Origin of the sequence: Brevibacterium sp. FAM 27836, from assembly GCF_051351055.1 — a bacterium.
Taxonomy (GTDB): Bacteria; Actinomycetota; Actinomycetes; order Actinomycetales; family Brevibacteriaceae; genus Brevibacterium.
Map to the genome: position 1 here is coordinate 2,002,614 of NZ_CP195711.1, position 57,671 is coordinate 2,060,284.

The 57,671-nt window shown below is 66.8% G+C and carries 49 protein-coding genes (2 of these 49 cut by a window edge); 33 read left to right on the forward strand and 16 right to left on the reverse strand.

Annotated features, from left to right (window positions below; all coding sequences use genetic code 11):
* Nucleotides 1-423, forward strand: partial view of a DUF1990 family protein gene (locus ACSE4D_RS09055; protein WP_135541717.1) — the 3' portion only. The gene continues 189 nt to the left of window position 1, outside the view; 423 of the gene's 612 nt are visible here — the last part of the coding sequence; its start codon lies off the left edge, out of view; it ends in the stop codon at nt 421-423.
* A gap of 90 nt (nt 424-513) precedes the next feature.
* On the opposite strand, the gene ACSE4D_RS09060 is transcribed toward ACSE4D_RS09055, so the two are convergent.
* The 4 genes from ACSE4D_RS09060 to ACSE4D_RS09075 all read right to left on the reverse strand — a co-directional run bounded on the left by ACSE4D_RS09060 (nt 514) and on the right by ACSE4D_RS09075 (nt 4,847).
* Nucleotides 514-1,623, reverse strand: coding sequence for a M15 family metallopeptidase (locus tag ACSE4D_RS09060; RefSeq protein ID WP_436327108.1), 1,110 nt, complete (start codon nt 1,621-1,623; stop codon nt 514-516).
* Between the two features lie 218 nt (nt 1,624-1,841).
* The gene (locus ACSE4D_RS09065; RefSeq protein WP_436327109.1) at nt 1,842-3,128 is read right to left on the reverse strand and encodes a sensor histidine kinase; all 1,287 of its coding nucleotides are present in this window, start codon (nt 3,126-3,128) and stop codon (nt 1,842-1,844) included.
* Between the two features lie 4 nt (nt 3,129-3,132).
* Nucleotides 3,133-4,098 carry a response regulator transcription factor gene (locus ACSE4D_RS09070; RefSeq protein WP_135541711.1) on the reverse strand — a complete coding sequence of 322 codons (966 nt, stop codon included), beginning with the start codon at nt 4,096-4,098 and terminating at the stop codon, nt 3,133-3,135.
* Complete coding sequence (locus tag ACSE4D_RS09075; RefSeq protein ID WP_436327110.1) at nt 4,098-4,847, reverse strand: hypothetical protein; 750 nt, start codon at nt 4,845-4,847, stop codon at nt 4,098-4,100. Before ACSE4D_RS09075 ends, ACSE4D_RS09070 begins: the two co-directional genes overlap by 1 nt.
* Before the next feature lie 332 nt (nt 4,848-5,179).
* Between ACSE4D_RS09075 and ACSE4D_RS09080 the strand changes: the two genes are divergently transcribed.
* Nucleotides 5,180-5,461, forward strand: coding sequence for a hypothetical protein (locus tag ACSE4D_RS09080; protein ID WP_135541709.1), 282 nt, complete (start codon nt 5,180-5,182; stop codon nt 5,459-5,461).
* A 395-nt stretch (nt 5,462-5,856) separates the two neighbouring features.
* Here ACSE4D_RS09080 and ACSE4D_RS09085 read toward each other — a convergent pair whose 3' ends face one another.
* The 3 genes from ACSE4D_RS09085 to ACSE4D_RS09095 form a co-directional block, all read right to left on the reverse strand.
* Nucleotides 5,857-8,250, reverse strand: a complete 2,394-nt coding sequence (locus tag ACSE4D_RS09085) for a heavy metal translocating P-type ATPase (protein WP_135541707.1) — start codon at nt 8,248-8,250, stop codon at nt 5,857-5,859.
* Entirely contained in the window at nt 8,250-8,462 is a 213-nt protein-coding gene (locus tag ACSE4D_RS09090) for a heavy-metal-associated domain-containing protein (protein ID WP_135541705.1), read from the reverse strand. Before ACSE4D_RS09090 ends, ACSE4D_RS09085 begins: the two co-directional genes overlap by 1 nt.
* A gap of 87 nt (nt 8,463-8,549) precedes the next feature.
* Nucleotides 8,550-8,843 (reverse strand): metal-sensitive transcriptional regulator, encoded by a 294-nt coding sequence (locus tag ACSE4D_RS09095; RefSeq protein WP_135541704.1) that lies wholly within the window; start codon nt 8,841-8,843, stop codon nt 8,550-8,552.
* Nucleotides 8,844-8,958: 115 nt separating this feature from the next.
* On the opposite strand from ACSE4D_RS09095, the gene ACSE4D_RS09100 reads away from it, so the two are divergent.
* The 4 genes from ACSE4D_RS09100 to ACSE4D_RS09115 all read left to right on the forward strand — a co-directional run bounded on the left by ACSE4D_RS09100 (nt 8,959) and on the right by ACSE4D_RS09115 (nt 15,695).
* Complete coding sequence (locus tag ACSE4D_RS09100) at nt 8,959-10,773, forward strand: MOSC domain-containing protein (RefSeq protein WP_436327111.1); 1,815 nt, start codon at nt 8,959-8,961, stop codon at nt 10,771-10,773.
* A gap of 88 nt (nt 10,774-10,861) precedes the next feature.
* Nucleotides 10,862-12,766 carry a sensor histidine kinase gene (locus tag ACSE4D_RS09105; protein ID WP_436327112.1) on the forward strand — a complete coding sequence of 635 codons (1,905 nt, stop codon included), beginning with the start codon at nt 10,862-10,864 and terminating at the stop codon, nt 12,764-12,766.
* A gap of 91 nt (nt 12,767-12,857) precedes the next feature.
* Nucleotides 12,858-13,592 (forward strand): response regulator, encoded by a 735-nt coding sequence (locus tag ACSE4D_RS09110; protein WP_426936938.1) that lies wholly within the window; start codon nt 12,858-12,860, stop codon nt 13,590-13,592.
* Nucleotides 13,593-13,685: 93 nt separating this feature from the next.
* Entirely contained in the window at nt 13,686-15,695 is a 2,010-nt protein-coding gene (locus ACSE4D_RS09115; protein ID WP_436327113.1) for a penicillin-binding transpeptidase domain-containing protein, read from the forward strand.
* A gap of 249 nt (nt 15,696-15,944) precedes the next feature.
* On the opposite strand, the gene ACSE4D_RS09120 is transcribed toward ACSE4D_RS09115, so the two are convergent.
* Nucleotides 15,945-17,534, reverse strand: a complete 1,590-nt coding sequence (locus tag ACSE4D_RS09120) for a succinic semialdehyde dehydrogenase (protein WP_135541694.1) — start codon at nt 17,532-17,534, stop codon at nt 15,945-15,947.
* 50 nt (nt 17,535-17,584) lie between these two features.
* On the opposite strand from ACSE4D_RS09120, the gene ACSE4D_RS09125 reads away from it, so the two are divergent.
* Nucleotides 17,585-18,784, forward strand: coding sequence for an amino acid deaminase/aldolase (locus tag ACSE4D_RS09125; protein ID WP_135541692.1), 1,200 nt, complete (start codon nt 17,585-17,587; stop codon nt 18,782-18,784).
* Nucleotides 18,781-20,181, forward strand: coding sequence for a D-arabinono-1,4-lactone oxidase (locus ACSE4D_RS09130; protein ID WP_240690017.1), 1,401 nt, complete (start codon nt 18,781-18,783; stop codon nt 20,179-20,181). Before ACSE4D_RS09125 ends, ACSE4D_RS09130 begins: the two co-directional genes overlap by 4 nt.
* A gap of 108 nt (nt 20,182-20,289) precedes the next feature.
* Here the strand turns inward: ACSE4D_RS09130 and ACSE4D_RS09135 are convergent, their stop codons facing one another.
* Nucleotides 20,290-21,177, reverse strand: coding sequence for an alpha/beta hydrolase family protein (locus ACSE4D_RS09135; protein WP_135541688.1), 888 nt, complete (start codon nt 21,175-21,177; stop codon nt 20,290-20,292).
* A gap of 121 nt (nt 21,178-21,298) precedes the next feature.
* Between ACSE4D_RS09135 and ACSE4D_RS09140 the strand changes: the two genes are divergently transcribed.
* Nucleotides 21,299-22,669, forward strand: coding sequence for an MFS transporter (locus ACSE4D_RS09140; protein ID WP_135541686.1), 1,371 nt, complete (start codon nt 21,299-21,301; stop codon nt 22,667-22,669).
* Between the two features lie 388 nt (nt 22,670-23,057).
* Nucleotides 23,058-23,873: a transcriptional regulator gene (locus ACSE4D_RS09145; protein WP_135541684.1), complete on the forward strand. Its 816-nt coding sequence runs from the start codon at nt 23,058-23,060 to the stop codon at nt 23,871-23,873.
* Nucleotides 23,874-23,942: 69 nt separating this feature from the next.
* Here ACSE4D_RS09145 and purB read toward each other — a convergent pair whose 3' ends face one another.
* The gene (gene purB, locus ACSE4D_RS09150) at nt 23,943-25,376 is read right to left on the reverse strand and encodes an adenylosuccinate lyase (RefSeq protein WP_135541683.1); all 1,434 of its coding nucleotides are present in this window, start codon (nt 25,374-25,376) and stop codon (nt 23,943-23,945) included.
* 272 nt (nt 25,377-25,648) lie between these two features.
* Between purB and ACSE4D_RS09155 the strand changes: the two genes are divergently transcribed.
* The 6 genes from ACSE4D_RS09155 (at nt 25,649) to ACSE4D_RS09180 (ending at nt 32,266) form a co-directional block, all read left to right on the forward strand.
* Nucleotides 25,649-25,894 (forward strand): hypothetical protein, encoded by a 246-nt coding sequence (locus ACSE4D_RS09155; protein WP_135541681.1) that lies wholly within the window; start codon nt 25,649-25,651, stop codon nt 25,892-25,894.
* Nucleotides 25,891-26,658 (forward strand): hypothetical protein, encoded by a 768-nt coding sequence (locus tag ACSE4D_RS09160; protein WP_135541679.1) that lies wholly within the window; start codon nt 25,891-25,893, stop codon nt 26,656-26,658. The genes ACSE4D_RS09155 and ACSE4D_RS09160 overlap by 4 nt, the downstream gene beginning before the upstream one ends.
* The gene (locus tag ACSE4D_RS09165; protein WP_135541677.1) at nt 26,658-28,175 is read left to right on the forward strand and encodes a hypothetical protein; all 1,518 of its coding nucleotides are present in this window, start codon (nt 26,658-26,660) and stop codon (nt 28,173-28,175) included. Before ACSE4D_RS09160 ends, ACSE4D_RS09165 begins: the two co-directional genes overlap by 1 nt.
* Nucleotides 28,176-28,727: 552 nt before the next feature.
* Nucleotides 28,728-29,822 carry a pyruvate dehydrogenase (acetyl-transferring) E1 component subunit alpha gene (pdhA, locus tag ACSE4D_RS09170; protein ID WP_346763093.1) on the forward strand — a complete coding sequence of 365 codons (1,095 nt, stop codon included), beginning with the start codon at nt 28,728-28,730 and terminating at the stop codon, nt 29,820-29,822.
* Nucleotides 29,822-30,799 carry an alpha-ketoacid dehydrogenase subunit beta gene (locus ACSE4D_RS09175; protein WP_135541674.1) on the forward strand — a complete coding sequence of 326 codons (978 nt, stop codon included), beginning with the start codon at nt 29,822-29,824 and terminating at the stop codon, nt 30,797-30,799. The genes pdhA and ACSE4D_RS09175 overlap by 1 nt, the downstream gene beginning before the upstream one ends.
* 18 nt (nt 30,800-30,817) lie before the next feature.
* On the forward strand, nt 30,818-32,266 hold the full coding sequence (locus ACSE4D_RS09180; RefSeq protein ID WP_135541672.1) for a dihydrolipoamide acetyltransferase family protein: 1,449 nt from the start codon (nt 30,818-30,820) through the stop codon (nt 32,264-32,266).
* A 172-nt stretch (nt 32,267-32,438) separates the two neighbouring features.
* Here ACSE4D_RS09180 and ACSE4D_RS09185 read toward each other — a convergent pair whose 3' ends face one another.
* A complete protein-coding gene (locus ACSE4D_RS09185; RefSeq protein WP_135541670.1) occupies nt 32,439-33,398 on the reverse strand; it encodes a protein kinase in 960 nt (319 codons plus the stop codon).
* A 685-nt stretch (nt 33,399-34,083) separates the two neighbouring features.
* On the opposite strand from ACSE4D_RS09185, the gene rpmB reads away from it, so the two are divergent.
* From rpmB to ACSE4D_RS09220, 7 genes are all read left to right on the forward strand, one after another.
* The gene (gene rpmB, locus ACSE4D_RS09190; RefSeq protein WP_135541668.1) at nt 34,084-34,320 is read left to right on the forward strand and encodes a 50S ribosomal protein L28; all 237 of its coding nucleotides are present in this window, start codon (nt 34,084-34,086) and stop codon (nt 34,318-34,320) included.
* Nucleotides 34,320-34,487 carry a 50S ribosomal protein L33 gene (gene rpmG / locus ACSE4D_RS09195; RefSeq protein WP_135541666.1) on the forward strand — a complete coding sequence of 56 codons (168 nt, stop codon included), beginning with the start codon at nt 34,320-34,322 and terminating at the stop codon, nt 34,485-34,487. The genes rpmB and rpmG overlap by 1 nt, the downstream gene beginning before the upstream one ends.
* 6 nt (nt 34,488-34,493) lie before the next feature.
* Nucleotides 34,494-34,799: a 30S ribosomal protein S14 gene (rpsN, locus tag ACSE4D_RS09200; RefSeq protein WP_135541664.1), complete on the forward strand. Its 306-nt coding sequence runs from the start codon at nt 34,494-34,496 to the stop codon at nt 34,797-34,799.
* Between the two features lie 69 nt (nt 34,800-34,868).
* Nucleotides 34,869-35,156 carry an HU family DNA-binding protein gene (locus ACSE4D_RS09205; protein WP_135541662.1) on the forward strand — a complete coding sequence of 96 codons (288 nt, stop codon included), beginning with the start codon at nt 34,869-34,871 and terminating at the stop codon, nt 35,154-35,156.
* Between the two features lie 229 nt (nt 35,157-35,385).
* Entirely contained in the window at nt 35,386-37,440 is a 2,055-nt protein-coding gene (locus tag ACSE4D_RS09210) for a cytochrome c oxidase assembly protein (RefSeq protein WP_135541660.1), read from the forward strand.
* A gap of 370 nt (nt 37,441-37,810) precedes the next feature.
* Nucleotides 37,811-39,157, forward strand: coding sequence for an MFS transporter (locus tag ACSE4D_RS09215; RefSeq protein WP_135541658.1), 1,347 nt, complete (start codon nt 37,811-37,813; stop codon nt 39,155-39,157).
* A gap of 61 nt (nt 39,158-39,218) precedes the next feature.
* On the forward strand, nt 39,219-39,965 hold the full coding sequence (locus ACSE4D_RS09220) for a 3-hydroxybutyrate dehydrogenase (RefSeq protein ID WP_135541656.1): 747 nt from the start codon (nt 39,219-39,221) through the stop codon (nt 39,963-39,965).
* Nucleotides 39,966-40,043: 78 nt separating this feature from the next.
* On the opposite strand, the gene ACSE4D_RS09225 is transcribed toward ACSE4D_RS09220, so the two are convergent.
* Nucleotides 40,044-40,919 carry a LysR family transcriptional regulator gene (locus tag ACSE4D_RS09225; RefSeq protein ID WP_135541654.1) on the reverse strand — a complete coding sequence of 292 codons (876 nt, stop codon included), beginning with the start codon at nt 40,917-40,919 and terminating at the stop codon, nt 40,044-40,046.
* A 140-nt stretch (nt 40,920-41,059) separates the two neighbouring features.
* On the opposite strand from ACSE4D_RS09225, the gene mmsB reads away from it, so the two are divergent.
* On the forward strand, nt 41,060-41,965 hold the full coding sequence (gene mmsB / locus ACSE4D_RS09230; protein WP_135541652.1) for a 3-hydroxyisobutyrate dehydrogenase: 906 nt from the start codon (nt 41,060-41,062) through the stop codon (nt 41,963-41,965).
* Between the two features lie 121 nt (nt 41,966-42,086).
* Entirely contained in the window at nt 42,087-42,827 is a 741-nt protein-coding gene (locus ACSE4D_RS09235) for a YggS family pyridoxal phosphate-dependent enzyme (protein ID WP_135541650.1), read from the forward strand.
* On the opposite strand, the gene ACSE4D_RS09240 is transcribed toward ACSE4D_RS09235, so the two are convergent.
* Nucleotides 42,818-44,278, reverse strand: coding sequence for an alpha/beta hydrolase-fold protein (locus ACSE4D_RS09240; protein WP_167854471.1), 1,461 nt, complete (start codon nt 44,276-44,278; stop codon nt 42,818-42,820). The two genes, ACSE4D_RS09235 and ACSE4D_RS09240, sit on opposite strands and share 10 nt — an antisense overlap.
* A gap of 308 nt (nt 44,279-44,586) precedes the next feature.
* Between ACSE4D_RS09240 and ACSE4D_RS09245 the strand changes: the two genes are divergently transcribed.
* From ACSE4D_RS09245 to ACSE4D_RS09260, 4 genes are all read left to right on the forward strand, one after another.
* Nucleotides 44,587-45,615, forward strand: a complete 1,029-nt coding sequence (locus ACSE4D_RS09245; RefSeq protein WP_135541646.1) for an ABC transporter substrate-binding protein — start codon at nt 44,587-44,589, stop codon at nt 45,613-45,615.
* Nucleotides 45,612-46,826: a FecCD family ABC transporter permease gene (locus tag ACSE4D_RS09250; RefSeq protein ID WP_240690016.1), complete on the forward strand. Its 1,215-nt coding sequence runs from the start codon at nt 45,612-45,614 to the stop codon at nt 46,824-46,826. Before ACSE4D_RS09245 ends, ACSE4D_RS09250 begins: the two co-directional genes overlap by 4 nt.
* Nucleotides 46,820-47,653 (forward strand): heme ABC transporter ATP-binding protein, encoded by an 834-nt coding sequence (locus ACSE4D_RS09255; RefSeq protein ID WP_135541644.1) that lies wholly within the window; start codon nt 46,820-46,822, stop codon nt 47,651-47,653. The genes ACSE4D_RS09250 and ACSE4D_RS09255 overlap by 7 nt, the downstream gene beginning before the upstream one ends.
* Before the next feature lie 129 nt (nt 47,654-47,782).
* A complete protein-coding gene (locus ACSE4D_RS09260) occupies nt 47,783-49,753 on the forward strand; it encodes an NHL domain-containing thioredoxin family protein (protein WP_135541643.1) in 1,971 nt (656 codons plus the stop codon).
* A 106-nt stretch (nt 49,754-49,859) separates the two neighbouring features.
* On the opposite strand, the gene ACSE4D_RS09265 is transcribed toward ACSE4D_RS09260, so the two are convergent.
* The 3 genes from ACSE4D_RS09265 to ACSE4D_RS09275 all read right to left on the reverse strand — a co-directional run bounded on the left by ACSE4D_RS09265 (nt 49,860) and on the right by ACSE4D_RS09275 (nt 53,406).
* Nucleotides 49,860-50,819: a hypothetical protein gene (locus ACSE4D_RS09265; protein ID WP_135541641.1), complete on the reverse strand. Its 960-nt coding sequence runs from the start codon at nt 50,817-50,819 to the stop codon at nt 49,860-49,862.
* Nucleotides 50,820-50,883: 64 nt separating this feature from the next.
* Nucleotides 50,884-52,038, reverse strand: coding sequence for an ABC transporter (locus ACSE4D_RS09270; RefSeq protein ID WP_135541639.1), 1,155 nt, complete (start codon nt 52,036-52,038; stop codon nt 50,884-50,886).
* A gap of 6 nt (nt 52,039-52,044) precedes the next feature.
* Nucleotides 52,045-53,406 (reverse strand): LPXTG cell wall anchor domain-containing protein, encoded by a 1,362-nt coding sequence (locus tag ACSE4D_RS09275; protein ID WP_167854470.1) that lies wholly within the window; start codon nt 53,404-53,406, stop codon nt 52,045-52,047.
* Nucleotides 53,407-53,741: 335 nt separating this feature from the next.
* Here ACSE4D_RS09275 and dcd point away from each other — a divergent pair, with 335 nt between their 5' ends.
* The 4 genes in view from dcd to ACSE4D_RS09295 are tightly spaced (at most 57 nt apart) and all read left to right on the forward strand, a layout consistent with a single transcriptional unit that may run on beyond the window.
* Complete coding sequence (gene dcd / locus ACSE4D_RS09280; RefSeq protein ID WP_135541635.1) at nt 53,742-54,320, forward strand: dCTP deaminase; 579 nt, start codon at nt 53,742-53,744, stop codon at nt 54,318-54,320.
* Nucleotides 54,317-55,534 carry a hypothetical protein gene (locus ACSE4D_RS09285; RefSeq protein ID WP_240690015.1) on the forward strand — a complete coding sequence of 406 codons (1,218 nt, stop codon included), beginning with the start codon at nt 54,317-54,319 and terminating at the stop codon, nt 55,532-55,534. The genes dcd and ACSE4D_RS09285 overlap by 4 nt, the downstream gene beginning before the upstream one ends.
* The gene (locus tag ACSE4D_RS09290; protein WP_135541633.1) at nt 55,531-55,755 is read left to right on the forward strand and encodes a hypothetical protein; all 225 of its coding nucleotides are present in this window, start codon (nt 55,531-55,533) and stop codon (nt 55,753-55,755) included. Before ACSE4D_RS09285 ends, ACSE4D_RS09290 begins: the two co-directional genes overlap by 4 nt.
* A 57-nt stretch (nt 55,756-55,812) precedes the next feature.
* Nucleotides 55,813-57,671: the 5' portion of a Na+/H+ antiporter subunit A gene (locus ACSE4D_RS09295; RefSeq protein ID WP_135541722.1), read on the forward strand. The gene runs 1,186 nt beyond the window's last position; the window shows 1,859 of its 3,045 coding nt (coding positions 1-1,859); it begins with the start codon at nt 55,813-55,815; its stop codon lies off the right edge, out of view.

Consider the following 57,671-nt stretch of genomic DNA (forward strand, 5'->3'; position numbering starts at 1 on the left):
GACATCGGTGAGCGCGAGGCCGGCAGAGCAGGCGTCGGTGAGTGCGGAGACAGTGGGGGAATCGGTGGTGGCTGTGTAGATCGGGCAGGCAACAGCAGAAGTGCGCCGCCGCGGGTCGAGGCAGGACAGGAACCGACGATCCGAGTCCGCTTGGGCCCTTTCCGGCTGCCCGAGCCCTCCCGTGTCCTCGATGTGTTCGAGGCGACCGATCGGTGCGGTTTCACCTACGGCACGAAGCCGGGTCATCCGGTCACCGGGGAGGAGTCCTTCATCCTCGTGCGCACCCCCGATGACAGGGTGTTCCTCGTGCTGCGCTCGGTCTCACGGGCCGGAGCGGGCATCTGGCGCCTCGGCGAACCGTTCGTCAGGTTCGCGCAGGTGATCTATAGGCGCCGCTACGGCAGAGCACTGCTGCGAGGCTGAGCCGGGTGCGCGTCACGGCTGAAGCGCGGGCGCAGGGGCGGGCGTCCCGGCCGGGCCGGGTGGCCCGCTTCCAGGGGTTCGTGCCGCGGGTCAGTTGTCCTTGATCGACTGGCGGGCCGGGGTGTACTCCCAATGCCAGGGCTCGTACATACTCGACTTCGCCCAGTCAGGATTCTCCCAACCGTATTCGTCACCGTGCTCGACGAGCCAGCTCCAGGCGCCGGACTTCGATTCGACTCCGCCGCCGAGGTCGAGGGCGATTCCCCAACCGTGCAGCGATGTCCCCGGCTTCGCAGCCAGCCCCGGCTTCCGGCCGGCCACCGAAAGCTGCCCGGCCATGTCGCGGTAGGAGTCGGTGATCTGGAATTCCTTGCCGGTGTCCTTCTTGTAGGCGGCGTTCATCTTCGCGAAGGAGACCGCGGCATCGGCACGCAGGCGGTGGTCTTCCTTGCCGAGGTCGCACAGCCATTCCTCGGGCAGTTCGCCGTTGCCGGCGGATCGGTTGAAGTTCTGCTTCGCATCGCAGCCGGGCAGAGCGCTCTTCTCGACGGCGCGGGAAGCGGCTTCGACGTTCTTCTGCTTCGCGCTCGGGGCGCCGATCTCGACCGACGACTTCCCCTTCGACTCGGGGATCTCGGCATCGACTTTCTCCGGGCTGACCGCCGCAGGCTCTCCGGCGGCCGTGGGGTCGGTCTTGACTTCGGCACCACCGTTGAGATTGGTGACCAGCATCGTCACCGCAGTGGCGGCTCCGGCGACGGAGACGGCTGCCAGGGTCGAAACCGTCCGCACCTTCCGTCTGCGCACGGACTTGAGCAGGACACCGTCCGAACCGCGATGTTCTGCGGCTCCTGCGCTGACCCGACCAGCGGCAGGAGTCGTGGACGAGCCGAGGCTCGTGTGTGCTGCAGCGGATTCGCGGGCCCTGGCGGCCCGGCGCGGAGAGACGCCGGCAGCCTGAGCCTCTGCGGCCATTGCCGCACGGCGTGAGGGCAGGGGTGCGGAAGACGCACGGTGCTCGGCGGTCGTCGGGGTCGTGGCGGCCGTGTGCGTCGACGCCGCTGCCGTCGAGGTTTCGGTCAGGTCGGCCGGTGCCGAGACGCTGCGAGCGCTGGCGCGTCCGCGTGAGAACCGGGACTTCCGCCGGTGCAGATCGCGTCGACGCAATGGTGCCTCTGCGCTCGAGGGTGACTCTGACATAACTCTCCGTATGTGTCGCTGACTCGTCGAAGGCTGTCGGCCGATCCGACCGCTTCAACACAACATCACAAAAGTGTAACGGTCATGTATAGAAACTGTCATATGTTCGTGATGAGTCGCACTCATGGTGATCGGGGCGACTGTGCGAAAGTGCGGCAGGAACAGAGCGTCATCCCTGGTGAGAAGATCAGAAGCGGGGGAGGGCCGCCTCGGCGAGGTTATTCGCCTGAGCTGTCGATGTATTGTCTCAGCGCGCGATCCTGGGCCTCTTCGTCGGGGAAGATCGCTTCGGTGCGGGCGCCGCCGGTGACGGAATCGTTGCTGAAGATCAGCGTGATGCCGAGCAGGCGGGCCTGGCCCTGAGCGATGACGAGGCCGAGGCCCATTCCGCCGCCTCCGGCAGAGACGAAGCGGGTCGGCCCGGTGTTGACGATGTCGGGCGGATAGCCGGGGCCGGAGTCGGTGATGACGATGCTGCGGGTGGAGGTCTCGAGGCGGATCGGGTCGCCGCCGTGCTTGATGGCGTTGACGAGCAGGTTCGAGATGATGCGTTCGAAGCGGCGCACATCGGTGACCAGCGTCGAGTTCAGCGCCGCCAGGTGGGTGTCGATGGTGTGCCCGGCCAGGGCTCCGGAAGCGTCCATCGTGCCGAGCAGGGAGCGGATCGCCTGATCGACGTCGACGCGGGTGAACTCGGGGTTGGCCCGCCCTGCGTCGAGTCGGGAGACCTCGAGGAGATCTTCGACGAGGACCTGCATCCGCTGCACTCGGTCCTTGACCAGTTCGGCCGGGCGGGAGTCCTCCTCGAGCAGGTTCGCGGCATTGACGAGCCCGGTCAGCGGGGTGCGCATCTCGTGCGCGAGGTCGGCGGTGAAGCGCTGTTCGGAGTCGATGCGTTCGGTCAGCCGGGCCACCGCGGTGTCGACGGCCGTGGCGAAGGCCCACACCTCCTGATCGGATTCGTCGATGACATCGGCGATGCGGGTCGAGGTGTCACCGCCGGCGATCTTGCGGGCGGCCTGCGCGCCGAGGGTGAGCCTGCGCGAGATGCGGCCGGCGACGATCGAGCCGACGCCGCCGACGACGAGGGCCGAACCGATCATGCCCACCAACAGCGCCTGGTCGATGCGACCGATGAGCACCTGGCTGTCTTTCGTCGAGGCACGCACGGAGATCACTTCGGTGTAGGAGCCGACCTCGATGGGGGCGGCCGCCCACACGATCTCCTCGCCGTCGACCTCGGACCGGATCGTCACGCTCTGGCCCTTGAGCGCCGAGCTGCGGGCGTCTTTGGGCAGCTGCGGGTCATCGATGCGGGCGTTGAGGGTGAGCACCCCGGTCTCGGAGAAGATGGCCGTCGCATTCGTCAGCTGCTCGGTCACGGTCGAGCGCATCCGGTCGTCCTCGGCGCGGGCCGCAGACTGGCGGAGCACGATCGAACAGGACAGGACGGCGATGATCACCGAGGCGACGATGAGCAGAGAGATTTTCCAGCGCAGCGACATGCGATCAGCCTGCGAAGCGGTAGCCGAATCCGCGAACGGTTTCGATCATGCTCGCCCCGATCTTCTTCCTCAGCCGCTGGATGTGGACGTCGACGACGCGGGAATCGCCGGCCCATTCGTAGCCCCACACTGTGAACGCGATCTTCTCGCGGGAGTAGACGTGTTCGGGCTGTTCGGTCAGCAGCAGGAGGACGCGCAGCTCGGTGGGAGTGAGGTGGACCTCCTCGCCGTCGATCTCCACGGTCAGGCGGCCGGTGTCGAGGACGAGGGAGCCCAGCCGGGTCCGGAACGGGCCCAGCCCGTCGTCACCGGTCGATCCGGGCTGCACGGACGGAGCGTCGCTGGGCCGCGGAGGAACCCCGGCGTCACCGCCGATGGCCTCTGCGTCCTCAGCCGCCTCGGGGGCGGTGGTGAATTTCCCGCCGGCGCCGAGGTAGGTGTCATCGGATTCGAGCTGCGCCCGCAGCCGATCCCGGGTGTCCATTCCGGGGCTGGCGCCGAGGACCTCGGGGATGCCGTCGCCGGTGACCATGCCGCCGGGACCGATCACGGTCTCCTCGGGTTCGTCCGCCTCGGGGGAGGGGGAGTAGCCGAACCGGTCTGTGCCGGTGGTGATGAAACGGCGCACGACGGCGCGGATCCGAGCGTTGAGGACCTGCATGTCGAAGGGTTTGGTGAGGTAGTCATCGGCTCCGGCTTCGAGGGCCTGGACGATGTCGATGGCATCGGAGCGGGCGGAGATGATGATGATCGGGATCGTCGAGCGCTCACGCACGGCGCGGCAGATGGAGGCGCCGTTCATCGTCGGCAGCATGAGGTCGAGGAGGAGGACGTCGGCACCGTGAGCGGAGACGAATTCGTACCCCTCGCGGCCGTCGGCAAACGCCGAGACCGTGTAATCGAAGCGTTCGAGCCCGATCTGGGTCGTTTCCCGGATGACCTCGTCATCCTCGACCAGAACTATATGCATTACGTTTCTCCATTAAGCCGCGTGAAGCGTTGACCTGGTTCAAACCTACCGTCGTGCAGGCGGAACACCTGCACCGACCAGCCTGACGGGCAGCAGGCGTCGTCCCCGTCTGCGAACATCGCCTCCTGCACCACCAGTGTCCCATTCTTGCCGGGACTGAGTTTGAGCTGATTTCCGGTGGCGATGAGTTCGAGCCGGGGTTTGCCGTTGTGTTTGCTGATGACCGCGCCCGCGATGAGCTCGTCGCGCTGCTGAGGGTTCGCCACCGTCACCACCTGGAACTTCTGATCGTCGCGGTGGAACGGAGTGGAGAACTTCAAGCACTCCTCGCAGTCGGCGACGACCTTCGCCGTCTCGGTAGCGCTACCGGTGACCGCGACTCCCGAGGCATCGACGATGGTCTTGCGGATCGTCTTGAGGGAGAACGGTTTGTTCGGCGGTCCGGCGTCGGCGCTGTCGGGGGCGAAGAGGGACGGGGAGGGATTGCCCTCGGGTGAGACCTTGAGGCCGCGGTCGGGCCCGCATGCGGTGAGGGTGACCGCCATGACTGCGACGAGCATGATGGCGGCGAAGGCGCGAAGGGCGGTGCGGGGGCGCGGGGTGACGGCGATGTTCGGGGCGCCGGAGGAGTTCGTGTGGGGGATGTCCGGGGCGTGGGGGATGTCAGGGGTGCCGGTGACGCTCGAGGTGCCGGTGTGCGCGCAGAATTCGGGACCAGGCCAGGCCTGGCCGGAGTGAAATGGGCGCAACGCCTCCCCGGAGGCGTGTCTGGAGGGGACGGACACATGCCTATTTTTGCCTGTTCTGAACTCGTAGTCCACCTGATCGTCTGGACAGGCGAGTCGGACCCGGCCGGGATGACCAGCGGTGGGACTGCTCTCGCACGGCTCAAGGTGTCTTGAAGCCACCTCGGTGAGGGTGGGAAGGCCGGTCGCGGTCCACCGCTCCGGGGCGGGAGCGGAGTGAGGGCGAGAGGGTGCCGCTCCGGTGCAGGATCGGAGTGAGAGTGAGAAGACGCGTGGGGATGACCTCGGTTCCGGGGCGGGGTCGACTCTCAGGTCGGGCGGGTAGAATAGAGGGCATGGCGCCAACGAACACCCCGAAGAAGAAGTCCACAGGCGGCAAGCCGACGAGCACCGTGTCGTATAAGGACGCGATCAAGGTCGGCGTCGTCTGCGGGATCGCGACTCTGATCCTCGCGATCATCGTCACCCGATCCTGGCAGGACCCTCGTGCCTTCGGCTACGCATTCATCTACGCCGGTGCCGCATTCGTGGTGGTCGCCGGCTTCGCGAGCTACCTCAACTGGGTGATGCGCAAGGACACGCAGAACCAGAATCAGTCCTACCCGGTCCTCAAGTAGGACTCCTCAACTCGACGTCAGACAGGTCGGTCGGTGTTGGAAGCTTCACGGCTTCGACACCGACCGACCTGTCTGCATGCGCCGGGCGACTGAGCCGACGGCGTGTGCCGGACGACTGACCAGCCTGCATGTGTCGGGCGACTCAGGCGGGAGCATCCCTCACCGTTAGCGGCTTGTCCTACGGTTGCTCCCGACTCGAACCGTCAGCGCCTCAACCACCCGGTGCTGCAGGAGGTTGTGACGCTGACGGTGACTGATGCCGCCTGAGGCCTGCGTCCGGCCACTCGCCACCCGGTGCGGTAGGAGGTTGTGACGCTAATGGTGACTGATGCCGCCTGCCCAGCCACCCGCTGCCCGCCTCGCCGCCCGGCCACCTGCCGCACAGCCCCTCGGGGTCACTTAAAGCGGAGGAGGCGGAGACTGTTGAGGACGACGAACACTGACGAGAACGCCATCGCGGCACCGGCAATCATCGGATCGAGCAGACCGAGGGCCGCGATCGGGATCGCCGCCGTATTGTAGGCGAAGGCCCAGAACAGGTTGCCCTTGATGAGTCCCAAGGTTCTGCGCGAGAGCCGGATCGCCTGCGGGATCTGGCGCGGATCGGATTTGACCATGGTGATGTCCGAAGCCGCCATGGCGGCATCGGTGCCCGAGCCCATCGCGATGCCGAGGTCGGCCCCGGCCAGAGCCGCGGCATCGTTGATCCCGTCGCCGACCATCGCCACGGCTCGGCCCCGTTCCTGGAGTTCGGCGACCACAGCGACCTTGCCTTCGGGGCGGACGTCGGCGCGCACCTCGTCGATCCCGAGGGACTCGGCGACCACCTGGGCGGCCTGCTCGTTGTCACCGGTGAGCAGCACGGTGTCGAGACCGAGCGAGTGCAGCTCGGCGATGGCATCGGCGGCCGAGGGCTTGGCCACGTCGGAGACGAAGCTCAGGCCCCGGAAGTCACCGTCGATGGCGAGCGCGACGATCGTGGCACCGCGCGGGACGGACTCGGCTGAGTAGTCGAGGCTGATGCCGTGCTCGCGGAGCAGCCCCGGGCGACCGGCGAGGACATCGGAGCCGTCGATCGTGGCCCGCAGGCCGCCGCCGGGAATGTTCTCGAAGTCCGTGACCGCACCACCGGATGTGACTGCACCACCGGATGTGACCGTGCTACCGGATGCGGCTGCCGCACCGGGCGTGGCTGCCGCATCGGACGTGACCGGATCATCGGACGCGACTGCCGCGCTCGCCGAGGCGGCCGCATCCGTCGCGCTGTATGTTTCCGTCCCGCCGGACGCCTCCGTGCCGGCAGCTTCGGATGAGGCCCCGACGGCCTCGGATGAGACATCAACGGCCTCGGGTGAGGCCCCGACGACCTCAGGTGAGGCAGCGACGATGGCACGCGCAATCGGATGCTCGCTGCGCGATTCCAGTCGCGCGAGGACCTCGAAGTCCGCCGGCGACAGGTCGGTTCCGACCAGACTCATCACGCCGGTGGTCAGGGTTCCGGTCTTGTCGAGGACGACCGTATCGATCCCGCGCGTGGACTCGAGCGCTTCGGGGCCGGAGACGAGGATGCCCAACTGCGACCCGCGCCCGGAGGACACGGCCAACGCGGTCGGGGTGGCCAGGCCCAGGGCGCAGGGACAGGCGATGATGAGGACGGTGAGCCCGGCGTGCAGGCCCGCGGCCCAATCGCCGGTGGTCAGTCCCCAGGTGAGTAGGGTGAGCACGGCGATGCCGAAGACGATCGGCACGAACACCGCTGAGATCCGATCCGCCAGACGCTGCACGGCCGGTTTGCCGGTCTGCGCGCGGCTGACGAGGTCGGCCATGGCTGCCAGGGTCGTGTCCGAACCGACTCGCGTGGCCCGCACCTCGAGTACCCCCGAGGTGTTGATCGTGGCTCCGGTGACGCTGTCGCCGGGCGCGACCTCGACCGGTACGGATTCGCCGCTGAGCATCGCCTCGTCGATGGCTGAATGTCCGGCGAGGACCTCACCGTCGGTGGCGATCTTCTCGCCGGGACGGGCGAGGAACACATCGCCGACGGCGAGTTCGTCGATCGGCACCTGTTCCTCGGTGCGGGTGCCGCCCGTCCTCTCGCGCAGCACCGTCGCCGACTTTGCGCCGAGGTCGAGCAGGGCCTTCAGCGCGGCGGTGGCCCGGGACTTCGCCCGATCCTCGGTGAGCTTGCCGATGAGCAGGAACACCGTGATCGCCGCGGCGGCTTCGAACCACACATGGTATTCGCCGGGCACATTCCAGCCGTGGCCGTCGGCCACCGCCCGCCCGAGCGTGAAATAGGAGTACAGGCTGGCCACGGTGATGCCGACGCTGACGAGGGTGTCCATCGTCGTCGACCCTCCGCGGGCGGCCTTGAACGCCGCCGAGTGGAACGGCCACGCACCCCACGTGACCACCGGCAGGGCCAGCAGACCGGCCACCCACTGCCAACCGGCGAAGTGCCAGCTCATGACCATCGAGATCGCCACGATCGGTGCGGCCAGGACGAGCGAGCCGAAGAATCGCGGCCGCAGGTGCCGCGGGTCGTAATCGACGATCTCGGGACCGGACCCGCCCGACGGGGAGCGCACCGTGGCACCGTATCCGGCCTTTTCGACGGCGGCGGTGATGTCGTCGTCGCGCAGCTCGGATTCGATGATCACGTGCGCGGTCTCCAGCGGCAGGTTGACCTCCGCGGTGACCCCGTCGAGGCGGGTGAGCTTCTTCTCGATGCGGGCCGAACAGGATGCGCAGGTCATCCCCGTGATGTCGAGATCGACCTCGCGTGACATCACTTCACCTCGTAGCCGGCCTCATCGACGGCGGCACGGATCGCCGCATCGTCGAGGGCATCCGCCGAGGTGATCGTGACCGGGGAATCGCCCCCGGCGTTGAGTTCGATGGAGACGTCGCTCACGCCCGCAAGGGCCCCGAGCTCTTCCTTGACAGCGGCTTCGCAGTGTCCGCAGGTCATGCCCGAGACGGTGATGTTCGTGGTCGTCATCTTTTCTCCTATCAGCGGTGAATGGTGCCCGAAGCCTGCAGCTTTCGGCGTCGTCCGGCTCCCGAGGAGCGGACGCGGCCCAGAGGCTCAGCTCTTGATGAGTCGGGCGATTGCGGCTGATGCCTCCTCGACCTTCTTCCGCGCGGCTTCGTCGTCGCCGGATGAGGCGGCGTCGACCACGCAGTGAGCGATGTGCTCTTCGAGGAGGTTGATGGAGACCGCGTGCAGCGCGGCTGTCGCGGCGGAGACCTGGGTGAGGATGTCGATGCAGTACTTGTCGTCATCGATCATCTTCCCGATGCCGCGGACCTGTCCTTCGATCCGCTTCATCCTCCGCGCGAGAGCGTCCTTCTGCGGGGTGTATCCATGGTGCTCAGTCATGCTCACACCATATACCCCTATAGGGTATAAATCAACGGCACCCCTCGCCGAGGCGGCCCCGCCGTCCCACCCCGCCCCGTGCCGGCCGGGTGGGCGGAGTCCTACAATCGAAGACATGCGAGTTGCCAGACTGTTCCGTTTCCCCGTCAAGGGATTCCCCGCCGAAGAGCTCACCGAAGCCCGTGTGGTCAAGGGACACGGAATCCGCGGCGACCGCGTCACCGCGTTCACCAACGGCAGCCTCGACGTTCCCGATGACGCCTGGCACTCCTATTCCGCCTTCACGGTGCTCAAGAACGACCCCGAACTGCAGAAGTGGGGCGTGAGTGCCGCCCTCGCCGAGGAGGCTGCCGGCGATTCCGCGAACGCCGATGACTCCGAGGGCGGCGGTCGCGCGGAAGAGTCCGCGACCGTGACGCTGACGTCGCCGGCCGGGGAGGCGACGACGTTCGCCACGGACGACGCGGAAAGCAGGGCCGCCTCGGCGGAATTCCTCTCGAAGCGCATACCCCCGCAGGGTACATTTCCGCGGTCTCTGGCGGTCGCGGGACAGGGGATGTTCGACTCGCAGAAGTCGGGGATCTCGATCATCAATCCGGCCTCGGTGGAGGTGATCTCCGCGACCGAGGAGGGAATCGAGGGCCTCGACCTCGATCCGCTGCGCTTCCGCGGCAACGTCCTCGTCGAGGGCCTCGCCCCGTTCGAGGAGTTCGCGCTCATCGGCTCGATCGTCCGCCTCGGCGGGGTGCGACTGGTGATCCGGTCGTCGATCGAACGGTGCCCGGCGACGACGGTCAACCCCGTGACGAAGGCCGTCGACGTCAACGTCCCGCGGCTGCTCAACTCCGCGTGCGGTCACCTGCACTGCGGCGTCTACGGCGAGATCCTCGACACCGGCGATGTCGCGGTCGGCGATGAGATCGTCGTCGAGGGCCGGGCCCCGCGCGAACTCGTCAAGACCGCCCGCACCCCGCGATTCATGACGGTGGTCGGCAAGCAGCAGATCTGCAATGACATCGTCGAGGTCTCCCTGCGCGATGATCTCGGTTGGATCCGCGAATTCGACGAACCGGGCATGAACCTGCGCGTCCACCTCGAACTCGGTGCGCCGTTCTGGCGCACGTACACGATCACCGACGTCGTCGACGACATCGTGCGCATCGCCGTGCGCACCCAGGGGCGGGGATCCCGCGCGGTCGCCTCCCTCGAAGACGGGGAGCACATCCTCACCTCCGGTCCGCACGGAACCATGACCGCCTCCCGCGTCTTCGGAGGGACGACGGCCCTGGTCACCGCCGGAATCGGGATCACCCCGAGCCTCGGACTGCTGCGCGGTGAGGGGCACGGCGAACTGCCCGAGACCGACCGGATCAAACTCTTCCACATCGACCGCGACCACCGCACCGCGTGCCTGTGGAACCGACTGCAGGACCGCGCCACCGGCGGTCGGATCCCCGTCGAAGCCCACCATCGCGACACCGCGACCGCCGGACGACCGAGCCACCGCGAACTCGTCGACTGGGTGGCCGGATGCGACAACGTCAGGGTCTGCGGGCCCCGCGACTTCACCGCCGCCGTGCTCGCGGCAAGCGACGAAGCGGGAGTCCCCGCCGTCCACCAGGAGACCTTCGCCTCCCCGAACACGGGCATGAGCGAGACCATCGCCGCCTGCCCGCCCGCCGAGGTGACGCTGGAGAATTCCGGGACGAGCTTCATGTGGCAACCGCAGGAGGGCACCCTGCTCGAATCCCTGGAAGCCCGCGGGTTCCAATCCGCGAGCTCCTGCCGCGGCGGGTCCTGCGGAACCTGCGCGGTGTCCCTGACCGCCGGTTCCGTGCTCTACCCCATCGAACCGGTCGCCCAGGTCGACACCGACGAAGTGCTCGTGTGCTCCGCGATCCCGGCCGGACCGATCAGCCTCCGCCTCTGAGCCCGAACTCGGACGGCCGCCTCGGCGAGGGGGTTTGGCCTTCTTCGCCCCACCGGAGGGCGGTGAGACGGGTGGCACAATGGTTTCCATGCCCAGAAAGAAGCGCTCCGTCCTGACGACGGCCACCACCGGACCGGTGGGCCGTCTGAGTCGGTGGGTCCGCCTTTCCGCGGCCGGACGGATCATGTTCGCGAACTCGATCATGCTCGTGGGCATCATGGTGCTCACGACGAGTCTGCTCTACCTCCAGCTCTCCCAGCTGAACACGAAGCGCGAACAGGATCTGCTGCGCTCGGCCGCCGACAATATGTCGCTGTCGCTCGGGCTCGTCGGCACCGGTGAGGCCGGCAGCGACGACTTCCTCGACGCGGAGTCCCGCGCCGATGTCGAGACGCTGCTCGGCAACGTCATCAGCCAATACGGGTTCGACATCGCCGCCGTCGTTCCCATCGACTTCCTCCTCACCCCGCCGACCCTGGGCTCTCCTGACCGACAGCAGGCGCTGGAGAAGAAGGCCGCCTCGGCGAATTCCGGCACGATCCCCGAGGACTCGATCGATCAGCTGGCCCAATCCGTCGACGAGGAGTCTCTCGAGCAGGGGCGGACGACTGTGCGCTTCATCGACGACGGCGGGCCCGGCGACGGCACCATGTACGTCGTCACCCCGGTCTATGCCGAACACCTCGGCGCCGACGGCGTGGGACCGGACACCGTGGTCGGGGCCGTGATCGTCGGCAGCTCCGCCGACTCGGTCCGCGAAGGCTTCCTCGCGCAGGGCAAATGGCTCATCGGCATCGCGGTGCTCACTCTGCTCCTGGGCATCGGATCGTCATGGGTGACCTCCCGCGGGCTGCGCCGGGTCACCGGCGACTACGGAGCCGACGAACTGCGCAGTATGCTCGACTTCTATTCCTCCGTACTCAAAGCGGTCTCCGAGGGCCTGCTCCTCGTCGACCGGCTGCGGGGGATCGTGCTCATCAACGCCGAAGCCCGCGAGCTGCTCGGCCTGCCGGCGGCCGCAGACGATGCCGACCCGGCCCGCGCCTCGACGGAGGAGATGCCCTTGAACGGCCTCGACCTGCCCGAGGCCCTGCACGACCTGCTCGCCTCCGGCCGCTGGGCCCGCGACGAGATCCACTACACCGATGACCGGGTGCTCGTGGTCAATCAGCAGCCCACCGAGGCGGCCAGCGACACCTGGGTCGTGACCATGCGCGACCACACGGAGCTGGCCGAACTCTCCGGCGAACTCGTCTCCGTGCGCTCATTCTCCGATTCCCTGCGGGCCCAGACCCACGAATACGCGAACCGGCTGCACATGGTCGTGTCCCTGCTTGAGACCGGGCACGTCGACGAGGCCATCGACTTCGCCGCCAAGGACCTCGACGACCTCAACCGCGTCGACGGAGACGGGTCGATGACCTTCGACCACCCCGTCCTGTCCGCTCTGCTGCTGTCGAAGATCGCCCAAGCCGCCGAGGTGGGGATCGAGATGACGGTGGACACCGCGGGTCTCACGGGCCGCCTGGGCGGGGACGACCGGGATCTCGCGACGATCCTCGGCAATCTCATCGACAATGCCTTCGACGCGCTGGGCAGGCAGGACGTGCTGCCCGAGGACAAGCGAGTCCACGTCGAACTGTCCGGCTCGGGTGGATCCGGAGGGTTCACGATCGAGGTCAGCGACGATGGTCCCGGCATCGGCGAGGAGCACCTCGATGCGATCTTCGAACGCGGATGGTCGACGAAGCACGACGGCGTCGAGACCGACCAGGGGCAGGGACGTCAGCAGACGGGCACCCGCGGAGTCGGGCTCTCGCTGGTCGTGCAGGCGATCCGCCGCCTCGGGGGAGCCGTGGACGTGCAGGGCCGTGGTGAGGACTGCGACCGATTCAAGGGCGCCGTGCTCACGGTGTGGCTGCCGGACCGCCTCGGTGCCGTGGCCGCGGCGAGGGCCGCAGCAAACGCAGGCACTCACCCCGACCGGGAGTGAACCCGAGCCTGTTGCCGTCATGGAACAGCGATGTGCCCGGACTGCAACACGATCGGGGTCGCTGTCAAACGGCTGAAGCTAGACTGACAGCATGTCGGATACAACTGCCCCAGGGTCGAGCATCGGTGTGCTCGTCGTCGAGGACGAGGTGGTCGCCGCCCGTGCCCACGCGAAGTACGTCGACCGCCTCGACGGCTATCACGTTGCGGGGGTGGCGAAGAACGCCACCCAGGCGATGGCCGCTCTGACCGGGCAGATCTGCGGTCTCGACCCCGCCGGCATCCACCTCGTGCTCCTCGATATGAACCTGCCCGACGGCCACGGGCTCCAGGTCTGCCGAGCCATCCGCGGCCAACGTGTCGACGTGGACATCATCGCCGTCACCGCCGCCAGGGACATGCAGATCGTGCAGGAGGCCCTGTCCTACGGGGTCGCCCAGTACATCATCAAGCCCTTCACGTTCCCCGTCTTCAAATCCAAACTCGAGGCGTACTCCTCCTTCCGCAACCGCCTCGGCGGTGATTCGAATGACGGCGAAGTCACGCAGACCGAGGTCGACAAGGCGATCTCGGCACTGCGCACCCACACCGTGGCCGCGACCGCGAAGGGCGTGCCCGATGCGGTGCAGGACGAAGTCCGCGTCCTGCTGAATGAGAATCCCGGACAGTCCGCCGCCGAGGTGGCCGAAGGCCTCGGAGTCTCGCGTGTCACCGCTCGCCGCTACCTCGAATCCATGGCCGACGCGGGCATGCTCGAACGTCGTCCCCGCTACGGGGCGACCGGCCGCCCCGTCCTCGAATACACCGTCGTTTTCGACGCCACCTGACCGCACCGTCGCGGCGGGCGAGGGGATCAGCCGACCGCGACGCCTCGGTGCCCGGCGATGGACATCGCGAACACCTCGGTGGAGGATGGTTCCATGTCGAAGAAGTCGCAGGTCTGGTTGGCCACCGTCCTTGTCCTCATCCTGCTTCTCGGTGCTGGTGCCTTCGCGATCTTCCGACTCCCCATGCTCAAGTCCACCGCGGCGCAGGCCGCCGCCCACGATCTCGCCGAGGGGCAGCTGACCTCGGACATCTGGCATGAGAAGGACCTCGCTCAGGGCCTGTTCGACCGGGTCACGAAATCCTTGGGCAAGCGGGTCGATCTGCGCTCGGTCACCGTCGAGGACATCACCGAATCCGAGGGCCGTACCGTGGCGAGACTCGACTGGACCTGGGCGAACCTCGACGGTGAGGCCTGGAAGTACAGTTCCGAACTGCCGCTGGAGAAGAAGGGCCTCTTCTGGTGGGCGGGCCTCACCGAGAAGTCCATCCACCCGAAACTCGCTCGTGGCGGCAGCTTCGCACTGCGCGCGAACCCGGGCAGACGCGGAAAGATCCTCGGTGCCGACGACGCAGTGCTCATGGAGGAAGGGAAGGTCGTCGATATCGGCCTCCACCCGAACCGCTTGGAGCCCGACACCCTCGGCAGACTCGTCGACGCGCTCAACAAGGACGTCGACTCCCTCGACCTCGACGCCGGGGACCTCGAAGACGCGGTCGACGAGGCGGAGGGCAACCGACTCGTCCCCGTCGTGACCCTGCGCGAAGACGACTACGCACGGGTCAAGGACGCCATCCACGACCTGCCGGGGGTCCTCTTCTCCGAAGACAGTCAGACGCTCACGCGAAGCCGCGGATTCGCACAGGCCACCCTCGGCTCGGCCGGGCCCGCCAGCGCCGAAGACATCAAGAGTTCCGACGGTGAGGTCATCGCCGGAGACATCGTCGGACGCACCGGTTTGCAGAAGACCTTCAACACCCGACTCAGCGGCCCCGGCAGCGTCGAAGTCTTCGCCAAAGGCGATGCGACCGATGACAAAGGCGGCACGACGAAGCTGACGAGCCTGCACGCCTTCGAGCAGAAGGACGGCGAGGACGTCGAGACCACCCTCGATGTGAAGACCCAGAACGCCGCAGACAAGGCAGCCGCCACGGGGAAGAAGCCGACCGCCGTCGTCGTCATCCGGCCCAGTGACGGTCGCGTGCTGGCCGTGGCCAACCACGATCCGAAGGGCGCGGCCTGGGACCGGGCGCTGAGCGGGCAATACGCTCCCGGTTCGGTGTTCAAGATCGCCTCGGGACTCGCGCTCCTCGAATCCGGGGTGAAGCTCAGCGACGATATCGCCTGCCCGCAGACCGTGACGGTCGGTGGGAAGAAGTTCAAGAACGCCGAGGATGAGGTCCTCGGGAAGGTCACCTTCGCCGAGGATTTCGCCCACTCCTGCAACACCGCCTTCGTGTCCTCGGGAGAGAAGGTCAGTGGCGATGACGTGGCGGACGCGGCCGCCCAGCTCGGCATGACGCCCGGGGTCGGGACGGAGGAAAGCGGCTCCGGCAAGGACGCAGACGACTTCAGGAAGAACACAGCCGGTGCGGGAGCCCTGGGCATCGGCGCGAAGATGGCCTCGGTGCCGGCCGACGGCGACGAGGTCACGCACGCCGCGCAGATGATCGGCCAGGGCAAGGTTCAGGCGAGCCCGCTGGCAGTGGCGACGATGGCCGCCTCGGTGACGGCCGGCGAGACTGTGGCCCCGCAGCTCATCGGCGGCGATGCCCGCGATGATGCGAACGCGGACGACGAGGGCACAGATGGTGCCGCCGAGGACGCTCCCACACTCGATGGGGACGCGGCGAAGGAGCTCTCGGACATGATGCGCGAAGCTGTCACCGACGGCACCGCCACCGCGCTCAAGGACGTTCCCGGCGATCCCGTTCACGGCAAGACCGGCACCGCCGAATACGGTGACGAGACCCCGCCGCGCACACACTCGTGGTTCGCCGGATTCCAAGGGGACCTGGCCGTGGCGGTCCTCGTCGAGGACGGCGGATTCGGCGCCGAGGCGGCCGTGCCCGTCGCGCACGAATTCTTCGACCGCATCAACTGAGTTTGCACCGACCGAGCTCTACCGGGCCAGCTTGGGCCGAAACATAGGTCGCAATCGGACAACCGGGCAAAAACATAGGTCGCAATCGGACATTTTCTGACGACAGAAATGTCCGATTGCGACCTGGATTTGGGGAAGTGTCCGATCGCGACCACATCTGGCCGAGCGCGGCGGCGAAGAGTGCTCCGAAGTCGCAGCGGCGAGGCGCGGGTCGCTTCGCCGCCGGTGGTGCTGCTCCCCCGGCTGCCGCTACTTCATGCGCAGGGCCCGCATCGCCGTGAGCGCACCGGTCATCGCCTTCGCGAACGTCCTCTGATCCACGGGGCCGGCCGGGGCGATCGGGTGCAGCCGCTGTTCGGCGATCGTGTGCGTGTGCATGAACTGGTGGATGCCTTCGGCTCCATGCCGGTGGCCCAGCCCCGAGGCTCTGACCCCGCCGGCCGGGGCGTCGACGGACCCCCAGCTGGCCGGGTAGACCTCGTTGACGTTGATCATTCCCGCTTGGAGCTGCCGGGCGTACTCGCGTCCGTGGGAGCGGGAGTACAAGGCGGCCGAGAGTCCGTATTCGCTGTCATTGGCCGCCGTGACCGCCTCGGCGTCGGAGGAGACCGGGTAGACGGCGACGACGGGACCGAAAGTCTCCTCACGATGCAGATCCGCCTCGGGGGGAACATCGGTGAGCACGGTCGGGGCGTAGAAGTACGGTCCGCGTTCGGGCACCGCGTGGCCGCCGGCGATGACCGCGGCACCGACGCTGCGCGCCTGCTCGACGTGGGCGCTGACCCGCTCGAACTGCTTCGGCCCGGCCAGGGACCCCATTCCCGGGCCGTACTCGAAGTCGGCGCTCAAGGTCACGGCACGGGCCGCCTCGGCGAAGTGGGCGCAGAAGGCGGGGTAGAGGTCCTTGTGGACGTAGATGCGTTCGATCGAGATGCACAGCTGCCCGGCCGAGGAGAACGACCCGCGCACGGCCCCCTCGACGGCCTTCGGCAGGTCGGCATCCGAGAGCACGACCAGGGGGTTCTTGCCGCCGAGCTCGAGCGCGGTCGGCAGCAGACGGCGTCCCGCTTCGGAGGCAATCGACCGTCCCGCGGCCGTCGAACCGGTGAATGACAGGCCGTCGGCGCCGCTGAGCAGCGCGGGTCCGACCGCGTCGACGGTGCCGGGCACGAGCTGCCACACCTCGGGAGGCAGTCCGGCTGCGATCGCCAGGCGACGCATGAAGATCGCGGTCAGGGTGGTCGTCGAGTCGGGTTTGTGGACGACGGCGTTGCCGGCGGTCAGGGCCGCGAACAGGTCGGTCGCCCCCAAGGTCAGCGGGTAGTTCCACGGCGTGATGAACCCGATCACGCCCAGCGGTGTGCGCGTGACCTCGGTGCGGGTGAGGCCGGGAATCGCCCCGCGCCGACGTTCGGGGCGCAGGTAGCGGGCAGCCATCACCCCGTAGTGGCGCAGCACATTGAAGGTGTCGAGAACCTCGTCATAAGCGTGGATGCGAGCCTTGCCGGTCTCGAACTGGACGATGTCGAGCAGCAGATCCTCGTGCCGACGCAGCGAGGCATGCAGGCGCGTGAGCACCTTCGACCGGTGTTCGACGGATTGGGCGGCCCAGGCGGAGGCGGCGATGCGGGCGGTGGTGTAGGCGGCTTCGACATCGGCGGCGGTGTTCCGGGCGAACCGGTCGACGGCCTCACCCGTGAACGGTTCGACGCCGCGCTCGCGCTCACCCGACCCCGAGGCTTCGGCGTACGGATCGGTGTCGAGGAACTCACGCAGAGCCGCTGTGACGTGGTCAGATGCGGCTTGGTTGGAGATTGTGACGGCGGTTTCTGATCTCATCGGCTGCCTTCTCATGTGACGTGGGTCATCTGCGGGATACAATACCGGTCATGGTATCGAGTGATCTTCGGCGTGCGCTGAACGGAACCGGAGACCCCACTGCAGTGATCGACCTCGACGCCTTCGACGCGAACCTCGACGCCTTGGCCGAGCGTGCTCGCGGGCTGCCGATCCGGGTCGCCACGAAATCGCTGCGGGTGCCCGCGGCCATCGATCGGGCTCTGGCCCATCCCGCCTGCGCCGGGGTGCTCTCCTATTCCGTGCCCGAGGCGCTCATCCTCCACTCCCGCGGCGTCCGCGACATCGTCATCGGCTATCCGAGTCTCGACCGTCAGGCGCTGGCCCGGATGTTCGCCGAGGCGGGAGCGCTGGACCAGATCACCGTGATGATCGACTCCGTGACCCACCTCGACATCATCGACGAGGTGAGACGATCCGTCGCCGAGGCGTCCGCTGCCTCGGTGCGGGTGTGCATCGACGTCGACTCCTCCTTCCGTCCGGCCGAGGCCTGGTTGGGCGACCGGATCCATATCGGGGCCAGGCGATCACCGGTCCGCGATGTCGACACCGCCGTGACCCTGGCCCGGCAGGTCGCCGCTCGACCGGGATTCGAGCTCGTCGGGCTGATGTTCTACGAAGGGCAGATCGCCGGCACCGCCGACGCCGGACGCTCGGCCAGACAGGTCGTCGTCCGCGCCATGCAGAAGGCTTCGATCGCCGAACTCGCCGAGCGCCGGGCGGCCGTCATCGCCGCCGTGCGGGAGATCGCCGACCTCGAATTCGTCAACGGAGGCGGCACCGGTTCCTTCGAATCGAGTGCCGTCGAGGGCACGCTGACCGATCTTGCCGCCGGCTCCGGACTCTTCTCCCCGGGACTCTTCGACGGCTACACGCACTTCCGGCACCGTCCCGCCGCCTTCTTCGTCACCCCCGTCGTGCGCAGGCCAGCACCCGGCTGGGTGACGGTGTTCAAGGGCGGCTTCATCGCCTCCGGCGTGCCCGGGCCCGACCGTCTGCCGACCATCGCCTGGCCGCCCGGGCTCGAATACTCGAGTCTCGAAGGTCCCGGTGAGGTGCAGACACCGCTGACCGGACCCGGTGCCGACGATGTGGGCATCGGCGACCTCGTCTGGTTCCGTCATGCGAAGGCGGGAGAACTGGCCGAACATTTCAACGAATTCACCGTCGTCTCCCACGGCCGGATCACCGACAGATGGGCGACGTACAGGGGAGAGGGGCTGGTGCTGTGAGCGCAGCGAAGATCGTCCGCGGTCGACAGACGGGACGGGCCCCGACGCGGGGCTCGGGTCGGGGCCGGCAGCCGTTCCGGAACTGGTCCGGGCATGTCCACGCTCATCCGCACACCTACTCGAGTCCCGCCTCGGCGGACGAACTGTCCGGAATCGTCGCCTCCGCGGCCGCAGAGGGGGAGCGGCTGCGCGTCGTCGGGGCCGGACATTCCTTCACGCCCGTCGCCGCGGGCAACGATGTCATGGTCAACCTCGATGCGCTGTCCGGGATCGTCGCCGTCGACGAATCCCGCAGGCGGGTGCGCTTCGGGGCGGGAACCCGGCTGCGGGACATCCCCGCCCTGCTCGAACCCTTCGGCCTGGCGCTGGAGAACCAGGGCGACGTCAACCCGCAGTCCCTGGCCGGGGCGATCTCGACGAGCACCCACGGCACCGGACTCGGATTCACCGGATTCGCCGGCACCGTCACGGGGCTGAGTCTCATGGGGCCCGACGGGCGGGTCCGGGAGCTCTCCGCTGACGCCGAACCGGAGACCTTCGACCTCGCCCGGGTCAGCCTCGGCGTGCTCGGAGTCATCACCGAGATCGAACTCCGCTGTGTGCCCGCCTTCGATCTCATCGCCGAGGAGAAGGTCGCGGGATTCGATGAACTCCTCGACGGGCTCGAGGAGCGGATGCGCGGTGCCGACCACTTCGAGTTCTACTGGTTTCCGCACACCGAAACGGTGCTGACGAAGACGAACACCCGTGTCGACCCGGGGGCGGCCGGGACCGGGAATCTCGCCGAGGCGGGGGTGCGCAACCGTTGGGCGACCCTCCTCGACAAGGAGATCGTCGAGAACGGGGCCCTGCGCCTGGCCGTCGAGCTCGGGGCCAAGGTGCCGGGCATGGTGCCCTCGATCAACCGCATCGCCCAGTCCGTGGTCGCGGATCGGATGTACCGGGCACCGGGCTATGACGTGTTCGTCACTCCGCGCCGAGTGAGATTCAATGAGATGGAGTATGCGCTGCCCTTCGCCGCCGGCACCGAGGCGATCCGGGAGATCCGAGAGACGATCGAGTCCAAAGGGTGGCAGATCTCGTTCCCCCTCGAGGTTCGGTGCGCGGCCGCCGATGATGTGCCGCTGTCGACGGCGACGGGACGCGAGTCGATGTACATCGCCGTCCACCGGTTCATCAAAGAGGACTTCGCCGAATACTTCCGGGTCGTCGAGCAGATCCTGTGCCGCCACGGGGGACGACCGCACTGGGGCAAGATCCATACGCGCACAACCGCTGATCTGCGCGGACTCTACCCGCGGTTCGATGACTTCTGCGAGCTGCGCGCTCGCCTCGACCCGCAGGCGATGTTCGGCAACCGCTTCACCGACTCGCTGTTCGGGCTCGACGCCCGGTGAAGATTCGGGTGCGGTGACGTCTGAAGTGCGGTGACGTCGGGCGGGATGGGGTGGTCCATCGAGCGGTCGGCCGAGTCGCAGGAAGCGGAGCGTGCCGTGTTCGAGCCGTCAGTGCGGACCGCTGGCCGCCGTTTCGAGCCAGTCGAGGATCTCCGGCCAGGCCGCCTGACCGAGTGACCGGCGGAGGAGGCCGTGATGGCCGATGCGCTCGACGCCGAGCTCGGTCGGGGTGAAGGTGCGGCGAGTCACCGGTGCCAGTCGCAGACGATCGACGAGTTCATCGATCTGCGCGGGATCGGCCCACGGGTCATCGGAGGCGCCGACTGCGAACACGGGCGTGGCCAACCGGGCCACGCGCGCTCCGGCCCCCAGTGTCGGGTCGTCGAAGAAGTACTCGGGCAGACGCAGCCACCGCGTCCACTCGAACAGCGCGGCCTGGGGAATGTCCTCGCCGAGGCCGAGCGCCCTGCCGGGCATGTACCCGAGCACCCGGGTGGCCAGGGTGCCGAGACCGCCGAGACCGAGTCCCACGCGCAGCCGCTCGCTGCGCGACACGATGTCCCGTGTCGATGCCCGGTGTGAGGCGACGGTGACGATGCCGGCCAGCGCCTCACCGCCGTAGCCCTGGACGAGGGCATGCCCGCCGATGCTGTGGCCCATCGCGACATGGGGCAGATCGGGGAAGGCGGTCGCCGCCCACTGTGCCGCGGCGGGCATGTCCTCGGCCATCCAGTCGCGCATGCGCACCCGCCGGTGCGCCCGAGCCTCGGCTCGGTCGCCGACTCCGCGCAGACCATAGGTGAGCACGATGAATCCCCGGGCGGCGGCCGCCTCGGCGAAGGAGAAGTAGAAGCGTTCGGGGGTCGCGGTGGCGGGGTGGATCGTCAGCACCGCCAGCGGTGTCCCAGCGGGGTGGAGGACGTGGCCGTCGATCTCGCTCGGGCCGTATCGGCTCGGCACTGGGATGCGCAGCTGTTCGTGGAGGGGAGTGTCCATAGGAGTCAGCGTAATCAGCAGAACACCGATTCGCTACCGATCGGTAATACAGATTTCAGGTGCGGTCGAGTCGAAAGCTGATGTCCGGGACGGCGTCCGGGTGGACTGGTACGCTCGGCGCATGACCGAGTCCGATCGGAACAGTCCCGCCACACCTTCTGAGGCAGCCAGCCGAGACCGGGAGAGAGGCCGCCGCCGGTCGATGTTCGTTGCGGCGTTCGGCACCGTCGTCGAATGGTACGACTTCTCCATCTTCTTCTATGTCGCCACGACCCTGACCAAGGAATTCTTCGGCGATCAGACGGATTCGCTGCTGCTCACCCTCGGGGTGGGGGCCGCCGGCTTCCTCTTCCGGCCCTTGGGTGCGATGGTCTTCGGCCACCTCGGCGATCGGATCGGACGCCGGTCGACGCTCATCATCTCTGCGGTCCTCATGGCGATCTCGATGCTCGGGATCGCCGTCATCCCGAACTACGAGACGATCGGCATCTGGGCGGGTGTCCTCATGGTCACCCTGCGGTGCCTGTCCGGGTTCTCCGTCGGCGCCGAATACACCGGCATCATGGTCTTCCTCATGGAATCGGCGGCACCGGGCAAACGGGGACTGGCGGCGAGCTGGGCTGCGGCCAACAGTGAAGTCGGCGCCCTGCTGGCGGTGGGCTCCGGTGCCCTGCTGGCGAATACGCTCAGCCCCGAGGCGATGGATTCCTGGGGCTGGCGGCTGCTGTTCGTCCTCGGCGCGGTGCTCGCCATCCTCATGGTGCCGCTGCGATCGATGATGGAGGAGACCGAGACCTTCAAGCGGCTGCAGCAGGCGGAGAAGGAATCGAAGGACGTCGCGCTCAAACGCTCCCCGCTCATCACCGCCGTCCTCGAGCAGCCGCGGGCGATCCTCGTCGCCTTCCTCATCTCCTCGATCGGTTCGGTCAGCTACTTCCTCAACATCACCTATGTGCCGACCTATATCGAAGAGGTGGCGAAGGTCCCGAACTCCGGCTCCCTGGCCCTGGGCACCGTGGCCGCCGTCGTCGCCATCATCGTCACCCCGTTCTTCGGGCTCGCCTCGGACAGGTTCGGGCGGAAGCCGGCCCTGGCAGCGCTCATGGTCGTCTTCGTCTTCACGACGATTCCCGCCTATGTGCTGCTGAGCAATCAGTCCGCGGGCATCGCGGTCGCCGGTTCCGCCTTCCTCGCCATCCCGGCGGCCGGGTGGAGCGCAGTAGCTGCGGCGATGGTGCCCGAACAGTTCACCGGCACGAGCCGCTTCTCCGGCATGGCGATCGGCTACAACGTGGCCACCGTCCTCTTCGGCGGACTCTCCCCGCTCATCGCCACGGCGCTCATGTCGTCGACGGGCGTCACCCTGGCCCCGGCGATCTATGCGACCGTCGTCATCGTCGTGGCCGGCGTTCCGACGCTCATCCTCGCCCGGAGCATGGGAAAGAAGACCCTCGCCGAGGTGGACGCGGACAGGCATCTCGTCCCCGCTTGACGAGTCGGGGCGGGTATCTCATCCCCGGCCGACGGACGGTCCCCACCTTAAGGGGCAGGGCAGATATTTCGTTCCACCTTAAGGGGCAGGGCAGATATTTCGTTCCGCCTTAAGGGGCAGGGCAGATGTTTCGTTCCGCCTTAAGGGGCAGGGCAGATGTTTCGTTCCGCCTGAGGGGAGGGCAGATGTTTCGTTCCGCCTGAGGGGAGGGCAGATGTTTCGTTCTGTCTGAAGGGCCAGGATGGGCGCGTGCGCCCGATTGATGACAGTCGTGTCCGATCTGCCACACGCAGGACATATCTGGAGGCCGCGGCACCCATAAGTTGGTTTCATGACAGGCATTCGGGCACACAGATCCCGGGTGCGAGAATCCGAACAGGGGATCACCATGAAACGCCTGAACCGCGCCACACTCACCGCCGCAGCCCTTCTCACCTGCACACTCGCCTTCTCCGGATGTTCGCTCATCGACCAGGTCACACCATTCGATCAGGACGGACAGTCCGGTGAACAGGCCGGGGCCGATGGCCAGCAGCCGCCGGGGTCGGGCAATACCGACCAGGAGTCGGGAACCGATGACAACACAGCCGATCAGGGATCCTCGGCTTCTTCGGACAGCGGAGCATCCTCGAACGGCGGTTCGTCGGACAGCGGCACCACGGGCACCGACGACGGCACCACGGGCAGCGGAACCTCGGGTACAGATGGCGGCTCGTCGGATTCGGGTGCGGCGGCCTCGTCGGGGAACCAGGCTGAAGTCTCGGTCGGGAAGAGCTTCACGGACCCGCAGATGGATGACGACATCGAGGTGCTCTCTGCCGTGCGCAACTTCGAATCCAGCAAGAAGGCCACCACGATCGAGCTCGGCGGTGAGGTTGTGCTCCTCGAGGTCAAGATCACTCCGGGAAAGAAGTACAGCGGCCTTATCCAATCCGGAGCCTTCAAGATCTCCAATGACGGCGGTGCCGACTATCGCTATGACCAGACCACCGGAGTCGAGGCCGAGATGGAGGCCGCCGGGTACGAACCCTTTGAAAACGTCACCCGCCGTGACGGTGGAACTCACACGGGGTGGATCGCCTATGTCCCCGATAAAAAGAAGGACACGTACACGATCCGCTACGAACGCGGAGCCGGCAAGGTCATGGGCACCGACGAGAAGATCCCCGAGTACACGAAGACCTTCGATATCCCCGCAGCCTGAACGACGCATCGAGGCCGGTTTCCGAATTCGGAAACCGGCCTCGATGATGTCTCGTGACAGCGGCGTGAATCAGGCTTCGCTGTAGGCCATCCAGTCGGAGACCGCGGACTCGGCGAGCTGGGCGGCCACACCGGTGTAGGTCGCGGGGGTCAGCGCCTTGAGCAGCTCGGCGCGGTCCTCGGGCAGCCCGAGGCCGTCGACGAACTCCTGCAGATCGGCCTGGTCGATGCGCTTGCCGCGGGTGAGTTCCTTGAGCGTTTCGTACGGATTCTCCATGCCGGGCACGCCCTGGAGACCCGCGGCACGCATCACCGACTGGATCGCCTCGCCGAGCACCTCCCAGTTCGCATCGAGATCGGCGGCCAGCGCCTCCTCGTTGATGGCGAGGGCGCCGAGGCCCTTGACGAGGTTGTTCAGCGCCAGCACCGAGTGGCCGAAGGCGACGCCGATGTTGCGCTGCGAGGTCGAGTCGGTGAGGTCGCGCTGCATCCGGGAGGTGACCAGGGTGGAGGCGAGCGAATCGAGCAGGGCACAGGAGAGCTCGAGGTTCGCCTCGGCGTTCTCGAAGCGGATCGGGTTGACCTTGTGCGGCATCGTCGACGACCCGGTCGCCCCCGCCACGGGGATCTGTTTGAAGTAGTTCATCGAGATGTAGGTCCACATATCGGTGGCGAGGTTGTGCGCGATCCGGTTGAACCGGGCGACGTCGGCGAAGAGCTCGGCATCCCAGTCGTGGGACTCGATCTGCGTGGTCAGGGCGTTGAAGCTCAGGTCGAGACGGTCTTCGACGAAGGTCTGCGCGATCTGCGGCCAGTCCGCTCCGGGTACGGCGGCCAGGTGCGCCGAATAGGTGCCGGTGGCGCCGTTGATCTTGCCGAGGAACTCGGTGGCAGCGATGCGCTCATACTGGCGGCGCAGCCGGTGGATGAAGACGGCGAGCTCTTTGCCCATCGTCGTCGGCGTCGCCGGCTGACCGTGGGTGTGCGCGAGCATCGGAACATCGGCCAGCGCCGAGGCGGATTCGGCGAGGGCGTCGATGAGTGCCTTCGCGCGGGGCAGCCACACCTGTTCGGTGGCACCTTTGATCCCGAGCGCCCAGGACAGGTTGTTGATGTCTTCGGAGGTGCAGCAGAAGTGGACGAGTTCGCTGAGATCCTCGGCCCCGATCTTCACTAGGGCCTCTTTGATTGTGTATTCGACGGCCTTGACGTCGTGGACGGTCACGGCCTCGTGGGCGGCGAGCGTCGCGATGGTCTCGGCATCGAAGTCGGCGGCGAAGTCCCGCAGACCGTCGACCTCCTCATCGGTGAGGCGTCGCACCCCCTCGATCACGGAGCTCTGTGCGAGGTGGATGAACCACTCGACCTCAACGGTGATGCGGTTGCGGTTGAGTGCCGCCTCGGAGAGGTGATCGACGAGGTCAGCGGTGTCTTTGCGGTAGCGACCATCAAGCGGTCCGAGGGCGATGGCGGGCGAGATTTCGGCAAGGGAAACAGTCGGCATACCCCTATTTTCTCATGAGCGCCCGCGCGGGGCGGAACCCGACCGTCTGGAACGGACGCCTGCCCGCGGCGAGATCGCCGGGCGGAGGTGACTCGGACACGGGCGCCTGTGGATCCGGAGGTGACTTCGACGCCGGAGGCCTGTGGGTGCTCGAGGCTCGTCCCCAAGCCGACGAGCGGGGGTTCCCTGGCCCGTTCGGAGCTCCCTACAGTCAGGCAGACAGTCAGGCAGATCGAGCGTGGAGCCGATGCGACGAGTGGGAGGAGACACGGATGATCACGGACGAGTTGGCGCGCAATCGCGACCAATGGCTGCGGCGAGGTGATCTGCTGCGTTCGGTGGCTCAGTGCTGTCGGCAGATCGACAGTTGGGACTCGCCGGCCGGGCACCTCTTCGAGGACCGGGTGACGTCGAGCGCGACGTCGATCGACCGGCTCGCGGAGTGCGCGGACGAACTCGCCGAGGCCTACGACCTCCACCTGCAGGTCGTCTCGGCGGGAGGGCGGATCCAACTGTGAACGCTGATTCCGCCACGGGCGCCGTTGAACAGTGGATCCTTGTCGACCTCGAGCGGATCCTGCGTCTGCCCGATCGGCTGCGGCGACTGTGGCCGCCCGAGCTGCTGCCGCACCGAAAGGGCGAGGGCCCGCCCCTCGCCCCCGCGGCAGTGACGGACCTTGACCCGGCGGCCGAGACGGGCCCGGGCACCGCCTCGGCGGGCGAGGGCACGCGCGACCCCCTCTCAACGGGAGACGCGAAGGCGGGCACCGCCTCGGCGGGAGGGAGCAGCGACGGCGCTGTCGGGACGGAGCGGGAGCTCGATGTTCTCACGGCGTGGGTGCACGGGTTCGCCTCCGAACTTGACCAGACGAGCACCCGCATCACCGTCGTGCTGTCCTCGGGCGTCGAAACCGTCCACCTTGCGCTCTGCCTCGGGGCGGGTGGCAGCCATGCGGTGGTGGCACTGGCGGGCGAAGGCCTTGAGGACTTCGCCGGCCATCAGCTTCTGCGCCGGATCGGTCCGGGCCAGGTCGGACGGGTCGTCGAAGCCCTCGCCGAACTCGTCGAACACGACTGCGTGCTCACCCTCAGCTGGGCCGGTCGGGGAGGAGCCGCCGGGTTGGAGTTCCTCCACCGCCGAGGCGGGACCTGGTTCCGCCCGGTTCTCGACCGCCGCGGCGACCGCGTCACCGTCGACGCCGATGTCGAAGCCGGGGACACGGCAGTACGGAAGCTGCTGAGCGCCGTACTCACCCGCACGCTGACGATGGGGCTCCGGTGATGGTCGACTCGACCACCCGCGGCGGTGGACGCATCACCGTCGACGAGCGCGCCGAGGGCAGCGGAGACGCACTGCAGACCGTGATGGGCGAGGTCGGCGATCTGGCTGTGGAAGGGAGCATCGCCGACTTCGACCTCGCGACCCTGCTCACCCAGGTGCCCGCCCCGATCACGGCGCTCAACCTCGACGCCCGCCGGGCCGCGTTCCACCGGCAGTTAGCCGCCGTGCTCATCGAACTCGAAGCCACACTGCTCGGCGTGCGGGCCGCCGCATTCGCCTACCGGCAGGCGGAGAAGGGCATCAGCGAAGTCTTCGGAGGACTCCTCGACGCCCTCGGCTGGGCCGCCGGACGGGCGCTGGCGATGAGCCTGCCCGTCCTCATCCCGGTCGCCCTCGTCATCGGCGGCCAGGTCATCGCGGTGGCGAAGATCCTCGACGCCACCGGACTCGATGACCTCATCGTCAGACACTGGGGCATCGACCTCGGCAAGACCAAAGCACAGGCGAAGGAAGCCCTGATCAAGCTCGTGTTCGAGAACTCCGATGCGTCCGGAGCCGTCATCGAACATGTGCTGCCGGGCATCGTCGTCGGCTTCATGGGCCTGCCGCCCGGAGCGTTGGATTCGAAAACCGGTCACGCCTTCTGGCCGCACGATTCGCAGTCGATGACGATCTGGGTGCTCGCCGGGGCCAACCGGTTCGGCCTGCTGCTGCCCTCCGACGTCGAGGTGTGGAGGGCGAAGGGACTGACCCCGCCGCATACGGAACCGCCCCGAGACGTCGAAGACCTCTATATCCGCGAGGCGAACTGCCACCTCGGTGCGGACTCCGGGCAGGTGCGCATCGAAGAGATCGTCGGCCCCGACGGCACCGTCCGCTACATCGTCTACGTTCCCGCCACCACCGACTGGTCGCCGAAGTCCGGAGACAACACGACCGATCTGACGACGAACGTCCAGGGTATGGCCGGAAACGACACCGTGATGCGCGAAATGGTGCGGCAGGCCATCGCCGATGCCGGAATCGGCCGGAGAGCGGAGGTCATGCTCGTCGGCTATTCGCAGGGAGGGATCACCGCCGGTTCGCTGGCTGCGGACCCGGCGTTCCTCGGCGATGTCAACGTCACCGCGCTCATGACGGTCGGTGCCCCGGTCTCCGACTTCCCCATCGACTCCAACATCGACGTACTCTCCATCGAACACGAACAGGACCTTGTACCCGACCTCGACGGAGGCGAGAATCCGGCAGCTGACAACTGGTCGACGATCACCGTCGACTACGACCCCGACGAACTGCGCAAGGCCCCCGGCCTGGCGAACAAGACCGATGCCGAACTCGATGAGATGTTCGCCTCGGCCGGTGCCGCGCACTCGTCCACGGCCTACGCGGCCTCGATCGCGCTGCTGCTGCGGGCAGGACATCCGAGTCTCAACCGCTTCACCGCGAAGAATTCAGGGTTCTTCACCGGCGATCTCAAACAGACCCGCGACTATCAGGGCAAGCGCCGGCGCACCTGAGCTCGCCTACCTCGTTCACGGGCCGTCCCGGTTCGGAAGCCCCGCTGCCGGCGCTGCTGAAGACGATCAGCAGTGCTCGGGGGCGCGCTGAAGACGATCAGCAGCGTTTGGGAGCGCGCTGAAGACGGGCAGCAGCGCTCGCAGGCGCGCTTGAGACGGGCGGCAGCGCTCGCCGGCGCGGGCGCCTCGGTGCTCGGACGTGCGTTTGTCGGACGATGAAGCTTCTCTGCGGAGATCGACAATTGTCCGTCGCAGGCTTTGAAACTGAGCCACATGTGTTCAAGTTTGCCCATAGTCTGTTCCTGACCTGCACTTTTGATACTCGAACCACATGGTGAGAGTGGCAAGCAGTGAGTGGATTCGGTATCGTTGGATCACCTGTGAATCAGATCACTCGAGGGCGAGTTCTCACACCCGAGGGCCTGCCCGACGGACTCGGTCCACCACTGGTCACCTCCGGTGAAGATGGACCTCGAACAAAGGAGAACTGAAATGACCTCCAACATTTCAGTGGGAACCGGCGCTGCCCACAGTCAGTCTTCGGAACCCAGAATGATCCAGATGCTCACCGAAGACGGCAACCGCGTCGAATCCGGTGAATACGATGCCTTCGCGGCAGAACTCACCGATGAGGATCTGCGCGGCTTCTACCGGGACATGGTCCTTGTGCGCCGCATCGATGCCGAAGGCGCCGCACTCCAGCGTCAGGGACAGTTGGGCCTGTGGGCACCGCTGCTCGGACAGGAAGCGGCCCAGATCGGCATGGGCCGAGCCGCCCGCCCCCAAGACTTCGTCTTCCCCACCTACCGCGAGCACGGCCTCGCCTACACCCGAGGCGTCGAACCCGAAACCCTGCTGAGCATCTTCCGTGGTCAGAACCACGGCGGTTGGGACCCGCAGGAACACCGGTTCCACACCTACACCATCGTCATCGGTTCGCAGGCCCTGCATGCCACCGGCTACGCCATGGGTGTGAGCATGGACGGCGACGTCGGCACGGGCGACATCGACCGCGACACCGTGTCCATCGCCTGCTTCGGCGACGGCGCCACCTCGCAGGGTGATGTCTCCGAAGCGCTGACCTTCGCCGGGGCCTTCCACGCCCCCGTGCTCTTCTTCTGCCAGAACAACCAGTGGGCCATCTCCGAACCCACCCATGTCCAGACCGCCGCACCTCTGTGCAAGCGCGGCGAGGGCTTCGGAGTCCCCGGTATCCGCGTCGACGGCAACGACATCATCGCGATGTACTCCGTCGCCCGTGCCAGCCTCGATTCCGTGCGTGCCGGTCACGGCCCGATGCTCATCGAAGCCTTCACCTACCGCCGCGGCGCGCATACCACGGCCGATGATCCGACGAAGTACCGTGACAAGGCCGAAGAGGAGATCTGGGAGGACCGTGACCCGATCACCCGCCTCAAGGCCTACCTCGACAAGCACACCGAGACCAGCGAAGAGTTCTTCACCGAGGTGGACGCCGAAGCCGACACCCTGGCCGCCCGCATCCGCCACAACTGCATGACGATGGAGAACCCCGACGGCATCGAGATGTTCGCCCATGTCACCTCAGAACCCCACTCCCTCGTCGACGAGGAACGCGAAGAATTCTTGGCGTATCAGGCCTCGTTCGCCGATGCGGGTGAGGCCTGATGGAGAAGCTTCCCCTCTCGAAGGCGATCACCGCCGGAATGCGCAAGGCCATGGAGGACGACCCGAAGGTCGTCCTCATCGGTGAGGACATCGGCAAGCTCGGAGGCGTCTTCCGCGTCACCGAGGGCCTGCAGAAGGACTTCGGTCCGCAGCGCGTCATCGATGCCCCGTTGGCCGAATCCGGCATCGTCGGCACCTCGATCGGCATGGCCATCCGCGGCTACCGCCCGGTCATCGAGATCCAGTTCGATGCGTTCATCTTCCCGGCCTATGACCAGATCGTCACCCAGGTTGCGAAGCTGTACAACCGCACTCTCGGCAAAGAGCGCATGCCATTGGTCATCCGCGTGCCCTACGGCGGCGGCATCGGCTCACCCGAACACCATTCGGAGAGCCCGGAGACCGTCTTCGCCCACCACGCCGGACTGCGCCTGATCACCCCGTCGAACGCCCACGACGCGTACTGGATGATCCAGGATGCGATCAAGAGCGACGATCCGGTGATGTTCTTCGAACCCAAGCGCCGCTACTGGCAGCGCGGGGACGTCGACACCACCGACCGCGGTGGTCTGGGCATGAACGACGCCCGCGTCGTCTCCGAAGGCACCGATGTCACCCTCGTCGCCTACGGACCTCTCATGCCGACCGCGCAGGACGTCGTCGCTGCGGCCGCCGACGAAGGCAAGAGCGTCGAACTCATCGACCTGCGAGGGCTCAGCCCGATCGACTTCACCACGGTCGAGAAGTCCGTGAAGAAGACCGGTCGCCTCGTCGTGACCCATGAGGCGCCGACCTTCCTGGGCCTGGGCTCGGAGATCGCCGCGCGCATCACCGAACGCTGCTTCTTCAACCTCGAAGCCCCGGTCATCCGCGTCGGCGGATACCACACCCCGTATCCCGGCTCGCGGATGGAAGAGCATTACCTGCCCGATCTCGATCGCATCTTCGACGGTGTCGACCGAGCCCTGTCCTACTGATCTCGAGGAGAGTCAAGAATGTCATTCGAATTTCCTCTTCCCGACGTCGGTGAGGGCCTGACCGAGGCCGATATCGTCGCATGGAAGGTCGCCCCCGGCGACACCGTCACTGTCAACCAGATCCTCGTTGAGATCGAGACGGCGAAATCACTCGTCGAGCTGCCCAGCCCGCAGGCCGGCACCGTCGGCGCCCTGCTCGTCGAAGAGGGGCAGACCATCGAGGTCGGCACCCCCATCATCCGCTTCGGTGACGCCGATTCCGGCGCCGAGGCGGGCTCCGCCTCCGGAGGAGCCGATGAGTCCGCATCCGGTGCCGGAGCGACCGAGGCTTCCGCCGAGGCGTCTCCCGCCTCGGCTGAGGACGCCGACGCTGGCGCCACCCTCGTCGGCTACGGCGCCAAAGCGGCATCATCGAAGCGCCGTCCCCGCAAGGGCGGACCTGTTCCCGCACCGGCATCGGCCTCTGTCGAGGCACCCGCTCCGGCAGGCTCGCCGACCCCACCCGCTCCGCCAGCTCCGGCGACCCCACCCGCTCCGCCAGCTCCGGCGGCGGCAGCACCGGCGGAGCCGGCACCCGCGTCTCCGGGCAAACCCCTGGCGAAGCCGCCCGTGCGGAAGCTCGCGAAGGACCTCGGCGTCGACCTCTCACAGGTTGTGCCCACCGGACCCCACGGGGACGTGACGCGCGAGGATGTGCATGCCGCGGCCAACCCGACCGCTGCCTCTTCGGCGGATGCGACCACACCCGCGGCCGCCTCGGCGAGTGCCTCCGGCGAACTCGAGGAGCGGATCCCGTTCAAGGGTGTGACGAAGATGATGGCCAAGGCCATGGTCGATTCGGCATTCACAATGCCGCATGTCACCGAGTTCCTCGACGTCGACGTCACCGAGACGATGGCGATGGTCCGCAGGCTGAAGTCCTCGAAGTTCCTCGGCGAGGACGTCAAGGTCTCGCCGCTGCTCATCGTGGCCAAGGCCGTGGCCTGGGCCGTGGGTCGCAACCCGCGGATCAACTCGTGCCTCGACGGCGATGACATCGTCGTGAAGAAGTACGTCAACCTCGGGATCGCTGCGGCCACCCCGCGCGGACTCATCGTGCCGAACATCAAGAACGCGCAGGCCATGGGGCTGGGAGAGCTCGCTCAGGGCATTCAGGCCCTCACCGCTCTGGCGCGATCGGGCAAGACGCCGCCGGCCGATCAGGCTGGGGGAACGATCACGATCACGAACGTCGGCGTCTTCGGCGTCGATGCGGGGACGCCGATCATCAACCCGGGTGAAGCAGCGATCCTCGCCTTCGGGCAGGTTCGGAAGAAGCCGTGGGTCGTCGGCGACGAGATCGTGCCGCGTGAGATCACCACGCTCTCGGTCAGCGCCGACCATCGTGTCGTCGATGGGGAGATCATCTCGAAGTTCCTCGCCGATGTCGGCCGCGGCTTGGAGGACCCGACCCTCCTGCTCGCCTGAGGGGCAGACATTCGGTCGCCGTTCGGAACCGTCTGTGGTCACCGAGCCGAGTGAGAATCGCCGCATCGGCTGTTTTCACCCGGTTCTGTGACCACAGATCATCGAGTGCACCGGCGCGGCCGTTCAGCTGCTCAAATCGTGTGAGGTTCCCAGGGGCGGAGACGCCGTCTCGTCACTCGTCCAGGTAGGCGCTGTTGTCCTTCGGACTGCCGTCCTTGACGAGCCGTTTGGCCAGGCAGTGGTCGCGGTCGAGGCCCCAGGACCGGCACTGATCGAGGGCCGGTTCCGGGTCGCTGTAGCCGGTGCCGATGATCGTCACCCAATAGCTGCCGTCTTTGTATGAGGCCCAGTCGCCGCTGTGGATGAGGATCGCTCCGGGATATTTGACCTTGTTGGCTTCGTACTCATTGAGGATGTCCGGAGCGGTCCAGGTCTTCCCGTCGGCTTCGAGTCCGACATTCTTTGCGCTGACCTGAGTCACCCACTGTCCCTCGAGGTCAGCGGCCTTCGCCGTGCCCTTCTCCGTGTAGGAGTCGAGCTTCTCCTCCGGGGTCTGCGAGGGCTGCACGAGATCCTCGGTGGGACTGGGCGAAGGCGTCGACGGCTCCCCGCTGCCGACGTCGACGGGCACGGTGCCCGAAGACGGAGCGAGCCACCGGATACCGAAGAACGCGACGAGCGCGAGCACGAGGACCAGGGCGATGATGACTCCCGCGGCCTTGAGGCCATTGCGGGGCCTCGAACCTCCCTGCGGAGGAACAGTCGGCGGAAACTGTGGGGGAGGGGGTGTCTGCGGAGCGTTCCCGGCGGCGAGACCGGCATCACGCCCGGAGCCCTCACCGCGCATACCGCCTGCATATGCGGATTGCTGAGGCTGCGAGGCCTGCGCGTCTCGGTCGAAGGGGGACCGGCCGGCAGGCGCGAAGACATTGCCGGAGTGCGCTTTCGAGATCGACTGTTCCCCGGTGTGCCGTTCGAGATACTCGTAGTAGGTTGAGTTGTCGAAATCGGCAGGCAAACGCCCCGCTTCATTCCCGTACGACGGGTTCTGACCAGCAGGATCGCTGTGATCCTTCTGCCAGTCATCGCTGGTCGCCGGACGAATGCGCGGCCTCTGTGGAACGTCGCTCATCAGCCCTCCGGAGTGCCAGGTGTGGTGGCAATCATCTTCTTACCTTGGCACGAGTCAAGCAGGCGTTCAACACGATCGCCGGCAGGACGCGTTGCCGACGAAAGCCTACTGTGCTTTTCCCCGAGTAGGCTTGGCCCCCGCTGGGAAAGTCCCCGCAGGCACCGATGCGCCCGGAGGCGGGCCTCACGCGCTCCCGACGGTGAGCCCTGATTCAGCCCTGACCGGAGTGACGAAGACCCCCAGGTGAACACCGGGGATGAATTTGCTCTCTGCCGTCCGATCTCAGTAGGATAGATTCTTGTTGTGTCGTACCGGAGAGGTCGATGACCGATCTGCTAAGACCAACATGGTGCTCACCCACCGCTGCACTCCAGCTTCGGCCATCTCTCACAGGCTACGGCTTCAGCGCTGGTGAGACATCTCGCCCGAACGGGCAAACCTGTTTTGGCGTACACAATTTTCACAGCGGACGTCGCGCATCGGGCCACCACTCGAGGCGGGTCGGAGCAGAATCGGTTGAGGCCGATTCGACTGCCACTGTGGTCGGGCACGCTCGACCAGGCGGCATTCGCGAGAATTTGTTGATGTCTTCCGACATCGGCGCAAGCGAGCGGGGAGAACGCGCAAGCGGTATCCCGCCTGAGCTTGTTTCGAGAGTCGGTAACTTGTGAACTGGAGGAGAGACATGGCAGCAACCTGCCAAGTGACCGGGTCAGTCCCCGGTTTCGGACACAATGTGTCCCACTCGAAGCGCCGCACGAAGCGTCGCTTCAACCCGAATATTCAGAAGAAGCGGTACTACGTTCCGTCTCTGCGCCGCAGCGTCACCCTGACCGTGTCCGCCAAGGGCATCAAGGTCATCGACGCGCGTGGAATCGACGCCGTGGTCAACGAACTGATTGCTAAGGGAGTGAAGCTCTGATGGCGAAGGCCCAGGATATTCGTCCCATTATCAAGCTCAAGTCGACCGCCGGCACCGGGTACACCTACGTGACCCGTAAGAACCGCCGCAACAGCCCGGACCGCATCGTGCTCAAGAAGTACGATCCCGTTGTCCGTAAGCACGTCGATTTCCGAGAGGAGCGCTGAGCGCACATGGCTAAGAAGTCAAAGATCGCCCGCGACAAGCAGCGTCGCGTCATCGTCGAGCGCTATGCAGAGCGCCGCGCCGCTCTCAAGCGTCAGCTGACCCACCCCGATTCCACCGACGAGCAGCGCGAAGAGGCACGCCTCGGCCTGCAGAAGCTTCCTCGCGACGCTTCGCCGGTCCGCGTTCGCAACCGTGACCAGGTCGATGGCCGTCCGCGTGGCTACCTCCGGAAGTTCGGACTCTCCCGAGTTCGCTTCCGCAACATGGCACACAACGGCGAGTTGCCCGGCGTCACGAAGTCGAGCTGGTAATCTCGAGGAAGTTCGTCATCGGAAAAACGGACCGGTGACCGACCGACTTGTCCTAAGGAGGACACTTTTATGGCTAAGAACCGCAGTGAGCTCGTTGCAGAAGTTGCCGAGAAGTCCGGCCTGACCCAGAAGCAGGTCTCGGATGTGCTCGATGGTGTTTTCGATGTCTTCTCCGACGTCGTTGCCAAGGGCGAAAAGCTCACCATCCCCGGCTGGCTCTCCGTTGAGCGCACCGAACGTGCCGCTCGCAAGGGTCGTAACCCGCAGACCGGTGAAGAGATCCAGATCAAGGCCGGCTACTCCGTCAAGCTGTCCGCTGGTTCGAAGCTGAAGGGTGCCGCCGGCAGCCCGAAGTGATCCACGCACCTGCGTCGAATGGCCCGGACCGTTTGGTCCGGGCCATTTGCTGTCACCGCGCAGGGGCGGTGCAGCTGTTTCGTGGGCGTATCCGCCCCCGTGCCGACGGCGTCCACCCTCGCCGAGGCGGCTCCCCCAAGATCTCGGCCACGGAGGACTCTCCCGGTTCGCTGAGTCTCAAGATCGAGAGATAAACTGAAGGCATGTCAGAAGGGGCGGTCCGCGCGCAGTGAGTTCTCCAATCTTCGAACCGATCACTCGGTTCGTCCAACGTGCCGCGGTCCCCATCGTGGTCTTCCTCGGTCTCATCATCGGTGTGGCCGCGCTGTTCTTCACCGGAGCCGCGAACCCCACGCTGCTCAACGACCCCGGCTCCGTCGTCCGCTTCGGCCTGCCTGCGGCGAAGTTCGTCTTCAACATCGCGATGTCCCTGACCGTCGGGGCCCTCATGTTCGCCGTGCTCATCCTCCCGCGCACAGCAGGCGGTCGCCGTCGACACAAACAGGCCGCCGAGGAGGCCCCCCTCGACCCGCTGTGGACGAAGACTCTGCGCATCGCCGAGTTCTCCTCGGTCGTGTGGACGCTTTCGGCCGTCGCCGTGCTCGTGTTCTCCTTCGTCGACACCGTCGGTGCGCAGGCCTACCTCGACTTCTCGAACCAGCTCGGCGTCTTCGTCACGCAGATCGCCTACGGGCAGCTGTGGGTGCTCATCGTCGTCCTCATCGCCATCGCCTCCACGCTGTGCTTCGGCACCCGCTCCCATATCGGCATCGCCGCCGCCGGGGTGCTCAGCGTCGGTGTGATGATCCCCTTGGCGCTCATGGGCCACTCGGCTGAGGCGTCCGGGCACACGCAGGCCGTCAACAGCCTCGGTCTGCACATCCTCGGTGCGGCCATCTGGCTCGGTGGACTCTTCGTCATCGCCCTCCTCGGTGCCGGACTGGCGAAATCCGATGGTCTTCGCGCAGTCATCCAACGGTATTCGACGATCGCGCTCATCGCCTTCGGCCTCGTCGTCTTCTCCGGCGTCGTCAACGCGCTGCTGCGCGTGCACAGCTTCGACGACCTCATGACCCCGTACGGGGAAGTCATCCTGGCGAAGGCGTTCGCGACGGTTCTGCTGGGTCTCATCGGATTCTGGCACCGTCAGTTCGTCATCGCACGATTGGGCACAGCCGCCTCGGCGACGGTGGAATTCTGGCGTCTCATCGCCGTCGAATTCATCATCTTCGGTGCCACCATGGGACTGGCCGTGGCCCTGGCGCGGTCGCAGCCGCCGGTGCCGCAGGAACCGGTCGGTGACCCCACCCCGGCCGAGATCCTCACCGGCGATCCGCTCCCGCCGAAGCCGAACCTGGAGCACTACTTCACTCAGTGGGCGATCGATCCGCTGTGGATCGCGATCGCGGTGGGCACCTCGGTCGCCTACGTCATCGCTTTCATCAACCTCCGCCGTCGCGGCGACAAGTGGCCGGTGCTGCGCCTGATCAGCTGGCTGATCGGCATGGTCTTCCTTGTCTACGTCACCTCCGCAGGGCCCCGCGTCTACGGGGAGGTGCAGTTCTCTGCGCACATGATCGAGCACATGCTGCTCGTCATGGTGGTGCCGCTGCCGATGGTCCTCGGTGCGCCGATCACAATGCTCATGCGCGGAACGAAGGCCCGACGGGACGGCTCCGTCGGTGTGCGCGAATGGGTGCTGTGGCTGGTCAACACGCCGTATCTGCGTTTCCTCGCGCACCCGATCGTGGCGAGCGTGAACTTCGCCGGCTCCCTCGTGGTCTTCTACTACTCGGGAATCATGTACTACGCGCTCGATACGCACATCGGGCACGAACTGATGATCGCGCACTTCCTCGGTGCCGGGTACCTGTTCGGGCAGGCGCTCATCGGCATCGACCCGGGCGTGAAGCGTCCGCCGTACCCTCTGCGGCTGGTGATGCTGCTGGTGACGATGGCCTTCCACGCCTTCTTCGGGATCTCGATCATGAGTTCGAGTGTCCTCATCGCCGGTGACTGGTTCGGCAACATCGGCGCCGGATGGGGCTACACCGCGATCGATGACCAACAGCTCGGCGGGGCCATCGCATGGGGAATCGGCGAGTTCCCGACCCTGTTCGTCGCGATCACGGTCGCCCTGCAGTGGGCGAAGTCCTCAGACAGGGAAGCCAAACGCATCGACCGCAACGAGGACCGCACCGATGACGCCGAGCTGCGCGCGTACAACGCGATGCTCGCCTCGATGGCCGAACGTGACGCCCAGATCGGCCAACGGCGACGTTGAGCTCAGTCGCCCCGAGGCGAAGCAGTGAGCGGCGCGGCCCAGCGCACGATTCGCCGCTGTTCATCGGAGTGCTTGCCCTCGCCGCTGTTCATCGACGTACTTGCCGTCGACGCTGACGGTGCACATCGGGTGTGCACGAATGGGCATCGGAAATTCTCGGATTCCTTCCAGGAGATTGTCCAAAAGTCTGTAACGTGACGCACACTGTTGCTTGGATGAGAAATATCCGAGCGCCGATGTGCCTGGGCTCCGACGCCATCGACAACCGCAGAGAAGCGGTCGGCGAAGACCGGACCGGTCGGGCACAGGTGCCAGTGGAAGTCGATTCGCGCATTCAACGGTGACGCGGATCGTGGAAATAAGGAGAGTCATGAGTTCTCAGAACAACACCGAGAGGAAGTCGATCCGCGCACAGCTGCGCAAGGTCGTCGTCGCCTCGATGGCCGGAACGGTTGTCGAATGGTACGAATTCTTCCTCTATGCCACCGCAGCCACACTTGTGTTCCACGTTCTGTTCCCGCCTTCGGATGATCCTCTGACTCCGATCCTGGCCGGCTTCGCCACCTATGCGGTCGGCTTCATCGCCCGTCCCGTCGGCGGCATCGTCTTCGGCCACTTCGGGGACAAATACGGACGCAAGAAGCTGCTGCAGCTCTCGATCGTCCTCGTCGGCGTGGCCACGTTCCTCATGGGCTGCCTGCCGACCTATGCGGCGATCGGCGCCCTGGCCCCGATCCTGCTCGTGCTGCTGCGCGTCGTCCAGGGCTTCGCCGTCGGCGGTGAGTGGGGCGGTGCCGTCCTGCTCGTCGCCGAGCACTCACCGAACAAGGAACGCGGGTTCTGGGCGTCCTTCCCGCAGTCCGGTGTCCCGCTGGGCAACCTGTTGGCCACGGGCGTGCTCCTTGCGCTCAATGCCGGCCTCAGCGAGGCTCAGTTCGAGTCGTGGGGATGGCGAGTGGCCTTCTGGCTCTCGGCCGTCATCGTCATCATCGGCTACTACATCCGCACCCGCGTCTCCGATGCCCCGATCTTCGACGAGGTCCAGGCCGAAGAGATCGAGGAAGGCGTGGACTACGGCGTCAAGGCCGTGTTCAAGCGCTACCCGCGTGAGGTCTTCGCCGCCATGGGGCTGCGCTTCGTGGAGAACATCCACTACTATCTCGTCGTCACCTTCTCGATCACCTACCTGTCGACCCAAGCGCATATCGAATCGGGCGAGATCCTCGGTCTGCTGCTCGGCGCACACGCGATCCATGCGGTCCTCGTTCCGCTCGTCGGTGCGGCCACCGACCGGTTCGGGCGGAAGATGCCCTACGGTGTGGGCATCGTGCTCACCGCGACCTGGGGATTCTTCGCCTTCCCGATGTACGACACCGGCAACGCGGTGATGATCTTCGTCGCCCTGCTCCTGGGCCTGGTCTTCCACGCCCTCATGTATGCCGGCCAGCCGGCGATCATGGCGGAGATGTTCCCGACCCGGATGCGCAACTCCGGCGTCTCGACCGGCTACCAGGTGACCGCGATCGTCGCGGGATCGTTCGCACCCTTCATCGCGACGGCTCTGCTCAAGGGATTCGGCTCGTCGGTTCCGATCGCGCTCTACCTTCTCGCCGCAGCGATCGTGTCGTTCATCGCGCTCCTCTACACCCGTGAGACGAAGGGCATCGACCTGCGCTCGCTCGACACCGCGGACAAGGTGCGTCGCGGAGTCGCCTGAGACAGGACCCGCCGGGGTCAGCGGCCCCACGGCACATCGACGACGAAGGAAGGACAGGCAGATGGTTGAACTCACAGGCAGACGCGCACTCGTCACCGGGGGCGCGTCGGGACTGGGCAAGGCGATCAGCGAGGCCCTCGCCGAGGCCGGAGCCGAGGTCACCGTCGCCGATCTCGATGCGGAGGCCGCGGAAACCGTGGCCTCCGGCATCGGCGGTCGAGCGTGGGCCGTCGACCTGGCCGACACCTCGGCGCTGGAGACGATCGATGTCGACACCGACATCCTCGTCAACAATGCGGGCATCCAGCGGATCCACCCGATCACGGAGTTCCCGCTCGAGGAGTGGCGGCTGATCAGCACCCTCATGCTCGAAGCTCCCTTCGTGCTGACGAAGGCCGTGCTGCCGGGGATGTACCGGCGCGGCTGGGGGCGGATCATCAACCTGTCCTCGGTCCACGGCCTGCGGGCCTCGGCGAACAAGTCCGCCTACGTCGCCGCCAAGCACGGACTCATGGGGCTGACGAAGACCACCGCCCTCGAGGGTGGGCCGCACGGTGTGACCTGCAATGCGATCAACCCCGGCTATGTGCTCACACCGCTGGTCAAGGGGCAGATCGCCGACCAGGCGAAGACGAATGGGATCAGTGAGAAGGAAGTCCTCGAGCAGGTCTTCCTCGGCCACTCGGCGGTGCCCCGGCTCGCCGAGCCCGAGGAGGTCGCGGCCATCGCACTCTTCCTCGCCGGCGATGCCGCCGCCGTCATCAACGGCAGCGCCCACAGCATCGACGGAGGCTGGACCGCCGCCTGACCCTCCCCAATTGCTACGTGACGGCGGCCCAGCAACCTCGCGCGAGGTTGCTGGGCCGCCGTCACGTAGCAATTGGGGTCAGAGGACTTCTAGGACGCTGCGGACTCCGGAATTGCGGAGGGATTCGTGGCGGACCGAGGCCCAATAGGAGACCCGTTTCGAGAACTGATCGGGCAGCACCTGCCGCAGCCGAGAGTTATGGCGGGCCAGGAAGTCCGGCAGAATCCCGATCCCGACTCCGTTGGACGTGGCGAGCACGTGTGCGTGCACCGAGGTGGAGCGGAAGAATCCGTTGCCGCGCGGCAGCGCATCGGCGGCCTCGTCGAGGTCGTCGACCTGCAGGGAGTTCTCGATGTAGTAGATCATCCGGTGCCGGGCCAGTTCGTCGAGGCTGCGGGGACGGCCATGCTCGGCGAGGTAGTCCTGCGAAGCGTAGAGCTGGAGCCGATAGTCGCGGATGTGCTTGGCGATCGACCGCGGTGCGTCCGGGCGGCCGACGACGATCTCGATGTCGACTCCGGACCGATACTGGCGCACCCGTTGGGTGGCCGTGATGAGTTCGATCTGCAGCCCCGGGTGGCTCTGCTGGAGCGCGGTGAGCGCAGGCACCGCGTACTCGAGGGCGAAGGCCTGCGGGCAGGCCAACCGGATCGTTCCGGACAGCGCCGAACTCGTGTGCGCGTCGATCCGCCCCAGGGCGGCCTCGATGTCCTCGGCGATCGGCAGCAGCTGACGTCCGGCCGCGCTGAGCTCCCATCCGTCGGGAGAGGCCACGAGCACTCGTTCGCCGTAGGCCTTCTCCAGCGCTGCGATCCGGCGAGAGACGGTCGTGTGGTTGAGGCCGAGGCTGTGTGCCGCGGCGGTGAACTTCCCCAATCGAGCGACAGCGAGCAGAGTCAGCAGATCCTCGGGGGCGATCTGCTGGCCGGAACCGCTGGGTGCATAGGTGGCCATAGTCCGTCCATTCTATCTGCGTGTACGCACATATCCGGTGCGGAAGAGGTGAGCGTTCGGACCGGGCGTGCGCCGACCGACTGGCGTACTGTGAGAGGGAACACTGCATACCAGAAGAACATGATGCGAGGAGGCATATTATGTCGACGATTGGATGGGTGGGCCTGGGAAATATGGGCCGCCCGATGACTGCGAACCTGGTCAAGGCCGGTCACACCGTCAATGGTTACGATCTCGTCCCCGGAGCCGTGGCTGCAGCCGCGGAGCACGGTGTCAACCCCGTGAATTCGATCGCCGAGGCGGTCGCCGGTGCCGATATCGTGTTCACGATGCTGCCCAAGGGTGAGCATGCCCGCACCGCGTACCTCGAGCCCGACGGTGTCCTGGCCAACGCGGATGCGAAGACCCTCCTCGTCGATTCCTCGACGATCGACTTCGACTCCGCACGCGTCCTCCACGCGGAGGCGGCCAAGGCCGGTTTCCGTCTCGTCGACGGCCCGGTCTCCGGTGGTGTCACCGGCGCCGAGGCGGGCACCCTGACCTTCATGCTCGGCGGCGCCGACGCCGATGTCGAAGAGGCCCGCCCCTTCATCGAGGCGATGGCCGGCAACATCTTCCACGCCGGTGGCGACGCCGCCGGTCAGGCCGCGAAGATCGTCAACAACATGATGCTCTCGATCAGCCTGCAGGGTGTCGTCGAGGGCGCTGTCCTCGCCGAGCGCTTCGGCCTCGACCCGAAGGTCTTCTACGACATCGCGAAGGTGTCCTCGGGCGACTCCTGGCCGCTGCGCACCTGGTACCCGGTGCCCGGTGTGACGACGACGTCGGCGGCGAACAACGACTTCAAGCCCGGCTTCGCCACCGCGCTCATGCACAAGGACGTCGGCCTGGCTCTTGCCGGCGCCGAGACTCAGGGCGTCGACCTCCCCGCTGCGTCACTCGTCCACGCACAGCTGCAGAAGCTCATGGATGAGGATCTCGGCGGCCTCGACACCACGGCCCTGATCAAGAACATCGACCCCAACGCCGAGGGACTGCCGAAGTAAGGCCGAAGAACCGGCGCCGAGGCGGCAGCGCCGTCCGCATCGAGGCACCAGCGCCGAGACCCTGGGGTCCGCACCGCCTCGGCGACCTGAAACTTCGTGCGGCTCGTGGAAGACTGGAGGCATGAGTACGACTGATTCATCCTCCTCGCTGTCCCCGGACGTCATCGCCGGAATCACCGGCAACCTCGACGAGGTGGCCGAGCGTGCCCGCGCCGCCGCCGTATCGGCGGGCCGCAGCGGTGATGAGGTGCGGGTGCTCCTGGCGACGAAGACCCAGCCGGCCGAGAAGATCCGAGTCGCCCTCGAGCACGGGTTCACTCTCATCGGGGAGAACAAGGTTCAGGAGATCACCGGCAAGGCGGAAGCGATCGCTGACCTCAACCCCGAGACCCACCTCATCGGTCCTCTGCAGCGGAACAAGGTCAACCACACGCTGCGGCATGCCAGCTGCATCCAGTCCGTCGACAACCTCCCCTTGGCTGAGAAGATCAACAATCGTCTTGGCGTGCTCGACGAAACCCTCGACTACTTCGTTCAGGTCAACACCTCCCGGGAGGATTCGAAGTTCGGTGTCGCTCCCGAGGACGCCGAGGCGCTGATCACCGAGACGAGGACGCTCGACCGGATGCGGCTGCGCGGCCTGATGACCATCGGTCTTCCCGGCAGCAGCCCCGACGTGATCCGTCCCAGCTACTCCGACCTGCGCGAACTCAGCGAACGCCTGCGGGAGTCCGGTGTCATGCCCGCCGAGGCGACCGAACTGTCGATGGGAATGAGCGGTGACTTCGAGCTCGCGATCTCCGAGGGGGCGACGATCGTGCGCGTCGGCTCGAGCATCTTCGGTGCTCGCGACTACTCCTGAGTATTTGAGCCGACCCGCGTCTCACCATCGGCGGGGCGCGAGGGGGACGGTTCGAACGCGTGGCGCAGACCGGCGATGAGTTCCACACGCCAACAGGCGAAATCGTGTCCGCCGGAGTAGACCGACAGCGAGGTGCGGCATCCGAGGTCGTGAAGAACCTCGGCCATCCGCCGGGCGCGATCGACCATGGGACCTTCACGATCTCCGACGGCGAGGTGGACCTGCTCAGCGCCCACCCCGGCCCTGGCCGTCCGTGAACCTGCTCCGGACCCGTCTGTTCGCGCACCCACTCCGGCGGCGGCATCCGGCCCCGCCCCTTCAGCCGCCCTCGCCGTATGCACATTCGCACCTGAACCCGAGGCGAGGAAACGCGCTGCCGTCCAGTCGTCCCCGGTCATCTCGGCGAGATCCGCTGGCGTCGCCGACCCGCCGGGACGCCACCACAGCGACGGAGAATGGGCGAGCACGGCGTCGAAGGTGCCGGGGCTGACCTGGGCCATGAGCAGCGCCGACAGCCCGCCGAGGCTCTGACCGCAGATGATTCGGCGGGCGTCCTCGGGCACAGGACATCCGTGTGCGGCCGCTTCGGCTTCGATCGCGGGCACCAGCTCATCGGCCACGCTGCGCAGAAACGCGTCATTGCCGGCCAGGGTGTGCGATCGCTGTTCCACCGTGCGGGTGCCGATGCCGATGATGATGAGGTCCGGCAGTCCGGCCGCGGCCACGGCCCGATCCACCCGGAGATGGTCGAACCACTGAAGCCCGTCGAAGAGCACGAGGACACCGGCCGGGGCAGCGCCGCTCGGCAGAGACACTCGCACGGGGCAGCTGACATCGCCGATCTCACGGTCGCCCGCCACGAAGAGTCGGCTGTCGCAGTCTTCGCCGAGGCGGCTGCCCGCCACCGCATCACGATCCGTATCGATGGGCGCCGGTCCCGCGTCGAAGAGCCACGTCCCGTGGTCGGGGGCGTGCGGGCCGGAGAACACCGACGAGCCCTCGCCCGGTCCCGGCTGGTCCGGGCGCGTCAGCGGCGGATCGAGGTTGAGCGGGTCGACGAGGACGGCCGGCCCGGGCCGTTGCGGAGAACCCAGAGGCTCGGGAGTCTCGGAGGCCGAGGGGCTGAAACCGTAGGAGCACCGGAGGTCGGCCGGCAGTCGCAGCGTCACGCCCCAGATCCCGGTGCCCGGGACCGGAGTCATCACGCCGGCATCCTGCCGGTGCTTATCGGTCACCCGATTGGCCGAAAGTCTCACACTGCGGATAGTGGGATCGACTGCGCGGTAGAGGAACGTGACATCGCACTGACCGGGGTCATCTTCGCAGGCGTCGACGAGAGGTGTGCCGGAGCGCGTGACCTCCTCCCAGAACAATGCCTCTCGACTTCCGAGGTCGGCGCTCTGGCCAGCATTGATGGTGGAGAACTCGGTGAGAATCTCGCTGAATCGCACGAAGCTCTCCTTCTCTGCGGCGGCTCTCTGACGGCGGTCATCCGTCCGCCTGTCCGGCCCCGCCTCGCCGCCCACATTGTGAGCAACTGTGACGGCGAGTGGACAAGCCGACTGGCAACGTTGCTAGTCTAGTCGATTAGGTTAGCCTTGCCAATGTAGGTGTCCTGGTCGCTGCTGAGATCTCCGACCCGGATCGTTGCCCGACGGCGCGCTGACTGCGACAGACGATGACGTTGCCCGCGGCGGACGGTCGTCGGGCATGACAGCGCCGGTCCACACCGTGGCCGACGTCCCTCTTGAGGAGAGCAATGAGAACAGGACTTTCGATCATCGGCGCCGTGTGCGCATTGGCACTCGCCGGCTGCGGCGGCACCGGATCCGAGGCCGCAGACGATACCCCGGCAGAAGCGGCGGGTTCCGAACTTTCGGTTCCACTTCCCGAAGGGTGGTCCCAGGTCGGCGGTACGAGCGACTTCTCCGGCATCGAGGCGGAACCGAAACTGCCTGCCACGGTCACCGACGGCACCGGCACCGAGGTGGAGGTCAAGGACATCGACAAGATCATCGTCGCCGGCGACGGCGTCGCATCGACGCTCGGCGCGCTGGGCCTGGCCGACAACATCGAGGCCGCGCCCGAGAACTCGGCGGCGCCCGAGGGGATCGATGCCCCGCAGCACTTCGAGTTCAGTAAGAGCACCGGGGTCGAAGGCCTGCTGGCGATGGACGGCGCCCTGTTCATCGGCGACAACACGAAGCGCCACGGTGACGTCGCCGGTCAGTTCCGGGACGCCGGCACCGATGCGGTGGTCATGGACGATCAGCAGTCCCAATCGGACAAACTCAAGGCCGTGGCCTCCTACGTCGGTGCCGATGAGGCGGGTGAAGAGCTCGCGAAGACCGTCGACGACCAGCTCGCCGATGCCGCGAAGACCGCGAAGGACTCGGGCAAGCAGGATCTGTCGATCATCGAGGTCACTGCCACGGGAGCCGGCGGGCAGAACGCGGTCGCCGGCACTGGGACTCCGGGCAATGAGATGATCGAGACCCTCGGCTACACGAGTGTGGGCGCGGAGTCGAAGCTGCGCGGCTACTCCCGTGAGTTCAGCAATGAGGGCATCGTCGCCTCGGCGCCGGATGTCATCGTCATGGCCGAATCCGACTACGAGAAGTGGGGCGGCGAGGACGGCCTGTGGAAGGCGTTCCCGACGCTCGATCAGACTCCTGCAGGCCAGAACTCCGCGGTCTTCGTCATGCTCGATGCTCAGCTGAAGTACTCGAGCCCTGAGATCGGAGTCGGGGCTCAGGCCCTCGCCGAGGCTGTCGCGAAGCTCCCGTGACCCCGAAGGCTCCGACTCGCACCGCCGCCCCGGGCACCGCAGGCGCCCCGGCCGGACCGGATGCCACCGAGAACGCGGACGCCACCGGCGCCTCGGCGGCGTTCGGGCGTTCGGTCGATCCTGCGGCCCCGACCGGCTCCGCTGGGCGAGGCCGCAGGGCCGGCTCGGGCACCGAGGCGCGCCACACCGTCCGCCGACTCCCGCTGCTCACCTGCGTGATCATCGGCCTGGCGGTGCTTGCGGTGCTCATGGCCGTCTCTGCTTCGGTCGGTCCGCTGCGGATCCCCCTCGCCGAGGTCGCGCGCATCGTCGGGGCCCAACTGGGTGTCGTCGACGGTGCCGACCTCAGCCAGCGCGACGTCTCCGTCGTCTGGCAGCTGCGCGTGCCCCGCGTGCTCATGGGAGTGCTCGTCGGCGCGGCCCTCGCGATCTCGGGCGCGGCGCTGCAGAGCCTGTTCAACAACCCCCTCGCCGACCCCGGGATCATCGGGGTCAGCGGCGGAGCCTCGGCGGGTGCTGTGAGCGTCATCGTGCTCGCGGGCAGCAGCATCACCTGGCTGCTGCCCATCGGGGCCTTCCTCGCCGGCCTCGCCGTCACCGGACTCATCTATGTGCTGGCGCGTCCCGGACGCAACACGGGCACCTCGCGGATGCTGCTCGTCGGCATCGCCGTGGGGTCGGGCTGTCAGGCGCTGACCGGGTTCTTCACCTTCATCGCCGACGACCAGCAGCTCCAGACGCTGACCTTCTGGCAGATGGGGTCGCTGGCGAAGGTGATCTGGCCGCACTTCTGGGCGACCCTGCCGATCTTCCTCATCGGTCTTGCCATCGTCCTGGTCAACTCGCGTGCCCTCGATGTCCTCACGCTCGGCGAACGCGAAGCCCAACACCTCGGCCTCAATGTCCGACGCAGCCGTCTGATCATCATCATCGCCACCGCACTGCTCACGGGTGCCGCAGTCGCCTTCGCCGGCGCGATCGGATTCGTCGGCCTCGTCGTTCCGCACATCGTGCGCATCATCGTCGGCCCCGGCCACCGCGGCCTGCTGCCGATCTCCGCGATCGCCGGGGCGATCCTCATCGTCGCCGCCGACTGCGCCTCCCGCGTCGTCGCCCCGCCCTCGGAGGTCCCGATCGGCCTGTTCACCGCGGCCGTCGGCGCCCCGTTCTTCCTGTTCCTCGTCGTCCGGATGAAGAAGAGCTCATGGTGAAGACTCAACACAGCCGCACCCCCGATGCCCACGGCTCCGGCCCTCAGCCGCAGGCGACCACGTCCGCCGAGGCGGTCGTCCGGGCCCAGGATGTCACCTTCTGCGTGGATGGACGGGAACTCGTCTCCGGGATCTCGTTCAGTCTCCGCCACGGTGAGGTCGTCGCGCTCGTCGGCCCGAACGGAGCGGGAAAATCGACGATGCTCTCCCTTCTGGCCGGCGACATCGCTCCGACCCGGGGCACCGTCGAGATCGCCGGCACGGAGGTGAGGTCATGGAAGTCCGGGCCGCTGGCCCGCAGGCGCTCGGTGATGCTTCAGCACAACAGTGCGAACTTCGCCTTCAGCGTCGAGGAGGCCGTCCACATGGGGCGCCTGCCCTGGGACGTCGACGTCGACCGCGATGACCGCCTCGTTGCCGAGTCGATCGCCGATTCGGACCTGTGCGGCTTCGAGGATCGTGACATCACCACGCTCTCCGGTGGGGAGGCCGCCCGCGTGTCCTATGCGCGCACGAGGGTGCAGACGACGCCGATCATCTTCCTCGACGAGCCCACCGCCGCGCTCGACCTCAGGCATCAGGAGTCACTCCTGCGCTCGGTCAGACGCCTGCGCGACGAAGGGGCGGCAGTCATCGTCGTCCTCCACGATCTCAACCTCGCTCTGCGCTACGCCGATCGGGTGCTCGTCTTCGGCGACGGTCGCCTCGTCGCCGATGGTCCCCCGGGACAGGCGCTGAGCGAGGAACTCGTCGAAGCGGTCTACGGCCAGCGCGTGCGCCGCCTCGAAGCCGAAGGGATCGACACTCCCATCCTCGTCCCCGTCTGAACCGGTCCGTGTCTGACCGGTCCGTCTGAACCGGTCCCTCGGAACCTGTCCGTCTGACCGGCCCGTCTGACCGGTCACATCGTGACACCCGGACTGCCACCTCGGCGCCGGATCTGTGAAGATGGAGGCATGAACTCCACTCCGCAGACCGCCGCCTCGCACGCCGTGAAGGTCCGGGCCCCCGAACTCGTCGGGCGCCGATGGATGAACTCCGGCGGCAAGGAGCTGACCCTGGCCGACCTGCGCGGCAAGGTCGTCCTCCTCGACTTCTGGACCTTCTGCTGCATCAACTGCCTCCACGTCCTCGACGAGTTGCGTCCCCTCGAGGAGAAGTACGCGAAGGAACTCGTCATCATCGGCGTCCACTCGCCGAAGTTCGAGTTCGAACGCACCGTCGAGGCCGTCGACCAGGCCGTGGAACGCTACCAGGTCGAACACCTCGTCCTCGATGACCCGGACCTCGTCACCTGGCAGGCCTACACCGCTCGCGCCTGGCCGACCCTGGCCGTCATCGACCCTGAGGGCTACCTCGTGGCGACGATGTCCGGAGAGGGCCACGCCGCTGGGCTCACCGAGATCATCGAAGGCCTCATCGACGAGCATTCGGCCAAGGGAACGCTGCATTCCGGTGACGGCCCCTACGTTCCGCCGCCGGCACCCGAAACAGACCTGTTCTACCCCGGCAAGGTCACTCGTCTGCCCTCCGGGCATCTCCTCGTCGCTGACTCCGGCCACCACGGCCTCGTCGAATACGATGCCGACGGCACCACGATCATCCGCCGCATCGGCACGGGAGAGCGCGGGGCCGCGGACGGCGACTTCGCTTCGGCGTCGTTCAGCGAGCCCGGCGGCATCACCGTGCTGCCCGACGACCTCGCCGCCGAGGTCGGGTACGGTATCGTCGTCGCCGACACCGTCAACCACACCCTGCGCGGGATCGATCTCGAATCCGAAACCGTGACGACCATCGCCGGCACCGGGCAGCAGCACATGGTCGGCGCCATCGACAATGTCCGCGGCAAACACGGTGAACTGGGACGATACGACGGCCCCGGGCTCGACGTGAAGCTCTCGTCGCCGTGGGACGTCCTCTTCGTCCCCTCCACCGCCGAGGTGGTCGTGGCGATGGCCGGCAACCACACGATCTGGTCGTTCGATCCGAAGGACGGAGCGATCCGCATCCTCTCGGGCACGATGAATGAGGGGCTGAGCGACGGAGACGCCGAATCCGCGTGGTTCGCCCAGTCCTCGGGCCTCGACCTCGACGCCGACGGTCAGGTGCTCATCGCCGATTCCGAGACTTCGGCGATTCGTCGCCTCGACCCCGTCACCGGTGAAGTCACCACGCTCGTGGGAGTCGGCCTCTTCGACTTCGGATTCCGCGACGGCCCCGCCGCCGAGGCGCGCCTGCAGCATCCGCTGGGAGTGCGCGCCCTGCCCGATGGGTCCATCGCGATCGCCGACACCTACAACGGGGCCATCCGCCGCTACGACCCGCACACCGAGGAAGTGACGACCCTGGCCCGCGGTCTGCGTGAACCCTCGGACATCCTCGTCGTCGACTCAGCAGCCGGCGACGGCGACTCCTCCGGCCGAGGTGATGACCCCGACGGCGGCTCCGAGTCCTCGAGTGAGGCCGAGCTCCTCGTCGTCGAGTCCGCCTCCCACGCGCTGACGAGGGTGAGACTGCCCAAGGACGCCCAGACGGTCGACGAGGGGGCGCTGACGACGAAGCGACCGTCGACCGAAATCGCCTCCGGCCCGGTGTCGCTGAGCGTGAGCTTCACGGTGCCCGCGGGGCAGAAGCTCGACGACCGGTGGGGAGATCCCACGTTCCTGCAGGTCTCAGCGACCCCGCCCGAGCTCATCGTCTCCGGCGATGGAGGAGCCGAGGGGCTCAACCGCGAGATCGTCATCAACCCGGATCTCGACGGGGGAGTGCTCCATGTGACCGCTCGAGCCGCCGCCTGTGACGGCGAGCCCGGGGGAGAGATCCCCCTGCACGCGGCCTGCCACCTCTATCAGCAGGACTGGGGCATTCCGGTCGATCTCGCGGACTCGGCACCGAACGAACTCAACCTCGATCTGCGCGGCACCTGAGACGCTCGGCCCAGCGCCGTTGGTTCAAGTGCCGTTCGCTCGGCAGCATGCGCTCAGCGCGGTACGCATCGGACGACGCCATCCGCATGAGACGACGCCGCACGCATCAGACCACGGAGACGTCACCGAGGCGGCGCGGCTCGTAGCTGACCCGGGACGACTTCACGACCACGGAGCCGCCGAGGACGAAGGAGAGCTTCTCGTCGAGGTCGTGTTCGGCCGCGGTGACGATGTCTCGATAGCGGCCCTTGACCCGCACCTCGACCGTCGACGGGGTGAGTTCGAGGTCGTTGCCCGACGAGGTCAGGCCGATCTGCGGGCTGCGTTCGAGTGACCAGGTGATGTCGCCGATGATCGTGTTGTCCGTGTCGTAGCCGAAGACGCAGCCCGAGGGCATGAGGGTCTTCGACTTCATGCAGTCCTTGAGATGGTCGGTGACCTGCTGTTCGACGGTCTCTTCGAGCTTGGCCGTCGGTTCGGGCGACAGCGTGACGGTGGGAGAGTCGCCGGGAGCGGTCACCTCGGCGCGTTCGGACTTCGACTTCAGATACGTCGCATCGAAGCCGACGAGGTAGCTGGCCGGAAACAGCACGGGCACCTTTCCGGTGCTGACCCCATAGCCGTTGATCGTCGCCGTCGACGAACCGGAGACGTTGAGTGACAGCGTCGGCCACTCCTTCTGTTCGATGGCCCACCGGTCGAAGAGCCCCGCGCTCGCGGGCAGCCGGACCATCGTCAGATCGATCGTCTGCTCCTGCGAGGAGAGGTTGAAGCTGAGGCGGACCTTCGCGTGATCGCCGTCGACGGACAGAGTCTTCGCTTCGGCTTCCCGCGGCAGATCGGGGGCCGCCGAAAGCACCTCATCGCTGAGCGCCAACGTCGAGTTCGGAGTCGGCGCGGAGAGATAGGAGAAAGCACGATTCGCGTCACCCTGTTCGAGCGCACCGATATAGGCTTCGGCGGCGCGGGCGGGTGTGTAGAGGGTGAAGTTGAGGAGAGGAACGGCGGCGACCGTGAGGACGACGACCGTCAGCGCCGAGATCAGAAGTCTGCGCGAGGTTCGCATGTCGTTCCTGATTCGATTGGGGACTGAGCGGGGACTGAGCAGGTCTCAGTCTATCTGCCGAGCCTCATTCCACCGGGTAGGCATGCAGTGCGGAGGTGTCGACCTCGACGAAGACGTGGGTGCCGACCCTGACGTTTTCACGCAGTTCGGTGATCGTGGCGCCGAGGCCGGGGTGGATGATGCCGAAACCGGCCGAGGACCGGCCGTCTGCGGTCGCGTCTCCCGCAGCCGATGGCTCCTCGTCCCCGTCCGGGGCGTCCTCCGCATCATCGGTGCCCGCAGGCCTTCGGTCCGGCACACCGGCGAGGTCGGCCAGGTCGACGTCGAGGGCGAGCCCCATCTCGGTGTCGACCGGCGAGAGCTTCGCCTGCAGGCAGGTACCGCGATCACGCAATCCGGTGACGATGGCTTCGAACACCGTCGCCGAGGTGAACGCCGGGTCGTGTTCGTCCAGTGACAGGAGGGCGGCACGCCACCCGAGGGTGACGAAGACCTTCCCGTCGAGTTCGGTGCGGGCGCGCACGGCCGAATGGCCGATGAACAGCCATCCTTTGCGGGCCAGGCCCGAATAGACGTTGACTCCGCTGAGCTCGGCAGGCAGTGAGCCCCTGGGCTCGCTGACGATCTGCTCCAGGGATCCGAATGCGACGAGCTGGTCCTTTTCGATATCGGCCACCCCCGCCTCGGCGATGGTGTGGTCGGTGAGCGAATTGGAGCTGAACACGACTCCGCGCCCCTCGTGGGCGACGAGTTCGGCGAAGCGGTTGCGCAGTCCCGTGCGCAGGTGGCTCGGGACCGAAGCGAAGGGATCGATGAACGTCAGCCACTTCGCGCCGCTCGCCCAGGCCGCGGCCAGGGCGAGGCGGGCACGATCGGTCGCTTCGAGATCCGTGATCCGGCGGCGCAGGACCTCCGGACGCAGACCGAATGCTGTCAGTGCAGCGGATTGAGACGCTGCCGATGCCGCCTCCCCAGATCCGGCATCGGCTTCACGCAGGTACTTCTTCATCCAGCTGCGCACACGCGAACGACCCGACCGGGATCCGGTCGGGAAGCGTGGCGGTGGTGCGACGTGGGGCAGGGTCGCCGCGGACAGCACCACCGCAGTGGTGCTGTCCGGGCTGCCCATGAGTCCGAGCATTGTCCCTGCTCGCAGACGTCCTAGATCGATCTCGCGTCCGTCGAGCTGCAGCCCCGCGAGGGACAATTCATCGTTCAACTGTGTTTAGAACTCCGCTGGATCATCGGAGGCGTTCATCCGCCGACGGGTGATGATGACGGCTGCGGCACCGACGGCGAGCAGGCCGACGCCCAGCGCCAGTCCGGTCATCTCGGCACCGGTGCGCGGCAGATCGCTGCCGGCAGCGCCCGAGTCGCTTCCGCCTTCGTCGACAGCCGTGCCGTTGGTCAGCACCGTGAAGCTTCCGCCCTGAGGCTCATCGAAGCTCTCGGCCTGGGCACGGACGTTGTAGGTGCCGAGCACAGCCTTGACCTTGGCCTGGACACCGAACGTGGCCTTGCCTTCGGAGTCGGCCTGCTTGGTCATCGTGTAGCGGTCGACCTTGCCCTGGGCGTGCTCGACCGTGATGGTGACCTTCTCGCCGGGCTGCGCTCCGCTGACGCCGAGCTTGATGCCCTTGTCGAGGAAGTCCTCGGAGCTGATCTCGGTCGGGTCGATGGAGAGCGACTGCTTGGCAGCGGCCGGAGCTTCCTTCTCCTCGGTTCCGGGGCTGGCCGGTCCGGTGGATTCGGATTCCTTGTCCTCGGACTTCTCGTCCTTCGGGGCCGCGGAGGACTCGTCGCCGTCGGTTTCGGTCGGCTTCGGAGCCTCGGACGTGGGTTCGTCGCTCTCGGCCTCGTCCGTCTCGGTCGGGGCCTGGGCCGGAGCCTCATCCGTCTTGTCGGTTTCGGTCGGTTCCGGCGCCTTGGTCGTGGGCTCGTCGGTCTTCGTCTCCGACGGTTCCGGAGCCTTGGTAGACGGCTCGTCGGTCTTCGTCTCCGACGGTTCCGGAGCCTCGGTGGAGGGCTCGTCGGTCTTCGTCTCCGACGGCTCGTCGGTCTCACTGGGATCCTTGATCGGACCGGTGGCCGATTCGCAGTTGTCACCGGTCGGGTCGGAATCGTCGACATCGGAATCCGAAGCGACGACCTCGAAGGTCACCTTCGACGACTTCTTCTCCGATTTGAGATCCGTGAGGTAGAGCGAGTATTCGCCGACAGGCACCTGTGCGTCTTCGGTCGCGGTGAAGAAGTAGGTGCCGGACACCTGACCCTTCTCGTCGACCGTGAGCTTCTTGGGTGGGGTGTAGTCGGTGCCATCGGTGCCGATGACGGTCACGGTGGCCTTCTCATCTGCGGTGAATCCGGTTCCGGAGAAGCCGATTCCCTTCTTGCTGTTCGCGATATCGGCCCGGGTGACCTGCGCGTGCGCAAGGGTCGCCTGAGGATCCGACTCTTCGGGTACCGAGGAGTCGGCTTCGGAGTCGCTCGATGACTGCTGGTCGCCCTGGGCGCACAGCGGTTGCTGAGGTACCGAAGCGGTGGACTCTGTCGCTGCGAACGCCGGGGCGCCAGCAAGACCTGTCAAAGCAACGGCTACTGCGGGGGCAAGCACAAGACGCGAGGTCTTCACAGTAATGCCTTTCGATTGTTGTCTACCCACGAAAGGCGATGGGACTCCCGGCATTCCTTGGCTTAAGAAGGGGAAGGCACCATCGTGCGCGGGTCCGTACAGCTCATAACTCTAAAGCATTCATCAGCGCCTATGGGGAGACACACGGGGAAAAACCAGCATAAATTGGAGTAATCGTTATCGGTTTGTGACCTACGTGCGGCGTGTCGCGCAGAGTCGGAGGGAAATTCTGAGCTGGCGAGCCGTCGGATCTCGAGCGTGAAGGGGCCGGAACGACTACCATCGGATACGTGACTCTGCTTTCCGACCGCGACATCCGCGCCGAGCTCGACTCCGGCCGCATCGCCCTCGACCCCTACGACCCTTCGCTGATCCAACCGGCCAGTGTCGATGTTTGCCTCGACCGGTACTTCCGGCTCTTCGACAACCACAAATATCCGGTCATCGATCCGAGCCTCGAACAGCCCGAACTCACCCGCTTCCTCGAGGCTGCACCGGGAGAGCCCTTCGTACTGCACCCCGGCGAGTTCGTCCTCGCCTCCACGCACGAACTCGTGACTCTGCCCGACGATGTCGCGGCACGGCTCGAAGGGAAGTCCTCGCTGGGCCGGCTCGGCCTGCTCACGCACTCGACGGCCGGATTCATCGACCCCGGATTCAGCGGTCACGTCACCCTGGAACTGTCCAATGTCGCAACCCTGCCGATCACGCTGTGGCCGGGTATGAAGATCGGGCAGCTGTGCTTCTTCCGCCTCAGCTCCTCTGCCGTCAACCCCTACGGCTCCGCTGCCACCGGCAACCGGTACCAGGGCCAGCGCGGCCCGACCGCATCCCGTTCGCACCTGAACTTCTACCGGAGGGACATGTGATCACCCGCCGCGAACTGCGGCGCCAACGCGAAGCCGCCGAACGGGCCGAACGCGAGCGTGCCGACGCCGCGCGCTACCAGGGCGGTCTCGCCGCGTCCGCGGACACCGGCCCGGCGCGCTCCGTCTCGGATGGGTCGCCGGGGCCCGCGCCCTCCGTCTCGGCTGAGGCGCCGGGGCCCGGAGCCTCCGCCCCGGCTCGGCGCCGGACCGGGATGCCCTCGACCGGTCGCCCCGGGTACGGTGATCACCGCGCATCCGCGCCGGTCGACACTCCCACCTCGGTGGATCTGCGGGGTTTCCACCTTCTCCTCCTCGACGATGCCGTCGAGATCTCCGACGTCCTCGCACTCGTCCACAACAAGCTGCCGGACCTGCACCCGCAGCTCGACGAACACGGACAGATGAGGCTGAGTCGGCATTCGCGGCTCAGCTCCGGCACGGTCCTCGAACCCGCGGATGCCGCCGCCCTCGAAGTCCCCGACTGGGCCCACCACGCGATCGTCGTCGACTGTCCCCGCGACCGTCAGCCCTCCCCGCCACCGGACTGGTTCGCCGATGCCGACGGCCTCCATGCGGCTTTCCCCGAGGGCATGCCCGACCGGGAGGAGGAGCGGGTGCTCAGCCTCCTGCTCGCCATCGCCTCCCGCCTGCACACGGGAGTCCGCCTGGCCGACGAGCCCGGACTGCCGACGCGAGTGATCATCCCCGACCCCGAGGCGAAGGTCGACCTCTACCTGTACTCGCCCTACTGGCTGGAACCGCAGGTGGCCCTGGAGTTCGTGCGCCGCCACGCCCCGCACGCCTTCCAACAGTCGCTGCCCACCCCCGACGAAGATGTGCTCGCGCAGGCGAACATCGACGACCCGCTCTTCGATCCTTCGGCCCCCGTCATCCTCGACGGCTACGCCCTGCTCGTCCCGCTCGGAGACATCGATGAGGCCGCCGGCGGCCTCGAGATCCGGGTGATGGAGGCCGAGTGGGTGCCGCCGATCATCGCCGCCCACACGGATGCCCCGCAGATCGAATACCACGTGCACTGGATGGACACCGAGTCCCGGCGCCACCAACCGAATCCGCGGCGTCGATTCCGCAGCATGCGCGCCGAGGTGGCCCGACTGACCGACGCGATCGGAGCGGAGCTCCTCGTCGGCTGCGATGGGGTGGGAGTCGACGAGAACGGTTTCCTCGTGACCAGCCGCCAGCTGCGCGAGTGAGCGTCGACGGGGCCACGGCACCCGATGGGGCCGTCGGCGCCGTCTGCGACCGTCCTGGGAGTGCGAGCGAGGACCCCGCCGGTGACTACCCCGAGGACCTCGCGAAGGACCTCGCCGATGACTGCGCCGAGGACCTCGCCGATGACTGCGAGGGCGGGCGAGAAACGGGTTCGGCCGAGTGCACGCAATTGGGGAAACTTCGTCTGTCCGTGCAAAAATAAACTCACGAACCTTTCTCACAAACAGGCATATGACGGAGGTGGCTGCCGGTGATAGCCATGACAGGTGCCTTCTTCGGCGCGTCTGTCATCGCCTACCCCCTGGTTCGTCTCCTCGGCCGCAACGCCTTCTTCTACCTCGCGCTCGTCCCCTTCGCCGGACTGGTGCTGAGCCTCTCGAAAGTTCACGACCTCTTCGGCCCCGGCGCCCATCCGCTCGTCGAAAGCATGAACTGGCTCCCGGAGCTCGGGCTCGAAGGTGTGTTCCGCCTCGACGTGCTCTCATGGATCATGACGCTGCTCGTCACCGGAGTCGGGGCGCTCGTCTTCGTCTACTGCGCCCGCTACTTCCCGCCCGACGAACCCGGACTGGCCCGGTTCGCCGGCATCTTCATGGCCTTCGCAGGCATGATGTACGGACTCGTCATCGCCGACGACCTCCTCATGCTCTACCTGTTCTGGGAAGGCACCACGGTCTTCTCCTACCTGCTCATCGGACACAGCCAGTCCCGGCGCCGCTCGCGTCAGGCGGCCCTGCAGGCGCTCATCGTCACCACCGCCGGCGGTCTGGCCATGCTCGTGGGCATGGTCCTACTCATCACCGCCACCGGCACCGGCCGGATCTCGACCCTGATCGACCGGGCACAGCTGGGCATGGACACCGGCGGAGTCATCATCTCCGCGATCATCCTCATCCTCATCGGCGCGATCTCGAAGTCCGCGCTCATGCCCTTCCACTTCTGGCTGCCCGGCGCCATGGCCGCCCCCACCCCGGTCAGTGCGTACCTGCACGCTGCGGCCATGGTCAAGGCCGGCATCTACCTCGTGCTGCGCCTGGCCCCCGGCTACAACAACATCCCCGGCTGGTCCGAAGTGCTGCTCACCCTGGGCCTGCTGACGATGTTCATCGGCGGCTGGCAGGCGCTGAAGCAGACCGACCTCAAACTGCTGCTGGCCTTCGGCACGGTCTCCCAGCTGGGCTTCCTCACGACGATGGCCTCCTTCGGCACTCCGGACATCACGAAGGCGGCACTCGGGCTGCTCATCGCCCACGCCCTGTTCAAGTCCTGCCTGTTCCTGTGCGTCGGCATCATCGACCACCGTGCCGGCACCCGTGACCTCACGAAGCTCTCCGGCGGCTGGAAGGCATTCCCCGTCGTCGCCGTGTGCGCGACGATCGCCGCCGCCTCGATGGCGGGACTGCCCCCGCTGCTCGGCTTCGCCGCCAAGGAAGCCGCCTACTCGACCCTCCTGTCCTCACCGGACAAGGCCTCGGTCATCGGCTTCATCGGCATCATGATCGGCTCGATCCTCACCGTCGCCTATTCCGCCCGCTTCGTCTGGGGCGCTTTCTCCTCGAAGCCCGGCGTCGACGACATCGCCCGCCGCGATGAGAAGCTCGGCCTCGTCTTCTCCCCGATCATCCTCACCGCGCTCACCTTGGCGCTGGGCCCGGGCGCCGGACTACTTGACGGATACTTCTCCGCCTGGACCGCCGAGCTGCCGATCGTGGCCGCCGAGGACGGGCACTACCACCTGGCGCTGTGGCACGGCTTCGAACCGGCGCTCGCCTTCACCGCCGTGACGGTCGCCGTCGGCGCGGCCCTGTTCTTCCTCCGCCACCCGTTCGCGAGAGTGCAGTCGACTCTGCCCTCGGGCATCGATTTCCACGAGCTCTACCGGCGGCTCATCAGCTGGATGGAAGCACTGGCGCTGTGGGTCACCGCCCGCACGCAACGCGGTTCGCTGCCGTTCTACCAGGGTGTGGTCTACCTCGTCCTCGTCGCCGGAGTGGGCCTGGCCATCATCGCCAACGACACCTGGAACATCGACTTCCGCCTCTCCGACACCCCTCTCGACTTCATCGTCGCCACCGTCCTCATCGTCGTCGCGATCGGTGCCACCCGGGCGAAGAAGCG

Coding starts and splice junctions, on each gene's coding strand:
- ACSE4D_RS09060 (WP_436327108.1), bottom strand. CDS start 1,623: ATGTCAGAGTCACCCTCGAGCGCAGAGGCACCATTGCGTCGACGCGAT.
- ACSE4D_RS09065 (WP_436327109.1), bottom strand. CDS start 3,128: ATGTCGCTGCGCTGGAAAATCTCTCTGCTCATCGTCGCCTCGGTGATC.
- ACSE4D_RS09070 (WP_135541711.1), bottom strand. CDS start 4,098: ATGCATATAGTTCTGGTCGAGGATGACGAGGTCATCCGGGAAACGACC.
- ACSE4D_RS09080 (WP_135541709.1), top strand. CDS start 5,180: ATGGCGCCAACGAACACCCCGAAGAAGAAGTCCACAGGCGGCAAGCCG.
- ACSE4D_RS09085 (WP_135541707.1), bottom strand. CDS start 8,250: ATGTCACGCGAGGTCGATCTCGACATCACGGGGATGACCTGCGCATCC.
- ACSE4D_RS09090 (WP_135541705.1), bottom strand. CDS start 8,462: ATGACGACCACGAACATCACCGTCTCGGGCATGACCTGCGGACACTGC.
- ACSE4D_RS09095 (WP_135541704.1), bottom strand. CDS start 8,843: ATGACTGAGCACCATGGATACACCCCGCAGAAGGACGCTCTCGCGCGG.
- ACSE4D_RS09100 (WP_436327111.1), top strand. CDS start 8,959: ATGCGAGTTGCCAGACTGTTCCGTTTCCCCGTCAAGGGATTCCCCGCC.
- ACSE4D_RS09105 (WP_436327112.1), top strand. CDS start 10,862: ATGCCCAGAAAGAAGCGCTCCGTCCTGACGACGGCCACCACCGGACCG.
- ACSE4D_RS09110 (WP_426936938.1), top strand. CDS start 12,858: ATGTCGGATACAACTGCCCCAGGGTCGAGCATCGGTGTGCTCGTCGTC.
- ACSE4D_RS09115 (WP_436327113.1), top strand. CDS start 13,686: ATGTCGAAGAAGTCGCAGGTCTGGTTGGCCACCGTCCTTGTCCTCATC.
- ACSE4D_RS09120 (WP_135541694.1), bottom strand. CDS start 17,534: ATGAGATCAGAAACCGCCGTCACAATCTCCAACCAAGCCGCATCTGAC.
- ACSE4D_RS09125 (WP_135541692.1), top strand. CDS start 17,585: ATGGTATCGAGTGATCTTCGGCGTGCGCTGAACGGAACCGGAGACCCC.
- ACSE4D_RS09135 (WP_135541688.1), bottom strand. CDS start 21,177: ATGGACACTCCCCTCCACGAACAGCTGCGCATCCCAGTGCCGAGCCGA.
- ACSE4D_RS09140 (WP_135541686.1), top strand. CDS start 21,299: ATGACCGAGTCCGATCGGAACAGTCCCGCCACACCTTCTGAGGCAGCC.
- ACSE4D_RS09145 (WP_135541684.1), top strand. CDS start 23,058: ATGAAACGCCTGAACCGCGCCACACTCACCGCCGCAGCCCTTCTCACC.
- purB (WP_135541683.1), bottom strand. CDS start 25,376: ATGCCGACTGTTTCCCTTGCCGAAATCTCGCCCGCCATCGCCCTCGGA.
- ACSE4D_RS09155 (WP_135541681.1), top strand. CDS start 25,649: ATGATCACGGACGAGTTGGCGCGCAATCGCGACCAATGGCTGCGGCGA.
- ACSE4D_RS09165 (WP_135541677.1), top strand. CDS start 26,658: ATGGTCGACTCGACCACCCGCGGCGGTGGACGCATCACCGTCGACGAG.
- pdhA (WP_346763093.1), top strand. CDS start 28,728: ATGATCCAGATGCTCACCGAAGACGGCAACCGCGTCGAATCCGGTGAA.
- ACSE4D_RS09175 (WP_135541674.1), top strand. CDS start 29,822: ATGGAGAAGCTTCCCCTCTCGAAGGCGATCACCGCCGGAATGCGCAAG.
- ACSE4D_RS09180 (WP_135541672.1), top strand. CDS start 30,818: ATGTCATTCGAATTTCCTCTTCCCGACGTCGGTGAGGGCCTGACCGAG.
- ACSE4D_RS09185 (WP_135541670.1), bottom strand. CDS start 33,398: ATGAGCGACGTTCCACAGAGGCCGCGCATTCGTCCGGCGACCAGCGAT.
- rpmB (WP_135541668.1), top strand. CDS start 34,084: ATGGCAGCAACCTGCCAAGTGACCGGGTCAGTCCCCGGTTTCGGACAC.
- rpmG (WP_135541666.1), top strand. CDS start 34,320: ATGGCGAAGGCCCAGGATATTCGTCCCATTATCAAGCTCAAGTCGACC.
- rpsN (WP_135541664.1), top strand. CDS start 34,494: ATGGCTAAGAAGTCAAAGATCGCCCGCGACAAGCAGCGTCGCGTCATC.
- ACSE4D_RS09205 (WP_135541662.1), top strand. CDS start 34,869: ATGGCTAAGAACCGCAGTGAGCTCGTTGCAGAAGTTGCCGAGAAGTCC.
- ACSE4D_RS09215 (WP_135541658.1), top strand. CDS start 37,811: ATGAGTTCTCAGAACAACACCGAGAGGAAGTCGATCCGCGCACAGCTG.
- ACSE4D_RS09220 (WP_135541656.1), top strand. CDS start 39,219: ATGGTTGAACTCACAGGCAGACGCGCACTCGTCACCGGGGGCGCGTCG.
- ACSE4D_RS09225 (WP_135541654.1), bottom strand. CDS start 40,919: ATGGCCACCTATGCACCCAGCGGTTCCGGCCAGCAGATCGCCCCCGAG.
- mmsB (WP_135541652.1), top strand. CDS start 41,060: ATGTCGACGATTGGATGGGTGGGCCTGGGAAATATGGGCCGCCCGATG.
- ACSE4D_RS09235 (WP_135541650.1), top strand. CDS start 42,087: ATGAGTACGACTGATTCATCCTCCTCGCTGTCCCCGGACGTCATCGCC.
- ACSE4D_RS09245 (WP_135541646.1), top strand. CDS start 44,587: ATGAGAACAGGACTTTCGATCATCGGCGCCGTGTGCGCATTGGCACTC.
- ACSE4D_RS09255 (WP_135541644.1), top strand. CDS start 46,820: ATGGTGAAGACTCAACACAGCCGCACCCCCGATGCCCACGGCTCCGGC.
- ACSE4D_RS09260 (WP_135541643.1), top strand. CDS start 47,783: ATGAACTCCACTCCGCAGACCGCCGCCTCGCACGCCGTGAAGGTCCGG.
- ACSE4D_RS09265 (WP_135541641.1), bottom strand. CDS start 50,819: ATGCGAACCTCGCGCAGACTTCTGATCTCGGCGCTGACGGTCGTCGTC.